Annotated in this window: 42 protein-coding genes and 3 tRNA genes; 33 read left to right on the top strand and 12 right to left on the bottom strand. The window is 60.6% G+C overall.

Annotated features, from left to right (window positions below; genetic code table 11):
- A tRNA-Met gene (locus AAEZ08_RS21405) sits at nt 1-77 on the bottom strand.
- A 393-nt stretch (nt 78-470) separates the two neighbouring features.
- Here AAEZ08_RS21405 and AAEZ08_RS21400 point away from each other — a divergent pair.
- The 3 genes from AAEZ08_RS21400 (at nt 471) to AAEZ08_RS21390 (ending at nt 2186) form a co-directional block, all read left to right on the top strand.
- Nucleotides 471-788: a hypothetical protein gene (locus AAEZ08_RS21400; RefSeq protein ID WP_500125101.1), complete on the top strand. Its 318-nt coding sequence runs from the start codon at nt 471-473 to the stop codon at nt 786-788.
- Nucleotides 789-818: 30 nt separating this feature from the next.
- Nucleotides 819-1121 (top strand): hypothetical protein, encoded by a 303-nt coding sequence (locus tag AAEZ08_RS21395; protein ID WP_058065899.1) that lies wholly within the window; start codon nt 819-821, stop codon nt 1119-1121.
- Nucleotides 1122-1211: 90 nt separating this feature from the next.
- A complete protein-coding gene (locus AAEZ08_RS21390; protein ID WP_500125100.1) occupies nt 1212-2186 on the top strand; it encodes a tRNA dihydrouridine synthase in 975 nt (324 codons plus the stop codon).
- A 5-nt stretch (nt 2187-2191) separates the two neighbouring features.
- Here AAEZ08_RS21390 and AAEZ08_RS21385 read toward each other — a convergent pair whose 3' ends face one another.
- Entirely contained in the window at nt 2192-2938 is a 747-nt protein-coding gene (locus tag AAEZ08_RS21385; RefSeq protein ID WP_500125099.1) for an SDR family oxidoreductase, read from the bottom strand.
- A gap of 130 nt (nt 2939-3068) precedes the next feature.
- Here AAEZ08_RS21385 and AAEZ08_RS21380 point away from each other — a divergent pair, with 130 nt between their 5' ends.
- Nucleotides 3069-3515 (top strand): Hsp20 family protein, encoded by a 447-nt coding sequence (locus AAEZ08_RS21380; RefSeq protein ID WP_013982514.1) that lies wholly within the window; start codon nt 3069-3071, stop codon nt 3513-3515.
- 57 nt (nt 3516-3572) lie between these two features.
- Here AAEZ08_RS21380 and AAEZ08_RS21375 read toward each other — a convergent pair whose 3' ends face one another.
- Entirely contained in the window at nt 3573-4448 is an 876-nt protein-coding gene (locus AAEZ08_RS21375) for a LysR family transcriptional regulator (protein WP_058065901.1), read from the bottom strand.
- A gap of 153 nt (nt 4449-4601) precedes the next feature.
- Between AAEZ08_RS21375 and leuC the strand changes: the two genes are divergently transcribed.
- The 14 genes from leuC (at nt 4602) to AAEZ08_RS21305 (ending at nt 21131) form a co-directional block, all read left to right on the top strand.
- Complete coding sequence (gene leuC / locus AAEZ08_RS21370; protein ID WP_058065902.1) at nt 4602-6029, top strand: 3-isopropylmalate dehydratase large subunit; 1428 nt, start codon at nt 4602-4604, stop codon at nt 6027-6029.
- Nucleotides 6030-6040: 11 nt separating this feature from the next.
- The gene (gene leuD / locus AAEZ08_RS21365) at nt 6041-6688 is read left to right on the top strand and encodes a 3-isopropylmalate dehydratase small subunit (protein ID WP_003301356.1); all 648 of its coding nucleotides are present in this window, start codon (nt 6041-6043) and stop codon (nt 6686-6688) included.
- Between the two features lie 96 nt (nt 6689-6784).
- Complete coding sequence (leuB, locus tag AAEZ08_RS21360; RefSeq protein WP_003285302.1) at nt 6785-7867, top strand: 3-isopropylmalate dehydrogenase; 1083 nt, start codon at nt 6785-6787, stop codon at nt 7865-7867.
- Between the two features lie 54 nt (nt 7868-7921).
- Nucleotides 7922-9034, top strand: coding sequence for an aspartate-semialdehyde dehydrogenase (asd, locus tag AAEZ08_RS21355; protein ID WP_394391021.1), 1113 nt, complete (start codon nt 7922-7924; stop codon nt 9032-9034).
- A 135-nt stretch (nt 9035-9169) separates the two neighbouring features.
- Nucleotides 9170-10180: an aspartate-semialdehyde dehydrogenase gene (locus AAEZ08_RS21350; protein WP_003285305.1), complete on the top strand. Its 1011-nt coding sequence runs from the start codon at nt 9170-9172 to the stop codon at nt 10178-10180.
- A 145-nt stretch (nt 10181-10325) separates the two neighbouring features.
- Nucleotides 10326-13058, top strand: coding sequence for a motility hub landmark protein FimV (locus tag AAEZ08_RS21345; RefSeq protein ID WP_102819810.1), 2733 nt, complete (start codon nt 10326-10328; stop codon nt 13056-13058).
- Nucleotides 13059-13060: 2 nt separating this feature from the next.
- Nucleotides 13061-13921 (top strand): tRNA pseudouridine(38-40) synthase TruA, encoded by an 861-nt coding sequence (gene truA / locus AAEZ08_RS21340; protein WP_036992143.1) that lies wholly within the window; start codon nt 13061-13063, stop codon nt 13919-13921.
- Nucleotides 13922-14012: 91 nt separating this feature from the next.
- Nucleotides 14013-14636 (top strand): phosphoribosylanthranilate isomerase, encoded by a 624-nt coding sequence (locus tag AAEZ08_RS21335; RefSeq protein ID WP_483032050.1) that lies wholly within the window; start codon nt 14013-14015, stop codon nt 14634-14636.
- A 214-nt stretch (nt 14637-14850) separates the two neighbouring features.
- A complete protein-coding gene (gene accD / locus AAEZ08_RS21330; protein ID WP_003285310.1) occupies nt 14851-15744 on the top strand; it encodes an acetyl-CoA carboxylase, carboxyltransferase subunit beta in 894 nt (297 codons plus the stop codon).
- Complete coding sequence (folC, locus tag AAEZ08_RS21325; protein WP_102819809.1) at nt 15741-17045, top strand: bifunctional tetrahydrofolate synthase/dihydrofolate synthase; 1305 nt, start codon at nt 15741-15743, stop codon at nt 17043-17045. The genes accD and folC overlap by 4 nt, the downstream gene beginning before the upstream one ends.
- Nucleotides 17029-17655 carry an SPOR domain-containing protein gene (locus AAEZ08_RS21320; protein ID WP_500125098.1) on the top strand — a complete coding sequence of 209 codons (627 nt, stop codon included), beginning with the start codon at nt 17029-17031 and terminating at the stop codon, nt 17653-17655. Before folC ends, AAEZ08_RS21320 begins: the two co-directional genes overlap by 17 nt.
- Nucleotides 17656-17784: 129 nt before the next feature.
- Nucleotides 17785-18297: a CvpA family protein gene (locus AAEZ08_RS21315; RefSeq protein ID WP_500125097.1), complete on the top strand. Its 513-nt coding sequence runs from the start codon at nt 17785-17787 to the stop codon at nt 18295-18297.
- Nucleotides 18298-18366: 69 nt separating this feature from the next.
- Nucleotides 18367-19872: an amidophosphoribosyltransferase gene (gene purF, locus AAEZ08_RS21310; protein WP_003285315.1), complete on the top strand. Its 1506-nt coding sequence runs from the start codon at nt 18367-18369 to the stop codon at nt 19870-19872.
- Between the two features lie 47 nt (nt 19873-19919).
- Nucleotides 19920-21131, top strand: coding sequence for an O-succinylhomoserine sulfhydrylase (locus tag AAEZ08_RS21305; protein WP_003285317.1), 1212 nt, complete (start codon nt 19920-19922; stop codon nt 21129-21131).
- A gap of 66 nt (nt 21132-21197) precedes the next feature.
- Here AAEZ08_RS21305 and gspD read toward each other — a convergent pair whose 3' ends face one another.
- Together gspD and AAEZ08_RS21295 are read right to left on the bottom strand one after the other, a co-directional pair.
- On the bottom strand, nt 21198-23132 hold the full coding sequence (gene gspD / locus AAEZ08_RS21300; protein ID WP_181067277.1) for a type II secretion system secretin GspD: 1935 nt from the start codon (nt 23130-23132) through the stop codon (nt 21198-21200).
- 3 nt (nt 23133-23135) lie between these two features.
- Complete coding sequence (locus AAEZ08_RS21295; protein ID WP_058065909.1) at nt 23136-23780, bottom strand: type II secretion system protein N; 645 nt, start codon at nt 23778-23780, stop codon at nt 23136-23138.
- A gap of 256 nt (nt 23781-24036) precedes the next feature.
- On the opposite strand from AAEZ08_RS21295, the gene AAEZ08_RS21290 reads away from it, so the two are divergent.
- Both AAEZ08_RS21290 and AAEZ08_RS21285 read left to right on the top strand, forming a co-directional pair.
- Nucleotides 24037-24112 (top strand) — tRNA-Val (locus AAEZ08_RS21290).
- Nucleotides 24113-24149: 37 nt separating this feature from the next.
- Nucleotides 24150-24226 (top strand) — tRNA-Asp (locus AAEZ08_RS21285).
- Nucleotides 24227-24479: 253 nt separating this feature from the next.
- Here AAEZ08_RS21285 and AAEZ08_RS21280 read toward each other — a convergent pair.
- Nucleotides 24480-25316, bottom strand: a complete 837-nt coding sequence (locus tag AAEZ08_RS21280) for an isocitrate lyase/PEP mutase family protein (RefSeq protein ID WP_102819804.1) — start codon at nt 25314-25316, stop codon at nt 24480-24482.
- Between the two features lie 374 nt (nt 25317-25690).
- Here AAEZ08_RS21280 and AAEZ08_RS21275 point away from each other — a divergent pair, with 374 nt between their 5' ends.
- Nucleotides 25691-26737, top strand: a complete 1047-nt coding sequence (locus tag AAEZ08_RS21275) for a threonine aldolase family protein (RefSeq protein ID WP_102819803.1) — start codon at nt 25691-25693, stop codon at nt 26735-26737.
- Nucleotides 26738-26838: 101 nt separating this feature from the next.
- Here the strand turns inward: AAEZ08_RS21275 and AAEZ08_RS21270 are convergent, their stop codons facing one another.
- A complete protein-coding gene (locus tag AAEZ08_RS21270) occupies nt 26839-27747 on the bottom strand; it encodes a LysR family transcriptional regulator (RefSeq protein ID WP_500125096.1) in 909 nt (302 codons plus the stop codon).
- 101 nt (nt 27748-27848) lie between these two features.
- On the opposite strand from AAEZ08_RS21270, the gene wrbA reads away from it, so the two are divergent.
- The 3 genes from wrbA to AAEZ08_RS21255 all read left to right on the top strand — a co-directional run bounded on the left by wrbA (nt 27849) and on the right by AAEZ08_RS21255 (nt 32121).
- Nucleotides 27849-28475, top strand: coding sequence for an NAD(P)H:quinone oxidoreductase (wrbA, locus tag AAEZ08_RS21265; RefSeq protein ID WP_482693294.1), 627 nt, complete (start codon nt 27849-27851; stop codon nt 28473-28475).
- Nucleotides 28472-29698, top strand: a complete 1227-nt coding sequence (locus AAEZ08_RS21260; protein ID WP_482693292.1) for an MFS transporter — start codon at nt 28472-28474, stop codon at nt 29696-29698. The genes wrbA and AAEZ08_RS21260 overlap by 4 nt, the downstream gene beginning before the upstream one ends.
- A gap of 287 nt (nt 29699-29985) precedes the next feature.
- A complete protein-coding gene (locus tag AAEZ08_RS21255; protein WP_003285325.1) occupies nt 29986-32121 on the top strand; it encodes a putative bifunctional diguanylate cyclase/phosphodiesterase in 2136 nt (711 codons plus the stop codon).
- Nucleotides 32122-32132: 11 nt separating this feature from the next.
- Here AAEZ08_RS21255 and AAEZ08_RS21250 read toward each other — a convergent pair whose 3' ends face one another.
- Nucleotides 32133-32462: a protealysin inhibitor emfourin gene (locus tag AAEZ08_RS21250; protein ID WP_058065916.1), complete on the bottom strand. Its 330-nt coding sequence runs from the start codon at nt 32460-32462 to the stop codon at nt 32133-32135.
- 9 nt (nt 32463-32471) lie between these two features.
- Nucleotides 32472-33515: a M4 family metallopeptidase gene (locus AAEZ08_RS21245; protein ID WP_102819800.1), complete on the bottom strand. Its 1044-nt coding sequence runs from the start codon at nt 33513-33515 to the stop codon at nt 32472-32474.
- Nucleotides 33516-33716: 201 nt separating this feature from the next.
- Between AAEZ08_RS21245 and AAEZ08_RS21240 the strand changes: the two genes are divergently transcribed.
- From AAEZ08_RS21240 to AAEZ08_RS21230, 3 genes are read left to right on the top strand one after another with little or no spacing between them, the layout of a single operon-like run.
- Nucleotides 33717-35156, top strand: coding sequence for a cytochrome ubiquinol oxidase subunit I (locus AAEZ08_RS21240; protein WP_003285329.1), 1440 nt, complete (start codon nt 33717-33719; stop codon nt 35154-35156).
- A 3-nt stretch (nt 35157-35159) separates the two neighbouring features.
- Nucleotides 35160-36167, top strand: coding sequence for a cytochrome d ubiquinol oxidase subunit II (cydB, locus tag AAEZ08_RS21235; RefSeq protein ID WP_003285330.1), 1008 nt, complete (start codon nt 35160-35162; stop codon nt 36165-36167).
- Nucleotides 36167-36334, top strand: a complete 168-nt coding sequence (locus AAEZ08_RS21230; protein ID WP_003285331.1) for a DUF2474 domain-containing protein — start codon at nt 36167-36169, stop codon at nt 36332-36334. The genes cydB and AAEZ08_RS21230 overlap by 1 nt, the downstream gene beginning before the upstream one ends.
- 298 nt (nt 36335-36632) lie before the next feature.
- On the opposite strand, the gene AAEZ08_RS21225 is transcribed toward AAEZ08_RS21230, so the two are convergent.
- Nucleotides 36633-37670 (bottom strand): AraC family transcriptional regulator, encoded by a 1038-nt coding sequence (locus AAEZ08_RS21225; RefSeq protein WP_102819799.1) that lies wholly within the window; start codon nt 37668-37670, stop codon nt 36633-36635.
- Nucleotides 37667-38680 carry a carbon-nitrogen hydrolase family protein gene (locus AAEZ08_RS21220; protein WP_500125095.1) on the bottom strand — a complete coding sequence of 338 codons (1014 nt, stop codon included), beginning with the start codon at nt 38678-38680 and terminating at the stop codon, nt 37667-37669. The genes AAEZ08_RS21225 and AAEZ08_RS21220 overlap by 4 nt, the downstream gene beginning before the upstream one ends.
- A 186-nt stretch (nt 38681-38866) precedes the next feature.
- Between AAEZ08_RS21220 and AAEZ08_RS21215 the strand changes: the two genes are divergently transcribed.
- The 5 genes from AAEZ08_RS21215 to AAEZ08_RS21195 all read left to right on the top strand — a co-directional run bounded on the left by AAEZ08_RS21215 (nt 38867) and on the right by AAEZ08_RS21195 (nt 44999).
- Nucleotides 38867-40897 (top strand): NADPH-dependent 2,4-dienoyl-CoA reductase, encoded by a 2031-nt coding sequence (locus AAEZ08_RS21215; protein WP_058065920.1) that lies wholly within the window; start codon nt 38867-38869, stop codon nt 40895-40897.
- A 42-nt stretch (nt 40898-40939) separates the two neighbouring features.
- Nucleotides 40940-41362 (top strand): nuclear transport factor 2 family protein, encoded by a 423-nt coding sequence (locus AAEZ08_RS21210; protein ID WP_102819797.1) that lies wholly within the window; start codon nt 40940-40942, stop codon nt 41360-41362.
- 199 nt (nt 41363-41561) lie between these two features.
- Nucleotides 41562-42920: a chromosome partitioning protein ParA gene (locus AAEZ08_RS21205; RefSeq protein WP_427701792.1), complete on the top strand. Its 1359-nt coding sequence runs from the start codon at nt 41562-41564 to the stop codon at nt 42918-42920.
- A 5-nt stretch (nt 42921-42925) separates the two neighbouring features.
- Nucleotides 42926-43876, top strand: a complete 951-nt coding sequence (locus tag AAEZ08_RS21200; RefSeq protein WP_500125094.1) for a 1-aminocyclopropane-1-carboxylate deaminase/D-cysteine desulfhydrase — start codon at nt 42926-42928, stop codon at nt 43874-43876.
- A 19-nt stretch (nt 43877-43895) separates the two neighbouring features.
- Nucleotides 43896-44999 carry a cyclic nucleotide-binding domain-containing protein gene (locus tag AAEZ08_RS21195; protein ID WP_003285338.1) on the top strand — a complete coding sequence of 368 codons (1104 nt, stop codon included), beginning with the start codon at nt 43896-43898 and terminating at the stop codon, nt 44997-44999.
- 28 nt (nt 45000-45027) lie between these two features.
- Here the strand turns inward: AAEZ08_RS21195 and AAEZ08_RS21190 are convergent, their stop codons facing one another.
- A complete protein-coding gene (locus tag AAEZ08_RS21190; protein ID WP_500125093.1) occupies nt 45028-46422 on the bottom strand; it encodes an MATE family efflux transporter in 1395 nt (464 codons plus the stop codon).
- A gap of 121 nt (nt 46423-46543) precedes the next feature.
- Between AAEZ08_RS21190 and pdxB the strand changes: the two genes are divergently transcribed.
- A complete protein-coding gene (gene pdxB, locus AAEZ08_RS21185) occupies nt 46544-47689 on the top strand; it encodes a 4-phosphoerythronate dehydrogenase PdxB (protein ID WP_500125092.1) in 1146 nt (381 codons plus the stop codon).
- Nucleotides 47690-47825 lie beyond the last annotated feature (136 nt).

Genomic DNA, 47825 nt, shown 5'->3' with positions numbered 1-47825 from the left:
TGGTTGCGGGAGCCGGATTTGAACCGACGACCTTCGGGTTATGAGCCCGACGAGCTACCAGACTGCTCCATCCCGCGATGCGCATTCTACAGCTTTAAATGCTGCTGTCACGGGTTTATTTAAAAAAACCGCGAGTGCCGGTCAGGCGTGCCAGGAGGGCAGGGCGGGAGCGTCGGTAGGGCCGTGGGATGGGCGTGGTGGGGGAGTGCTGCGTGTACGCGGCTGATGTCGCCGCGCGATCCGCATCATGCCCCAGAGCATGGCGAACGCAACCGTGAGCCAGCCCATCAACATCATTACCAGTATCAGCGCAGGTTCCATCCGGTGGCTCCCTCTGTAAATCCATATTCATCCTTGTTGATGGGACCCCTATGGTGGCAGGCGGTTCCGGTGCCATCGGTCGCCGCGCATTGCACTCCTATTGGCCAGTGCTGCCCAAACCAATAGATGGATCACGGGAGATGCCGATCATGCGTATTTACCTAACTGCTTTACTGTTGGTACTCGTTTCCACGGCGGGTGCACAGGGTGCGATGGCCCCGTCTGCTGAAATGCCGTTAGCGCAGAACACGGGTGCAGCGGACCGCGGGGCAGCCGGAAACGGCTCAATGGGCGTCGGGGATGGTATCGACTACATCGGCGATGATCGAAAAGCGCCTGCGCAACGAAATAGAACCCAACCATCATCTTCAGAGCAGCTCGACGAGTCCGCCGAGCCGGGGCACGGCGGTAACGAAACCGATATGGAACATCGCCGCCGGCCAAAGCTGGAAAAGCGCAGCGATTGACGTTGCTCTTCATTACCCGAGGATGTAGCCATGAATCGAATACTCACATCAGTTGCAGCATTGCTTTTGACCAGTTCTGCCGGCGTTTTTGCAGGCTCGGCGGATAAAACCCACGACAATACCCATCCTCATGGCGCCGCGGATCAGACGTCAGTGGAGTCGAAATCGAATTCCTCGCCGCGTAATGACAAGTCCTCCATTCATGATGATCGCTCCCGCGAGGGCGAGCAGGATGATGATCTGGGCACCATGGGAACAGGCAATACCGGAACAACGGGCGGCATGGGCGCTACCACCGGCACCGATACCATCGGAGGAACGATCGAGGAGTAGCTCGGTTGCCAGAGCTGATAACTCATGCGTGATTCATAAAGAAGGCGGGCATACGTACAATGCCTGCCTTTCATCATGTATTGGCCTGGTATGCAGATCGCTTTGGCTCCCATGGAGGGGCTGGTCGACGGGATTCTACGAGACGTACTAACGCGTATGGGTGGTGTCGACTGGTGCGTCACCGAGTTCATCCGAGTCTCTGATCGTCTGCTGCCGCAAAGCAGCTTTCGCAAACTTGCACCCGAATTGCAGGCTGGCGCCGTTACTCGCGCCGGAACCCCTGTGCGCGTTCAATTATTGGGCTCCGATCCTGCCTGTCTGGCTGATAACGCTGCCTATGCCTGCTCACTGGGTGCGCCTGCTATCGATCTGAATTTCGGCTGCCCGGCCAAGACGGTAAACAAATCGCGCGGTGGGGCCATCCTGCTCAGGGAGCCTGATTTGCTGCACGCCATCCTCTGTGAGGTACGGCGAACTGTGCCGGCGCACATCCCGGTCACCGCCAAGATGCGCCTGGGTTTCGACAGCCCGGACGGTGCACTCGATTGCGCTCGGGCGCTGGTGGACGGCGGGGCGGGTCAGTTGGTGGTGCATGCGCGAACGAAGGTCGAAGGCTACAAGCCGCCGGCGCATTGGGAATGGGTGGCTCGCGTGCAGGAAGTGGTCGCGGTGCCGGTGTACGCCAATGGCGATATCTGGTCGCTGGAAGACTGGCGTCGCTGTCGAGAAGTCAGCGGTGCGGAGAATATTATGCTGGGCCGCGGCCTGGTTTCGCGGCCAGACCTGGCACGGCAGATCGCCGCCGCTGAACAGGGGCAAGGCATCGCCGAGATGAGCTGGGCAGAGTTTCAACCCACGCTGGTGGACTTCTGGCAGCAGGCGCGGGGCAAGATCGCACCACGCTATGCGCCCGGCAGACTGAAGCAGTGGCTGGCCTTGCTTACGCGCAACTACCCCGAGGCGGTGGCGCTGTTCGCCGCACTGCGCCGGGAGAATGATTGCGCGCGGATCGACGCGATGCTCGGCGTCGATACCGTCGGAATTCCGGTGGCGGCGCTGGGTTAGGCCGATCAGCGTCCGCCGCTGACGTCTAGCAACGCGCCGGTGGTATAGCTGGCGTGCTCACTGGCGAGCCAGAGTATGGCTTCGGCAACTTCCTCGGCTTTCCCGCCGCGCCCCATGGGCACGCTTGCCTTGACCCGCTCGATGCGATCCGGCTCGCCACCGCTGGCGTGAATCTCGGTATCGATCACGCCGGGTCGTACCGCATTGACCCGAATGCCTTCGCCGGCGACTTCCTTGGCCAGCCCGACAGTCATGCTGTCAATGGCGCCCTTGGCCGCGGCATAGTCGATGTATTCCCCCGGCGCGCCTAGCCGCGCGGCGATCGAGGACAGGTTGATGATCGAACCACCCTGGCCGCCATGCTGATTGGACATGCGCTTGATCGCCTCGCGGGCGCATAGAAAGCTGCCGATGACGTTGGTGCCGAGCACGCGCATCCAGCGAGCGGCATCCATCTGCTCCAGACGCATCTGTTGTTCGAGCATGCCGGCGTTGTTGACCAGCACGTCCAGCGGGCCGAACTCGCGATCAATCATCTCGAACATCTGCAGCACCTGACCCTCGTCGGCGACATCAGCCTTGACCGTAATTGCCGATACGCCCGCAGTGCGGACCTGTTCGAGCACCTGTTTCACCGCGTCTTCGCGTTGGTGATAGTTGAGGCACAGTGCGTAGCCCTGGTGGGCGGCCAGCCGCGCAGTGGCAGCGCCGATACCGCGACTGGCACCTGTGATCAGCATGACTCTGGACATGGTGTTACCTCTTGTCGGCAGGCTTGTTTCATACGCCTTGAAATCTGCAGAACGGTTCCTATCTAAGGCTCAGCGGGATGCCGAAGGCGGGTCCCGCCTGTTTCAACTCGCTGATTTCAGGAGGTTTATCATGAGTTCGTTCCCCATGGCCCCTCTGTTCCGGCAATCCGTGGGCTTTGATCGTTTCAATGACCTGTTCGAGTCCGCCCTGCGTAACGACACCGGCAGCTCGTATCCACCCTATAACATCGAGAAACACGGTGACGACCAGTATCGAATCGTGGTCGCAGCCGCCGGCTTCGAGGAGTCCGACCTCGATCTGCAGGTCGAGCGCAGCGTGCTGACCATCAGTGGCGGGCGGCGCGAAAGCGAGGCCGAGAATGTCACCTATCTGCATCAGGGCATCGCTCAGCGGGCGTTCAAGTTGTCGTTCCGGCTAGCCGACCACATCGAGGTGAAAGGCGCTGCGCTGAACAGTGGCCTGCTCAACATCGACCTGGTGCGCGTGGTGCCGGAAGAGGCCAAGCCCAAACGCATCCCGATCAATGCCGATCAGCGGCCCGCGCTGGAGGGTTGATCTGCAAAGAAGAGAAGGGCGCCATAGGGCGCCCTTTCTCGTAGTTGTCTCGTCTGGTCAGTCACCGCGTTCAGCATCCAGCAGTGTCATGAACGCCCTGGCCGCATTGGACAGGGTGCGCTCCCGGTGCAGGATGTAGCCGAGTTGCCGGTTCAGCTGAATGCCTGGCAGAGGCAGGCTGACTACCTGTTCGTCGAGCATGCTGCGCGGTAACACGCTCCAGGCAATCCCGATGGAGACCATCATCTTGATGGTCTCCATATAGTTGGTGCTCATGGTGATATTCGGCGTCAGGCCCTCACGCTCGAACAGCCGCTGGGCGATGTGGTGAGTGAAGGTGTTGCCGCCGGGAAAGACGGCAGGATGGCCGGCAACGTCGGCCAGACGAATATCCGCCTTGCCCGCCAGCGGGTGCTCGGGCGCGACAACGAAATCCAGCGGGTCGTCCCATACCTTCATTGCTCGGACCGGCTCGGCAGTCTGCGGCGCCAGGGTGATGACCGCCAGTTCGGCGCGGCCATGCAGCACTTCGTCGTAGGCGACTTCAGAATCGAGAAAACGGATATCCAGGCTGACCTGAGGATAAGCGCGGGTGAACGCGCGTAGCAAGGGCGGCAGGCGGTGCAGGCCGATGTGATGGCTGGTCGCCAGGCTCAGCCGGCCGCCAATGTCGCCGTTGAGGTTGGTCAAGGCGCGGCGGGTGTCGTCCAGTACATTCAAAATCTGATAGGCCCGCGGCAGCAGGGCTCTTCCTGCCTCGGTGAGGCCAATCTCGCGGCCAAGCCGGTCGAACAGGCGCACGTCCAGCTGTGATTCCAACGCGGCAATGCGTTTGCTGACTGCAGGCTGGGTCAGATGCAGGCGCTCGCCAGCCAAGGAAAAGCTGCCCGTTTCCGCGATGGCGATAAAGGCATTGAGGTTGGCCAGGTCCATGAACGATCTCTATCCGGTGATGATTCGGATTCCTGCAGGGAATGCTTGGGATGAAAAATATGAATTTGAGTAATTGAATGCAAGCCCCTAGCATCGTCCCCATAAGCGCAAGGGCTATTCGCCCCGCATAGAAAGCAGATGAGGAAAAGTCCGATGGCCGGCAAGACGCTCTACGACAAGCTCTGGGAAATGCACGAGGTGAAACGTCGCGACGATGGTTCGTCGCTGATCTACATCGACCGCCACATCCTGCATGAAGTGACTTCTCCACAAGCGTTCGAAGGTCTGCGTCTGGCCAACCGCAAGCCATGGCGCATCGACGCCAATATCGCCACGCCGGACCACAACGTGCCGACCACCAAGGGCGAGCGTCAGGGCGGCCTGGAAGCCATCGCTGACGAGGTCTCGCGCATCCAGGTGCAGACGCTGGACGAGAACTGCGACGATTTCGGCATCCTCGAATTCAAGATGAACGACGTGCGTCAGGGCATCGTCCACGTCATCGGCCCGGAGCAGGGCGCGACACTGCCCGGCATGACCGTGGTTTGCGGTGACTCGCATACCTCCACCCACGGCGCCTTCGGCGCGCTGGCCCACGGCATCGGCACCTCCGAGGTTGAGCATGTGCTCGCCACCCAGTGCCTGGTCGCCAAGAAGATGAAGAACATGCAGGTGCGCGTCGAAGGCAAGCTGCCTTTCGGCGTCACCGCGAAGGACATCGTGCTGGCGGTGATCGGCAAGATCGGCACCGCTGGCGGTAACGGCCATGCCCTGGAGTTCGCCGGCAGCGCGATTCGCGATCTGTCCATGGAAGGGCGCATGACCATCTGCAACATGTCCATCGAAGCCGGTGCCCGCGTAGGCATGGTGGCGGTCGATGAAAAGACCATCGCTTACGTCGAAGGTCGTCCGTTCGCGCCGAAGGGCGACGACTGGGACAAGGCGGTCGAGCTGTGGAAAGGTCTGGTCTCTGATGACGACGCGGTGTTCGACACCGTCGTCGAACTCAAGGCCGAGGACATCAAGCCGCAGGTCAGCTGGGGCACTTCGCCGGAAATGGTGCTGGCTGTCGATCAGAGCGTGCCGGACCCCGCCGCCGAAGCCGACCCGGTCAAGCGCGATTCCATCGTTCGTGCGCTGAAGTACATGGGCCTGGCGGCCAACCAGCCGATCACCGATATCAAGCTGGACCGCGTGTTCATTGGTTCCTGCACCAACTCGCGGATCGAGGATCTGCGTGCCGCAGCTGAGGTCGCCAAGGGCCGCAAGGTGGCCGCGAACGTCAAGCAGGCGATGGTTGTGCCGGGCTCCGGCCTGGTGAAGCAGCAGGCCGAGGCTGAAGGGTTGGACAAGATCTTCGTCGAGGCTGGCTTCGAGTGGCGCGAGCCGGGTTGCTCCATGTGCCTGGCGATGAACCCCGACAAGCTGGGCAGCGGCGAGCATTGCGCCTCGACTTCCAACCGCAACTTCGAGGGGCGTCAGGGCGCCGGTGGACGCACCCATCTGGTCAGCCCGGCCATGGCGGCCGCTGCGGCGGTAACCGGCCATTTCATTGATGTACGCGAACTGGTCCAGGCCTGAGGAGATAACGGATGAAAGCCTTTACCCAACACACCGGCCTGGTCTGTCCGCTGGATCGTGCCAACGTCGATACCGATCAGATCATCCCGAAGCAGTTTCTCAAGTCCATCAAGCGCACCGGCTTTGGCCCTAATCTGTTCGATGAGTGGCGCTACCTGGACGTCGGCCAGCCGAATCAGGATTGCTCGCAGCGTCCGGTGAACAAGGACTTCGTGCTGAACTTCCCGCGCTACCAGGGCGCCAGCGTGCTGCTGGCGCGTGAGAACTTCGGCTGCGGCTCCTCCCGCGAGCACGCGCCGTGGGCCCTGGAGGAGTACGGTTTCCGTACGATCATCGCGCCGAGCTTTGCCGACATTTTCTACAACAACAGCTTCAAGAACGGCCTGCTGCCGATCGTGCTGAAGGAAGAGGAAGTCGATGAGCTGTTCGCACAGGCCGAAGCCAACGAAGGCTACCAGCTGACCGTGGACCTCGCTGCGCAGGTCGTGACACGCCCGGACGGCAAGCAGTACGACTTTGAAGTCGATGCCTTCCGCAAGCACTGCCTGCTCAACGGCCTCGACGATATCGGCCTGACGCTGCAAGACGCGGACGCGATCAAGGCGTTCGAGACCCGTCACCAGCAGAGCCAGCCATGGCTGTTCGGCGCCATCAAGTGAGATAAGGGCAGGGTGGATGATGCGTCATCCATCCACTTGCAGGGTTTCGGTGGATGAACACAACGGCGTCCACCCAAGTGAAAATCGAGGAATGTGATGAGTAAACAGATTCTGGTTCTGCCCGGTGATGGTATCGGCCCGGAGATCATGGCCGAGGCGGTCAAGGTTCTGCAGCTGGCCAATGACAAGTTCCAGCTGGACTTCGAGCTGAGCTATGACGAGTTGGGTGGCGCAGCGGTCGACAAATATGGCGTGCCGCTGGCCGACGAAACCCTTGCGCGTGCACGTGCTGCCGATGCCATTCTGCTTGGCGCGGTGGGAGGCCCGAAGTGGGACAAAATCGATCCGGCCATTCGTCCCGAGCGCGGTCTGCTGAAGATTCGCTCCGAGCTAGGGCTGTTCGGTAACCTGCGTCCGGCACTGCTCTACCCGCAACTGGCCGATGCGTCGTCGCTGAAGCCTGAGATCGTGGCCGGTCTGGATATCCTCATCGTTCGCGAGTTGACCGGCGGCATCTATTTCGGCAAGCCGCGCGAAAGCAAGGTGCTGGAGAACGGTGAGCGCATGGCCTACGACACGCTGCCGTACAGTGAAAGCGAGATCCGCCGCATCGCCAAGGTCGGTTTCGACATGGCGATGGTGCGCAACAAGAAGCTCTGCTCGGTGGACAAGGCCAATGTGCTGGCGTCCAGCCAGCTGTGGCGCACCGTGGTTGAGGAAGTGGCCAAGGACTATCCCGAGGTCGAGCTGAGCCACATGTACGTCGACAATGCGGCGATGCAGCTGGTGCGTGCACCGAAGCAGTTCGACGTGATCGTCACCGACAATATGTTCGGCGACATCCTCTCCGACGAGGCATCGATGTTGACCGGTTCCATTGGCATGCTGCCGTCCGCCTCGCTCGATGCGGGCAACAAGGGCATGTACGAGCCGTGCCATGGTTCAGCGCCGGATATCGCTGGCCAGGGCATCGCCAATCCGTTGGCGACCATCCTGTCCGTTTCGATGATGCTGCGTTACAGCTTCAATCAGGTAGCGGCAGCCGATGCCATCGAGCAGGCGGTGAGTGATGTGCTCGATCAGGGCCTGCGTACCGGTGATATCTGGTCGGAAGGCTGTACCAAGGTCGGTACTCAGGCGATGGGCGATGCAGTAGTCGCGGCCCTCGCGAAGTTGTAATCTTCTGGCCCGCCTTAATCTGCGCGGGCCACTTTTTCTATAGGTGTAGTTGCGATGAAACGTGTAGGTCTGATCGGTTGGCGCGGTATGGTCGGTTCCGTGCTCATGCAGCGGATGCTGGAAGAGCGGGATTTCGACCTGATCGAGCCCGTGTTCTTCACCACTTCCAATGTCGGCGGCCAGGGCCCCGACATTGGCAAGGAAACCGCTGCGCTGAAGGACGCCTACAGCATCGACGAGCTGAAAGGCCTCGATGTGATCCTGACCTGTCAGGGCGGCGACTACACCAATGAAGTCTTCCCCAAGCTGCGTGAAGCGGGCTGGCAGGGCTACTGGATCGACGCGGCGTCCTCGCTGCGTATGCAGGATGATGCGGTGATCGTGCTCGATCCGGTGAACCGTCGCGTGATCGACCAGCAGCTGGACGCCGGCACCAAGAACTATATCGGTGGCAACTGCACCGTCAGCCTGGCGCTGATGGGTCTTGGCGGTCTGTTCGAAGCCGGACTGGTGGAGTGGATGAGCGCGATGACCTATCAGGCCGCTTCCGGTGCCGGCGCGCAGAATATGCGCGAGTTGATCAAGCAGATGGGCGCTATCAATGCTGCTGTCTCCGACGACCTGGCCAATCCCGCCAGCGCCATCCTCGATATCGATCGCAAGGTTGCTGAGACCCAGCGTAGCGAGGCTTTTCCGGTCGACAATTTCGGTGTGCCGCTGGCCGGCAGCCTGATCCCCTACATCGACAAGGAACTGCCGAACGGGCAGAGCCGCGAAGAGTGGAAGGCGCAGGCTGAGACCAACAAGATCCTTGGTCGCTTCAAGAATCCGATTCCGGTTGATGGTATCTGCGTGCGCGTCGGTGCCATGCGCTGCCACAGCCAGGCGTTGACCATCAAGCTGAACAAGGATGTGCCGATCTCCGATATCGAAGGGCTGATCAGCCAGCACAATCCCTGGGTCAAGCTGGTGCCGAACCACCGCGATGCCAGCATGCAGGAGCTGAGCCCGGCCGCTGTCACTGGAACGCTGAGCGTGCCGGTCGGCCGTCTGCGCAAGCTCAACATGGGCTCGCACTACTTGGGCGCGTTCACCGTAGGTGATCAGCTGCTGTGGGGGGCCGCGGAGCCGCTGCGTCGTATGCTGCGTATTCTGTTGGAGCGTTGATACGCTCTCGATGAAGTACCGAGCGCCGCGACTTGTTCGCGGCGTTTTCATTTATTCGATACACCGCTCGGCGGCGCTGGTTGCAGTGATCTGCTATTTCGCTACAGTGCCGGTCCTTAATGCATGGAGGTGGCGATGCCTACAGGTGTCGGTGTTGCGGTTGTAGGTGCAGTCAGCCTAGTAGGCGAGGCGCTGGTTGAGGTGCTCGAAGAGCGTGGGTTTCCGCTTACCGAGCTGCACTTACTTGACCATGAGGAAGGCGTTGGGCAATCCGTTCCGTTCAAGGGGCGTAACCTGCGGGTTAGCGATGCGCAGCGCTTTGATTTCAGTCGCACCCAGTTAGTCTTCCTCGTGGGCGATGCGACGTTGGCTGCTGAATGCCACGTCAAGGCCATGGCTGCAGGTTGCAGGGTCGTTGATCTGTCCGGTTCTATTCCTGTGACTCAACAACCATGCCTAGTGCCAGAGGTGAACGCGGCCCTGTTAGATGGCTCGGCTGGTGTGCGCTCCGTTGCCAGCCCGTTGCCGGAGTCGGTCGCATTGGCAATCGCTCTAGCCCCAATTCGGCAACAGCTTGGCTTGCGGCGCGTTACCGTGACGGCCTGTTTGCCGGTATCTAGCCGCGGCAAGGCAGGCGTTAAAGAACTTGCCCGGCAAACAGCCGAGTTGTTGAACGCCAGACCGCTGGAGCCCCGCGTATTTGGTCGGCAAATAGCATTCAACATGCTCGCGCAAACCGACAACGTCGATGCGCAAGGGCATGGCGAACAGGAAAGAAGGCTGGTTGAGGAGCTTCGTCAGCTCTTGGACCTTCCTGAACTCACGATCAGCGCGACCTTTATTCAGGCGCCGACTTTCTTTGGCGAAAGTCTCGTCGTTTCATTGGAGGGTAGCTGCGAGGCGGACGCCCAAGCTCTGTCATCGGCTCTGGACGCAGCTCCGGGAGTCGAAGTTGTGGAGTCTGACGACTATCCGACGGCCGTCGGTGACGCGGCTGGGCAGGATGTCATCTACGTTGGGAGAGTCCGCTGCGGTATCTGCGATCCACGCGAAGTCAATTTGTGGATTGTGTCTGATAACGTGCGAAAAGGCGCGGCACTAAACGCTGTGCGGTCCGGTGAGTTGTTGATAAAAGAGTATCTGTAAAAGATACTTACTGGTAATTCAAAGAATATTTCTAGCCGATGCGCTGAACGGCTTATCGCTGATGGGGAGCCACCGCTAGGTGGCGCGGGCAGTGACATAAGAGCCTCTCGTAGTTCGAGAAAAAAGATAAACAAGGGATTAAATAATGGTTCGGGTTCGCAATCTGGTGCTGGCAATCGCGGCTGCTACCGCGCTGACTACAGAAATGGCCCATGCGCTTGGGTTGGGTGAGGTCACGCTTCAGTCGTCATTGAATCAACCGCTGATCGCGGAAATCGAGCTGCTCGATGCAAATAGTCTTGCGCCGGGTGAGGTCATTCCAGTGCTCGCCTCGCTCGAGGAGTTCAATCGGGCAGGTATTGACCGCCAATACTTTCTGACTGATCTGAAGTTCACGCCCGTATTGCGGCCGAACGGGAAAAGCGTCATCCAGGTTTCTTCCAACAAGCCGGTGCGCGAGCCCTATCTCAACTTCCTCGTAGAGGTGCTCTGGCCCAATGGGCGCTTGCTGCGCGAGTACACCCTGTTGTTGGATCCGCCGCTTTATTCGCCGGAAACTGCAGCGGCCGCCGCACCTCAATTGCCGATTTCTGCTCCGGCTCGCGCCGCTCAGCCTGCGCGTTCCGCCCCGACTCGTCCGGCTACCGCTCCTGCAACGACAGTTCAGTCCGCAACCGCTCCGCAGAGTGGTAGCAGCGAGTACAAGACTTCCGCGCGTGACACCCTTTGGGAAATTGCCGAACGCAATCGTCGTAGTGGAACGGTTCATCAGACGATGCTGGCAATCCAGGATCTCAATCCGGACGCGTTCATCGGCGGTAACATCAACCGCATGAAAAGTGGACAGGTGCTTCGCCTGCCAGATGCCGAACAGATATCTGCCCGTTCTCAAGCCCAAGCGATCACTCAGGTCGCAGAGCAGAATGCGGCCTGGCGTCAGGGCGGCGCGGCAGCCGCAGGTGCTCGTCAGCTCGATGCGACTCGCCGCAGTGAAGCAGGCGCCGCTCCCACACGTAGTGAATCTGGTGACAATCTACGCCTGGTTGCAGGCGATGCCGGCAAATCGACTGAAGGCTCGGATACCGGCTCTGCAGGAGACGGAAAAGCCCTGCGCGACAAGCTTGCTGTAACTCAGGAAAGCCTGGATTCCAGTCGTCGTGAAAATGACGAACTTAAAGATCGTTTGAATGACCTGCAGGGGCAGCTGGAGAAGCTGCAGCGGCTGATGCAGCTGAAGGATGATCAGCTGGCCAAGCTTCAGGCCCAGGTCGGTGCCGAGGGACAAGCGCCAACAGCTAATGATATCGCCAGCCAGCCGGATGCGGCAGTGGAGCCTCAAGCTTCTGGCGGCATGACGGACGAGACCGGCGTTGATCCTGATGCTGCGGTCGAGCCCCAAACTGATGTGACCGCAAGCGACCAGCCGGAATCCGCGGCAGTTGTTGCTCCGGTACCTGCCGCCAAGCCGGCTGCGCAGCCTGCCGCACCTGCCAAGCCAGCAGCTCCTGTCGTCGAGCCCGAGCCCAAAGGCCTGATTGATGATCTGCTGTCCAATACACTGTTGCTGGGTGTGGTCGGCGGCAGCGCTCTGCTGCTGCTGTTGGTGGGCCTGATGGCGCTATCACGGCGTAACGCAATGAAAGAGGCCGAACTGGAAGAGAGTTTGCTGGCAGGCAACAGCGTTGACGATCTGCAAGTTGGATCGCCCGCTTTCGTCGATATCGGACAGGAGCAGCCTCAGCAAACCCAGTTCTCCAGTGCTGCTGCGCAAGCATCAAGTTCCGATGAGCTGACTGCTTCTACGGGAGATGCGTTGGCCGAAGCGGACATCTATATTGCATATGGTCGCTTCAATCAGGCTGCCGAGCTGCTACAAAACGCGCTCAATGATGAGCCGCAGCGCAGTGATTTGCGGTTGAAGCTGATGGAAGTGTACGCAGAGCTCGGCAATCGTGATGGTTTCGCACGTGAAGAAGCCGAGTTGCGCGAAATTGGTGGTGCTACCCATGAAGTCGAGAAGCTGAAGTACAAGTATCCAGCAATGGCGGCCGTCGGTGGGGTGGCAGCAGCTGCGGCAGCTACGCAAATGGACGTGGATACCTTCAATCTCGACGATCTCGAGCTGGACGCGCCGGGTTCACCAGCGGCAGGTCAAGGTATTGATGATTCGTTCGATCTGAGCCTGGATGATCTGGATATTGGTTTGAATGATGAGCGTCCGGCGACTGCACCAGTGGATGATTCGCTGAATTTCGACGACCTGAGCTTAGATGAAGTCGAGGGGATTACGCCTGAGGCGCAGCCAGCATCGACCGATTTCTCTTTCGATCTCGAAGAGGAAAAGAGCCCGCAGGAAGTCCAGCAGGATCTCTCGGACTTTTCCTTCGATCTGGAGTCCGCTACTGACAGCAATACGGGTGATGACGAGTTCTCGCTGAACCTCGATGAGCAGCCGGTGGACGCTCCTGCCGCGTTTGAAAGCGACGAGCTCGATTTCGAACTCGCTGAGCCTTCTTCCAGTCCTGCGGACCTGCCTGACGACTTCGACATTTCCTTTGACGAGCCTAAAGCCCAGCCGGAAAGCTTCGCCGAAAAACTGAACGAAGTTGAAGCTGAACTCGAAGACTTGTCCCGTGACCTGGACGAACCTGCACCTGCTGTCGCCACCAACTTGGCTGCCACGGATGCCGGTGGTATGGATGAGGACTTCGACTTCTTCTCCGATACCGACGAAACCACTACCAAGCTTGATCTCGCCAGAGCCTATATTGATATGGGTGATGCTGAAGGAGCGCGTGACATTCTCGACGAGGTGATCTCGGAGGGTAGCGATGTCCAACAGCAAGAGGCGCGCGAGATGCTCGCCAAACTAGCCTGATCATGACCCAAGCAGTACCCGAAACGGCAGCCGAAATGGCTGCCGTCGGCGTTTCCAGAATTGCCCTCGGCGTTGAGTACAAGGGGTCCCGTTATCGTGGGTTCCAGCGTCAGCGAGCTGGCGTGCCGTCCATCCAGGAGTCGCTCGAAACTGCCCTGACAAAGGTTGCGGGAGGTCATTCCGTGACGCTCAGTTGCGCCGGGCGGACCGATGCGCTGGTTCATGCCAGCGCTCAAGTGGTTCATTTCGATACGCTTGTCTCGCGCAGCATGCATGCGTGGGTAATGGGCGCGAACATGAATCTGCCCTCGGATATCAGCGTTACCTGGGCGAAAGAAATGCCACGCCATTTCGATGCTCGTTTCAGTGCAATGGCCCGTCGATACCGCTATGTGATCTACAACGATCAGATCCGCCCGGCGCACATGGCCGAAGAGGTGACCTGGAACCACCGTCCGCTGGATATTGACCGCATGCGTGCCGCGGCTACGGCGTTTGTTGGGACGCATGACTTCAGTGCGTTTCGAGCAAGACAATGTCAGGCCAAATCACCGATCAAAACCATCCATCATCTTGAGCTGCTCGAGCACGGCCGACTGATCATCATAGACGTGCGAGCCAACGCCTTTCTGCATCACATGGTGCGCAACTTCGCAGGCGTTCTGATGACGATAGGCGCTGGTGAGCGCCCGGTCGAGTGGGCGGCTGAAGTACTCGAATCGCGGGTGCGTCGAACTGGAGGCGTTACGGCGCATCCGTATGGACTCTATCTGATCGAGGTTGACTATCCCGAGGAGTTCGAGCTGCCGAAACGGTTTCTTGGTCCACATTTCCTGTCGGGTCTGCCAGACGTGCGTCGCTGATGCGTGGAACTGGTGACTGTTGCGGCTATTAGCTTGCAGGCGACAGCTCTTTTGTTACCATCCGGACTCTCTTTCTTCAGGTAAGCATCCGTTGCCAGTCGTTCGCAGCAAGATTTGCGGGATCACTCGAGTCGAGGACGCATTGACGGTCGCCGAAGCGGGTGCCGATGCCATCGGCTTGGTGTTTTACTCCAAGAGCCCTCGCGCCGTCAGCGTGCAGCAGGCCCGCGAAATCGTCGCGGCCCTGCCGCCGTTCGTTACGTCGGTAGGCTTGTTTGTTAACGCCAGTCGTTGTGAGATCAACGAAATTCTCGACGCTGTTGCGCTGGATATGCTGCAGTTTCACGGTGATGAGACACCGGCCGACTGCGAAGGCTTCCACCGGCCCTGGTTTAAGGCGCTGCGAGTTGGCGGCGGTGAGGATATAGCTGCTCAAATTTCCCGTTATCGGAACGCCAGTGGCATTCTTCTGGATACATTCGTTGCGGGCGTGCCGGGAGGGACGGGCGAGCGCTTCGATTGGTCGTTGATTCCGGCTGCGTTGACCAAGCCCTTGATTCTCGCGGGAGGGCTAACCGTAGAGAACGTCCAGCAAGCCATCGCCGAGGTTCGGCCCTATGCGGTGGATGTCAGTGGTGGCGTGGAATCGAGTAAGGGCATCAAGGATGCTTCCAAGGTAATGGCTTTTGTCGAACGCGTGCGTTCGGCCATGTGACGCCTGGGCAGCCGTCGCCGTCCAGTAACGAGTCGCTGGTGATACCAGCACCGTGTTTGGTGATTTCCTCCGCTAGGTGGAAATCGGAGTTTCGCGGCTGCGCCTGTAGGCGCATCGCTCACGCGACCAAGAGTGCCGGCATACCTCCGGTCGCAACGATGAATGTGCCTGCAGCGCGAGCGCGCTCGGGAATGAAGCTTTGGAGAACAAGAGCATGAGCAACTGGCTGGTAGACAAACTGATCCCTTCGATCATGCGCTCAGAGACGCAGAAGAGTTCGGTCCCCGAAGGCCTCTGGCACAAGTGTCCGTCCTGCGAAGCGGTTCTGTACCGTCCTGAACTGGAAAAGACGCTCGACGTCTGCCCTAAGTGCCAGCATCACATGCGTATCGACGCCCGTACTCGCCTCGATATCTTCCTTGACGCCGACGGTCGTGAGGAGATTGCGGCGGAGTTGGAGCCGGTTGACCGCCTCAAATTCCGCGATAGCAAGAAGTATAAGGATCGCCTGACGGCGGCGCAGAAGCAGACTGGTGAGAAAGATGCGCTGGTTGCCATGAGTGGCAAGTTGGTCAATATTCCCGTGGTCGCCTGCGCCTTCGAGTTTTCCTTCATGGGAGGCTCCATGGGAGCGATTGTCGGTGAGCGTTTCGTTCGCGCCGCCAACGTTGCTCTGGAAAAGCGATGCCCGCTGGTGTGTTTCTCGGCATCGGGCGGTGCTCGGATGCAGGAAGCGCTGATTTCCTTGATGCAAATGGCGAAGACCTCCGCTGTACTGGCGCGTATGCGCGAAGAGGGCCTTCCGTTCATCTCCGTGCTGACCGATCCGGTATACGGTGGGGTCTCCGCGAGCTTGGCAATGCTAGGCGACGTGATCGTCGCGGAGCCGAAGGCCTTGATTGGTTTCGCCGGCCCTCGAGTAATCGAGCAAACCGTGCGGGAGAAGCTGCCGGAGGGCTTCCAGCGTAGTGAGTTCCTGCTGGATCACGGCGCTATCGATCTGATCATTCCGCGCTCGGAATTGCGCTCGCGCCTGTCTCGTTTGCTCGCCCAGATGCAGAAATTGCCAAGCCCGGTGGAACCTGCTCAGGTAACGGCTACTGCATGACCGGTCGTAGTCTTGCTGACTGGCTTGCCTACCTGGAGCAACTGCATCCCACTGCCATCGATATGGGCCTGGAAAGGGTTCAAGCGGTGGCAGCGCGGCTTGGTCTGACGCGTCCGGCTCCGCTGGTGGTTACTGTCACCGGCACCAACGGGAAGGGTTCGACTTGTGCCTTCATTGCAGCGTTGTTGAGCGACCAAGGTTTTAAGGTCGGCAGCTATAGTTCACCCCACCTGCAGCGCTATAACGAGCGTGTTCAGCTGGATGGTCTGCAGGCGAGCGATGCTCAGCTTTGCGCAGCGTTCGCTGCGGTAGAGGCTGCTCGCGGGGAAGTTTCTCTTACTTACTTCGAGATGGGCACGCTCGCGGCCTTTTGGTTGTTCGAGCGCAGCGGGCTTGATGCCGTGGTGCTAGAGGTTGGACTCGGTGGCCGCCTGGACGCTGTCAACATCGTTGATGCGGATCTGGCGGTTATCACCAATATCGGCCTCGATCACGCCGATTGGCTGGGCGACACGCGCGAGAGCGTCGCGTATGAAAAAGCCGGCATTCTGCGACGGAGCAAGCCAGCTCTTTGCGGGGATCTGAATGTACCAGCGCCGTTGCTGGAGCGGGCCGAAACGCTGAAAGCGCCGCTGTATATGCGTGGACGAGATTTCGATCTGGCGATGGGTCCCAATAGCTGGCATTGGCGAGGTGTCGGGCGTGCTGGAGAGGTATTGGAGCTGCATGGCTTGCCGCTGCTGTCGTTGCCCATGGAGAACGCGGCACTCGCACTGCAGGCATATGCATTGCTGGGGCTGCCTTGGGATGCCGTTCGTTTGGCTGCGGCGCTGCGGCAGACTCACGTGATCGGGCGGCTCGACAGCCGAAAGATCCTCTGGCGAGGACGCGAGATATCTCTGCTACTGGACGTTGGTCACAACCCGCACGCCGCCGGCTACCTCGCCCAGTGGCTTGAGCAGCGGCCGATAGCAGGTCGCAGGCTGGCGGTATTCGGCCTTCTTGGCGACAAGGACTTGAGTGGAGTGCTCGATGAGTTGCGCTCAAGTGTCGCCGACTGGGCCGTTGCTCCTTTACCTACCCCACGGACACAATCGGCGGCACAGTTGGCTTCGGCTCTGCTTGAGCGCGGCGCCTCAGTCAGCCAGTATGCGAGCATCGAACAGGCGCTTGACGCCCAGTGCGCCAAGGCCGAATCCACCGACGAAGTACTGGTCTTCGGATCGTTCTATTGCGTGGCGGCGGCGCTTGAGTGGCTTGAACAACAGGCTGAGGAGAATGGGGATGGCTTTGCTGGATAAGGGACTGCTGCAACGCATGGTAGGCGCACTGGTACTGATTGCGCTGGCGGTCATATTCGTACCAATGCTGTTCAATCGACAGGACGATTTGGGGCATGTCACGGTCGACGCACCCACCATTCCCGCGGCACCCGTAGTCGCTGAGATCGAGATGCAGCCGGTCGAAGTGCCGGAGCCCGAGTCTGTCCCCGAGGGCTTCGAGATCATCGGAGAAGATGCTGAGTCAGATGCAGCTCCAGCCGCTGCAGAGCAGCCGCCGGCGCCGGCACCCATCGAGCCAGTGGCTCCCGTGTCGCCTGTCCCGGCTGTGCAAGCGCCTGCAGCGCAATCGCAGCCCCCGGTTGCTGAGCCGCGGCTGGATAACAACAATTTGCCGGTCAGTTGGTCGATTCAGCTCGCCAGCCTGTCCAACCGAGCCAGTGCTGAGAGCCTGCAAAAGACCCTGCGTTCGCAAGGCTATAACGCCTACATCCGCACCGCAGAAGGCATGAATCGAGTATTCGTCGGGCCCTTGGTGGAGCGTAGCGAGGCGAATCGCCTCCGCGACGTGCTGCAGCGCCAGCAGAAGCTCGATGGCTTTGTCGTTCGCTTCAAGCCTGAAGGGAGCTGAGTTGTTGAAGCGCTGGCCGAGTTCCTTTGCGTAGGATCGACCAGCACTTCGTCGGTGGGTAGCAGGCGCGTATTCCTGGCGCTCGCGCTCTGCTAAAATCCGCCGCCTTTCTCCATTGCAGAAGTCATCGTGGTATTCACCTGGGTCGATTGGACCATTATTGCCGTCATAATTGTCTCCAGCCTGATCAGCTTGAAGCGTGGCTTCGTGAAAGAAGCGCTTTCGCTGGTTACCTGGATCATTGCCGGTGTGGTTGCATGGATGTTCGGTGGTGCGTTGTCCCACCATCTAGCGGAATACATCAGCACGCCCTCAGCGCAGGTCATTGCTGCTTGCGCTTTGCTTTTCGTGGCCACTTTGCTGGTAGGCGCGCTGGTGAATTTTCTGATCGGTGAGCTGATCAGGGTGACCGGCCTGTCCGGAACGGATCGATTCCTCGGCATGGTGTTCGGCGCCGCTCGGGGTGGTCTGTTGATCGTAGTGCTTGCCGGGCTATTGAGTCTTGCTCCGGTCGAGCAGGACCTCTGGTGGCGTGAATCGGCATTGCTGCCGCACTTTCTACTGATTGCCGATTGGTCGAAGAACCTCATTCTCGGGTTTAGCGGCCATTGGTTCGCCGGTTCGCTAAACCCGCCCGGTTAAGTTTTTATCTACGGATGCTCGGCCTGCCGTCGTATCCGGTCTGCCTGTAATAACTGAGAGGTTCCTTGCATGTGTGGCATTGTCGGCATCGTCGGTAAGTCGAACGTCAATCAGGCGCTGTATGACGCGCTTACCGTACTGCAGCACCGCGGCCAGGATGCAGCCGGTATCGTGACCAGCCACGACGGTCGTCTGTTCTTGCGCAAGGACAATGGACTGGTTCGCGACGTCTTCCAGCAGCGCCACATGCAGCGGCTGGTCGGCAATATGGGCATCGGCCATATCCGTTACCCCACCGCGGGTAGCTCGAGTTCCGCTGAGGCTCAGCCGTTTTACGTCAACTCGCCATACGGCATTACCCTCGCGCATAACGGCAATCTGACCAACGTCGATCAGCTGACCAAGGAGATCTACGAGTCGGATCTGCGTCATGTGAACACTAATTCCGATTCTGAAGTGCTGCTCAACGTGTTCGCTCATGAGCTAGCAGTGCGTGGCAAGCTGCAGCCAACTGAGGAAGACGTTTTTGCCGCGGTGAGCAAAGTCCATGATCGGTGCCGCGGTGGTTATGCGGTGGTCGCGATGGTGACCGGCTATGGCATTGTCGGCTTCCGCGACCCCAATGCGATACGTCCGATCGTCTTCGGTCAGCGTCACACCGACGAGGGCGTCGAGTACATGATCGCCTCGGAAAGTGTGTCGCTCGATGTGCTCGGCTTTACCCTGATTCGCGATCTGGCACCAGGCGAGGCGGTGTATATCACCGCCGACGGTAAGCTGTTCACGCGCCAGTGTGCGGAAGCACCGAAGCTTGCCCCTTGCATCTTCGAATACGTCTATCTGGCGCGCTCGGATTCACTCATGGACGGCGTTTCGGTGTACAAGGCGCGCCTGCGTATGGGCGAGAAGCTGGCCGACAAGATTCTGCGCGAACGTGCCGAGCACGACATCGACGTGGTGATCCCGATTCCCGACACCAGTCGTACAGCTGCGCTGGAGCTGGCTAATCGCCTGGGCGTCAAGTTCCGCGAGGGCTTCGTCAAGAATCGCTATATCGGTCGCACCTTCATCATGCCCGGCCAGGCCGCGCGCAAAAAATCGGTGCGCCAGAAGCTCAATGCCATCGAACTGGAATTCCGCGGCAAGAATGTAATGCTGGTGGACGACTCCATCGTACGCGGTACCACCTGCAAGCAGATCATTCAGATGGCGCGCGAGGCTGGGGCGAAGAATGTCTACTTCTGCTCCGCCGCACCGGCGGTCCGCTATCCGAACGTGTATGGCATCGACATGCCCAGCGCCCACGAGCTGATCGCTCACAACCGCACCACTGAAGAGGTTGCCGAACTGATCGGTGCCGATTGGCTGATCTACCAGGATCTCGAAGATCTCATCGAGGCGGTGGGTGGGGGCAAGGTCAAGATCGACAACTTCGATTGTGCGGTTTTCGATGGCAATTACATCACTGGCGACATCGACGAAGCCTATTTGCACAAGATCGAGCAGGCGCGTAATGACTTGAGCAAGGTCAAGACCAACGCGGTCAGCGCAATCATCGACCTCTACAACAACTGATTCATGCCGGTGTGGCAGTCACGGCTGCCCTGGCCGAGGTAAGAGCTATGACGACTGAATGGGAAGCCGGGCGGCTGGACAGCGATCTGCAGGGTGTCGGCTTCGACACGCTTGCGGTACGCGCCGGCCAGCGTCGTACACCGGAGGGCGAGCATGGCGAGCCGCTGTTCTTCACGTCCAGCTACGTGTTCCGCAGCGCTGCCGATGCGGCTGCTCGCTTTGCTGGCGACGTGCCGGGTAATGTTTATTCGCGCTACACCAACCCCACCGTACGCGCATTCGAAGAGCGCATTGCGGCAATGGAAGGGGCCGAGCAGGCGGTTGCGACGGCGTCCGGAATGGCCGCGATTCTCGCTACGGTGATGAGTCTGTGTTCGGCAGGCGATCATGTGCTGGTGTCGCGGAGTGTTTTCGGCGCGACTGTTTCCTTGTTCGAGAAGTACTTCAAGCGTTTCGGCGTCCAGGTCGACTACGTGCCGCTCACCGACTTCGCGGCATGGGAATCTGCCTTCAAGGAAAATACCAAGCTGGTGTTCGTCGAGTCGCCCTCCAATCCGCTGGCTGAGTTGGTGGATATAGCGGCGCTGGCGCAGCTGTGCCACGCCAAGGGTGCAATGCTGGCCGTGGATAACTGCTTCTGTACGCCAGTGCTGCAACAGCCGTTGGCGCTGGGTGCCGACATCGTCATCCATTCCGCGACCAAGTACATTGATGGCCAGGGCCGCTGTCTGGGCGGTGTGGTTGCGGGCCGTAGCGAGCAGATGAAAGAGGTAGTCGGCTTTCTTCGTACGGCCGGTCCGACGCTCAGCCCGTTCAATGCATGGGTGTTCCTCAAAGGTCTGGAAACGCTGCGACTGCGTATGCAGGCGCATTGCGCCAGCGCACAGGAGCTCGCGGAGTGGCTTGAGCAGCAGCCGGGTGTCGAGCGTGTCTACTACGCTGGTCTATCGAGCCATCCACAGCATGCGTTGGCCAAGCGTCAGCAGAAAGGCTTTGGCGCAGTGGTGAGTTTCGAGGTTTCTGGCGGCAAGGAGGCCGCGTGGCGCTTTATTGATGCCACTCGGTTGATCTCGATCACGGCCAACCTGGGTGATAGCAAAACCACCATCACTCATCCTGGCTCTACCACGCATGGTCGGCTGTCCGCTGAGGATCGCGCCACTGCAGGAATTTCTGACAGCCTGATTCGCGTAGCAGTTGGGCTGGAAGATGTTGCCGATCTCAAGGCCGATCTCGCCCGAGGGCTTGCCGCGCTCTAAGCCTGGCTACCGCGTGCTCCGGCTTGCGCAAGCAGCCGCCGGAGCACGAAGCCGGTTCACTCGTTTTTACTGACGCAGATCGATGGCCGGAGCGGGTTCGCCCCGTCCGTCGAACAGTTGCTCAGGATTCGCCGGCAGGATGCTTGGGCTGGCCGAATCGGTCTCGATCACCCGAATGTCGCTGTATTTCTTGCCGGAAAGGGCGGCTAGCCCTGCACGGTCGCGGATCACCGTGGGACGCAGGAACACCATCAGGTTACGTTTGACGTGAGTTTCCTGGGTCGAGCGGAACAGGGCGCCTAGCAGTGGAATATCTCCTAGTAGCGGTACCTTGGCGTTGGTGCGCGTCACGTCGTCCTGGATCAGGCCGCCGAGCACAATCACCTGGCCATCTTCAGCCAGAATGGTGCTCTTGATTGCGCGTTTGTTTGTCACCAGGTCCACTGCCTGCGCTGTCAAGCTAGCGCTCGGTGCAATCGAGGAGATTTCCTGTTCGATCTGCAGGCGCAGCGTGGCGCCCTCGTTGATGTGCGGCGTTACCTTCAGCGTGACACCGATATCCTGGCGCTCGATGGTGGTGAAAGGATTGTTCGCCCCGGCTGCATCGGTGGTGTAGGAGCCGGTCTGGAAGGGCACGTTCTGACCGACAAGAATTTCTGCTTCTTGATTGTCCAGCGTCAGCAAGCTCGGCGTCGACAGCAGATTGCTCTTACTGTTAGCGGAAAGTGCGGTGACCAGTGCGCCGAAACTACGTGTGCCAATTCCGATGATCGCGCCATCGGGCAGGTTGTCGGGAATTTCGTTCTCATTGATTGCATTGAGCACGCTGCCGACAGAAATACCGGTGTTGCCAAAGCTGACACCGCCGGCGCCGCCGGTGCCACCGCGTGCGTCTACCGCCCACTGCACGCCCAATGCATCAGTAATGTCACCGGAAACCTCGACAATGGCGGCTTCGACCATGACCTGAGCGCGAGGAATATCCAGCTGCCGGACGATGCTTTCCAGGGTACCGATCAGTTCTGGATCAGCGAGCAGTACCAGCGCGTTGAGGCTTTCGTCGGCGCGAATAAGGATGTTCTGCGGTCTGCGTGAGGCGGTCTCACCGTCATCGGGACCCTTCAGTCCCTCGGAAATATCACCCAGGGTCTCGGCTAGCGACTTGGCGTCGTTATGGCGCAGCCGAATCACTCGCGTGTTGGCCGAGCGGGTAGTCGGCGTGTCGAGTGACTGCGCCAACGATGCGAGCTTTCCACGAGCTTCGTTTGGACCAATGAATATCAGCCTATTGGTACGTGAGTCGGCAATGATCTGCACGCCGGAAGTGGTTTTCGCATCGCCACGCAGCAGTGAATTACGCAGCACTTCGGCGATGTCCACGGCCCAGCCGTGCTGCAGATTTAGCACGCCATAGTCGTTGCTTTCGGCTCGGTCGAGTTGGCGTACCAGGTCCTGGATGCGGGCGATGTTGGCGCTACGGTCACTGATGATCAGAGCGTTCGCAGACGAGACCGCGGCAAGATGACCGAACTGCGGGACGAGCGGACGAATCAACGGGATCAGTTCTGCGGCGGATGTGTGCTGCACCTGAATCACGCGGGTCTCGAGCTGGTCACCGCCCGAAGGCCCGCCGCCTGCTTCTGCCTTTGCTTCGGCATTGGGAACCACGCGAGCGACATCGCCTTGGGTTAGCACGCTGAACCCGTGCGTGGCCATCACCGAAAGAAATAGCTGATACACCTCGCTAAGTGAAAGTGTTGCATTGGAAACGACGCTGACCTGCCCTTTAACCCGAGGATCGACGATGAACGTCTGTCCGCTGAGCTGGCTTATCTGATCGATGAAGGCACGGATATCCGCATCCTTGAGGTTGATGGTCCAACCGTCCTGTTGGGTGTTACTCGGTTCGATTCCGCGTTCGGCGGCAAGCAAGGGTAGGGGGACGGCCAGCAGGCTGGTGGCGAGCAGGGCAAGCAACGGGCGCGAAAAAGGCTTCGGCATCGGTCAATCGTCTTCCATGGGCTGGTCATTGGCGGGCGAGGCGTCGGGCTGATTGACGGCTTCTTCTAGTTGTTGGCGCAAGGCATCCATCTGTTGCTGCATCAGCTGCGTCTCCTCATCCGGTGGCTCTGCATAAGGTGATTCGTCCTGGTAAGACGCGTCGGTTAGCTCATCGGGAATGTAGCTTGGCGAGCGAACCTGGGGAAATTGCAGGATTTCAACGGTGCCGTTGCGCGACAGTTCCACGCGATCAGGGTAGACCCGATGTAGGCTGACACCACTCGCTAGCTCTTCTCCCTGCCAGTAAAGCCGTGGCGGCTGTCCATCGACTTGAACGATTGCGCTCGAACGCTGCGGCTCGCGATGCACGAAACTGCCACGCAGAGTGAAGCCGCTAGCCGCGGCAGTGGACGCATAGGAATCGGAGGAGGCGGCTGAGCCGAAAAGGATTTCCAACCGCTGCATGTCTGGCCCGCCTAGGTTTCCCGAACCTTGCTCATAGATATCGGTGGGCGCAGGGGCGCGGGATAGGCTCATCCATTGCTCGATCTGCATCGCGAGGTAAACCCCGAACAGGCAGAGAAACACGGTGCTGATGATCAGTGGAGCGTAGCGGCGGTAATTGCGCAGTTTTCCCGGCAGTGGCAAGCGAAATACTCCGTGGCGCTTTTGTTGTTCGGTTCCCTGTACGCAGGCTGCTTCTGTCAGGCGATACAGCACTTGTAGAACACTTTCGACGATACCGCAGCAAATTTGCAGGCACCGTTGGCGGAACGATGGTGCATGCGCAAAGTTACAAAGTGACGTGGCAGCTTCTGTTGACCACAGTTCCGTTAAAAAAATTCAATGCTGTTGTTGACTTAGCGTAGGGGGGTGAGTAAATTGCGCGCCTCGCAAGGCGATCGGCTGATTAGCTCAGCTGGGAGAGCACCTGCATCACACGCAGGGGGTCGGCGGTTCGATCCCGTCATCAGCCACCAACCTTTGTGAGATTTCGGACGAAAGTCCGGCCGACGCGCAGCGGTAGTTCAGTCGGTTAGAATACCGGCCTGTCACGCCGGGGGTCGCGGGTTCGAGTCCCGTCCGCTGCGCCATACAACTCCGCTCACTTCCTTTGGAAGTGATGAGACAAAAGAAGCTGCCCAAGGGCAGCTTTTTTTGTGCCTGTCGAATAGTGGCAGCTGGTCAGCCTTGCACTATTCAGCACCTGCGGTGCCCCGTTTGGTGGCGAGTCGACTAAGTTGCTCAAGGCACCAGCGGCCATGCGGCCGGTTATATCCGTACCTTCGGTCATGGTGGTGGGGACCCCAGCAGCACAATCCTGACCTCATGGGAATCAGCGAAATGCTATGGGCTCTCGCATTTGCCAAATAGTGCGTCGAGCTCCGCTCCAGAGGCCGCGTTGGCAAAACCATCGAATCGTCCATGCTCGGCGATGGACCGTGCCGCCTGCAGAAAACCGGCCCATGCCGCTCGGGCCAAGGCGCCGCCGACGCTGATGCGCCTGACGCCGAGGTCGGCGAGGTCCTGAACGGTCAGGTCGCTGTTCCAGCCAATCAATACATTGACCGGCTTTGGCGAGACTGCCTCGATGACGGCCCTGATCTGCTCGCGGGTTCTCAGGCCTGGTGCATACAGGCAGTCGGCGCCTGCATCGGCATAGGCTTTCAGGCGTGCAAGTGTGTCGTCGAGATCAGGCCGATCCACGAAGAAGTTCTCGGCGCGCCCGATCAGCAATGTTTCGCCTCCGGTAGCGTCGATCGCCTCACGCGCCGCGCACATCCGTTCGGTGGCTTCGGCAAGCTCGCGCAACGGCTCGCGCGGGTCACCTGTGGAGTCCTCGATGGAAATACCCGCGACGCCGGTTCCGACCGCCAAGTCCACGCTTTTGGCCACGCCTTCGGGTGTATCGGCGTAGCCACTCTCGAAGTCGGCGTTCACCGGCAAATGGGTGGCTTGGGCCATATAGCGCATATGGGCCAGGACTTCGTCGCGCGACATCTTTCCGTCGGCGCGGGCACACGACCAGGCGTAGCCGGAGCTGGTCGTCGCCAGCGCCTTGAAACCGAGGCCTGCGAGGACGCTCGCGCTGCCGGCGTCCCAGGGGTTGGGCAGAACGAAGCAGCCTGATTGGTGCAGCGCACGAAAGGCGGCACGTTTTTGCGACACACTGGGATGGACCATGAACCCTCCTGGTTGACGAGATGGGTGGGGTACGACACTTTTCGATTCGCCGCAGCGCGTCGTCAAAGACTAGATCGGATAGGGCGTGCCGTGGTTTTTCAGAACATGCGCTGCAGGGTGCCACAGCGCTACTGAATTTCCCTGCGGGCGACCGTGACTAATGCGCCGCCGTGATATCCGCGCTGGGCACCTCGCTGCGCTACGACGTTGCGCTACGACGTTGCGTGAAGACTGAAGAGGGCGGTTGTGATGACTGGCGGGGAGGGCATCGCCCGCACCTACCCGTCTGACGTACCGTTTGCGCTCGCGTGTCCTGGCTTCTACAACGTAACGTGCAGCCACCAACCGCCCGGCAATGCCATAACGAGGATTTGATGACGACCGACAAGCAGCAATTTGCCAGCGACAACTATTCCGGCATCTGCCCTGAAGCCTGGGAAGCCATGGCGAGGGCGAACCTGGGCCACGACAGGGCATACGGCGACGACCAATGGACTGCCCGCGCGGCCGATCACTTCCGCGCGTTGTTCGAGACCGACTGCGAGGTGTTCTTCGCCTTCAACGGTACGGCGGCCAATTCCCTGGCGTTGTCGTCCCTCTGCCAGAGCTACCACAGCGTGATCTGCGCCGACATCGCCCACGTCGAGACGGACGAATGCGGCGCGCCGGAGTTCTTCTCCAACGGCTCCAAGCTGCTGCTCGGCAGGACCGAGCAGGGCAAGCTGACGCCTGCTGCCATTCGCGAGATCGCGCTGAAGCGCAAGGACATCCATTACCCCAAGCCACGCGTGGTCAGCCTGACCCAGGCCACGGAAGTCGGTACTGTCTACCAGCCCGCCGAGCTGCGTGCCATCAGCGACACCTGCAAGGACCTGGGGCTGCACCTGCACATGGACGGCGCGCGCTTCGCCAATGCCTGCGCTCACCTGGGCATGTCGCCCGCCGAACTGAGCTGGAAAGCCGGCGTCGATGTGCTCTGTTTCGGTGGCACCAAGAACGGCATGGCGGTCGGCGAGGCCATCCTGTTCTTCAATCGCGAACTGGCCACCGATTTCGAGTACCGCTGCAAGCAGGCTGGCCAGCTTGCCTCCAAGATGCGATTTCTGTCGGCACCGTGGGTCGGGCTTCTGGAAAACGGCGCCTGGCTGAGATACGCCGAACACGCCAACCGTTGTGCCCAGCTGCTGGCCGAGTTGATTCAACCGTTGCCTGGCGTCGAGTTGATGTTTCCGGTGCAGGCCAATGGCGTCTTCGTCAGCCTGCCGCCACCGGCACTGGAGGCGCTCAGGAACCGTGGCTGGATGTTCTACACCTTCATCGGCGTCGGCGGTGCGCGCTTCATGTGCTCGTGGGATACCAGCGAAGCGCGGGTACGCCAGCTGGCCGATGACATACGTGCGGCGGTAACCGACGCCCTGTAGCTGGCGAAAATCTGCCCGCTCGCGTAGTGGCCTCGGCAATACGCGGGCAGCGGCTACTGAGCGCTGCTCATCTGGATAAGATTGCCAGCGCTATCGTTAGGCTAGACGCTGGCTTGCTCGCGCAAGGCGCGGCGGAACGCCTGTGCCACAGGCCCGAGTGGCTCATCCAGCCGGTGCGCCAGGTAGGCTTCGGACTGCACCTCGCTGTTCCTGCCAAGGTCGGGAATGGCGACGCGCGCCAGCCGCCCTGAAGCCAGATCCTCCTCAACCAGCCATGCCGGGAGCCGTCCCCAGCCGAGTCCGGCGCGAATCAGTGCGACCTTCGCTTCCTGGGTATTCACCCGACAGGTGAAGGGCGACAGAACGCCGAATGAGCGGCCCTCGGAGAGTGGCGTGGGATCGGCAAGCACGATCTGCAGATGGCCGGCGAGATCCGGCACGCCGAGTGGCGCACGGCTGCCGAGGTCGGCCAGCGGATGACCGCTGCGTACGACGGCAATCTGCGCAATCGAGCCAATCGCCTCCAGCGCCAGCCGGGGATTGCGAAAATCCTCGCCGACGATGATCGCGAGCGTGCAGCGCCTCTCATCCAGCGCTGCGATGGGGCCACCCAGGGCCTGTGACTCCAGGCGAAAGCCGGTGGAAGGAAAGTCGACGCTGGCCTGGGTAATGGCGAGCGCCACCGATTCGACCGGAAACAGCGTATCCACCACCAGGGTCAGTTCCAGTTCGACACCCGCACCCAGCGCCCGCGCCCGAGCACGCATGGCATCGGCGCGCAGCAGGATGTCGCGGGCGTGGGCCAGCAGTGCCTGACCTTCCTGAGTGAGGACCGGGCGGTAGCCGCTGCGATCGAACAGCTGCAGGCCCAGTTCCGTCTCCAGATTCGCGATGGCATGGCTGATGGCCGATTGCACGCGCAGCAGCCGTGCCGCGCCGGATCGAAAGCTGCCGCTGTCGGCCACAGTTACGAACGTACGAATCTGATCCAGTGTCATGCCATCGAGCATGATCTGCTCCATAGATCGAGTTGATCGAAATTTAATCACTCTGCGAGAGCGTTTTTAGTCATTAGCCTGGCTCCAGTCAATGCCATCGGAGGACTGCAGCAATGACGAACGTACTGGTGCTCTATTACTCATCCTATGGGCATGTCGAAGCACTTGCCGATGCCGTCGCCGAGGGCGCACGCGAAGCGGGCGCGTTGGCAGACGTCAAACGGGTGCCCGAACTCGTTCCGCAAGAGGTCGCGCGGAACGCGGGGTACAAGATGGTCCAGCCCGCGGATACGGCGACCGTGGCGGAACTGCCGAACTACGACGCCATCGTGATCGGCACGCCGACGCGTTTCGGCAACATGGCCGCGCAGATGAAGAACTTCCTCGATCGATGTGGCGGGCTATGGGCCGAGGACCGGCTGGTCGGCAAGGTGGGCAGCGTTTTCACTTCGACCGGCAGCCAGCATGGGGGCCAGGAGAGCACGATTCTGGCGACGCACACCGTACTGCTTCATCTGGGGATGGTGGTGGTCGGGCTGCCGTACAGCTTCAAGGGGCAGCTGCGGATGGATGCCATAACCGGTGGCACGCCCTATGGCGCCTCGACGCTGGCCGATGACGGCAGCGGCGGTGACCGCCAGCCGAGCGAAAATGAACTGCAGGGCGCTCGTTACCAGGGCTGGCACGTCGCTCGCGTGGCCGCCGCACTCGCCGCCAATCCGGTCGGGGTGCCTGAATGAATGCCGTCCGGCAGCCCCGCGCGAGGCTGGTCGTCTGGGTCGTGCTCGGCTGCGGAGTCGTGGCGGCTCTGCACTTGGGTAAGGCTGCCATTGCCACACCGTTGCTACAGGCGGACCTTGGGGTCGATCTCGCCGGGGCCGGCTGGCTGACCGGCATATTCGCGGTGCTCGGCTTGCTCGGGGGAGCGGCGGTCGGTGCGGTGGTGGCAGCAGTCGGAGATCGGCGGGCCCTGCTGCTGGGGCTCGTGGTAATCGCGGTTGCCGGCGTCGCGGGCGCCGCCGCACCGTCATTCGCACTGCTGCTGATTTCCCGGCTGCTGGAAGGGCTCGGATTCCTGCTCATCATTGTCGCCGGGCCGGCGATTCTGGAACGATTGACGACCGGCGCTGCGCGCGACAGCGCCTTCTCGCTGTGGAGTTGCTTCATGCCGAGCGGGATGGCACTGGCCATGATCGGCGGGCCGCTGTTCCAGACATGGCAGGGGTTGTGGTGGTCGGGTTCGGCGTTGGCGGTAATCGCCGCGGTGGCGGTGGGCTGCTGCATACCCGTTGGCGTTTCGTCCGGCATGCCCGGACGGCTACTGGGACATATTCGGCGCGTGCTGTTCTCCCGAGCCAGCGTTTTGCTGGCGTTTGGTTTCGCGCTGTACAGCCTGATGTTTTTTGCCCTGTTCAGCTTTCTGCCGGTTCTGCTGATGGAGCGCATGGATATCTCATATCGGAGTGCGGGGCTGTTGAGCGCGCTGGCCAGTGTGGTCAATGTCAGCGGCAACCTTGCTGCTGGCTATCTGCTCACACGCGGGGCCGGTCGTGGTTCGCTGATCCTGTTTGCCAGCGGCGTCATGGGTGCGGCCGGACTAGGCATATTCCTGGGCTGGTTCGAACCGCAGGCGACCTTCCTGCTGTGCCTGCTGTTTTCAGCCGTGGGTGGGTTGATCCCGGCCACGCTGCTGGCATCCGCACCGTTGGCAGCGCGGAAGACCTTCCTCGTTCCAATTGCGGTTGGCCTGATGATGCAGGGCAGCAATCTTGGGCAACTGCTGGGCCCGGTGCTGGTCGGCGGCTTGACCGCGGCTTTCGGTTGGAACGCCGCCGGCCCGGTTGTACTGCTTGCGGCGTTGGCCGCCGGGGTGACTGCGCTCCTTTTGCCTGCAGCACTGCAGCGCGAACCGGGGAAGGACGGCAGCCCTGGGCGTGCCAGAAACGGCGACGTGCAGTACTGATCCGATATGCGTGGCGAGCCGTCCTTGGATAGCTGGCACCATGGCAGAACGGGATGAAGCGATCTGGCGCCCTGAAATGGGGCTCGGTTGTGACCGGTGCGTCACATTATGGTGCGCCGTTCCGGGCTGGAGGCAGGGCGAGGGCTCGATCAGTGGCCATGTGCTATCCATGGAGCGTTTCTTGCTGAGCATTGGTTTTTACTGCCTTTCTGCTCACTCCGGGCGACAGCCTCAACATTTTCGCGGCTCTGGGGTGATTGCAGGATCATCACGCCAAGTCCAAACCAATGACTCACGAAACCCCTGCCAGAAACAATCGCCGGAGCAGCCTGCTTACCTGTGAAGTGCTGGACCGCTCGCGCGTGCTCGACACGTTGGTGAACAACCTCGAAGGAATGGCCTACCGCTGCCGCAACGACGCACCCTGGACGATGATATTCGTCAGCCAGGGCTCGCAGGGCTTGTGCGGCTACAGTGCTGCGGATCTGGTCGACGACAACGGCATTTCATGGGACTGGATCACCCACCCGGATGACCGGCTTCGCGTCCGTCGCTGCATCGATACTGCTGTCGCCGGAATGGGCCGATTCACCGTGCATTACCGGATCCGCACGGCTGCGGGTAACCTCAAATGGGTGATCGAGCGGGGCGTCGCGGTGCCGGACGAGCAGGGCGAGATCGTGGTGGAGGGCTTCATCGAGGACATCACCGCCCAGAAGGCTGTGCTAGAAGCGCTGGAACAGGCTGAACTGCGCTACCGCAGCATCTTCGAGAACGCTTCAGAAGGTATTTTCCAATCGACTCGCGATGGCCATTATCTGGCCGCCAACCCTGCGCTCGCACGAATCTACGGTTATGACAGTGCGTCCGAGCTAGTGGCTGACTTGGCCGACATAGAGCGCCGGTTGTATGTCCAGGGCGGTCGTCGCGAGGCGTTTTGCCAGTTGATGGAGCTGCAGGGCGAGGTGCTCAACTTTGAGTCCGAGGTCTATCGACGCGACGGCACACGCATCTGGATTTCCGAGAACGCGCATGTGGTGCGCGGTTCCAGCGGCGAGTTCATCTGCTACGAAGGAACAGTGCAGGACATCTCCGAGCGCAAACACTACCAACAGCAGCTCGAGCGGCAGGCCAATCACGACCTGCTGACTGGCCTGCCCAATCGCATTCTGCTCAATGACCGTATCGAACAAGGCCTGGCGCGCGCGGCGCGTCTTGGCTATTACCTGACCTTGGTGTTCATTGATCTGGACAACTTCAAGTTCATCAATGATGGGCTTGGCCATGTTGTCGGCGACGAGTTGCTAAAGAACATTGCCGCGCGCCTTGCCGGGAGTCTGCGAAGCTCCGACACCGTCGCTCGGGTGGGTGGTGATGAGTTCGTACTGGTGCTTAGCGATCACTACCGCGTCAGCACGGTGATTTCGTTATTGGAGCGGGTGTTGAACGAGATTAGCCGTCCCGTAACGCTTGCCGGACGTGAGTTTCAGGTTGGTGCGAGCCTTGGCGTGGCAATGTTTCCTGCCGACGGTGAGGATGCTCAGACTCTGCTAAAGCATGCCGATATCGCGATGTACGCAGCCAAGAGGCGGGGGCGTAACAACTTTCAGTTTTTTACCCAAGACCTCAATCGGGTTGCCGACGAACGTCTGAACCTTGAAGCGGCGATGCGTATCGCATTGGAACGTGACGAGTTTGCGGTGCATTACCAGCCAAAGGTAGATGCATCGCGCCGCATCGTCGGGTTCGAAGCGCTGGCGCGTTGGACGCACGCCGAGCTTGGCGTGATCGGGCCGGATCGCTTCATTCCGGTGGCCGAGGAAAGCGGGCTGATCATGCCGCTGACGCTGGCTATCCTGCGCCGAGCTGTCAGTGATGCGCGACAGTGGAACGAGGGGCGCGCCACGCCACTGCTGGTAGCTGTGAACCTGTCGCCCTTGCTGTTTCTTGGCGGTGACATCGTCGAGCGAATTGCGGCGGTAATGGATGAGGTAGGTATGCCACCGACACAGGTCGAACTGGAAATCACCGAAACGGTGTTTCTCGGCGATGACACTCGGGCGGTCTCGATTCTCGCCGAGTTCAAATCGCGCGGCTTCCGACTGGCGATGGATGACTTCGGTACCGGCTACTCGGCGCTCAGCTATCTGCGACGATTTCCGCTGGACATCATCAAGATCGATCGTTCGTTGGTCACCGGGCTCGAGCAAGAGGAGGAGGTGGCGATGATCGCCCGTGCTGCCATATCGCTAGGCAAGAGCCTGCACAAGACAGTGGTGGCGGAGGGCGTGGAAAACCTCGCTCAATTCGAATTTCTTCGCCGTAATGGCTGCGACGAATTTCAAGGGTACCTGTTGTCGCGGCCAATGCCCGCTGTGCAGGTCGCCGCATTGCTGGCCGCGGGAGGGGTCGTCCGCTTGTAGCTGTTCTATCGTCAGCGCTCGGTAGGGATGGCACCATCCTGCCAGAGTTGCACCAGCTCTCGCGGAGCGCGTTCTTCGGCTATTTGCAGGATCATTTCGGCATCGGCGTCCTCGCGGCGATAGTGCAACTCAACCCTGAAGAAGCGCTGGTCGCCGCCACCGACATTCTTGCTGGCAATTGGCAGGCAGCGTTCGACTACCGAGCAAAGCTCGCGCCGCTGCGCGTCGTCGCAGTCGACGAACTCGATCTGCCTGGCGCGCGCTAGACCTGGGGCTGCGGCAAATCCCCCTTGGCGCGAGACGCGGAGTGATGTTTCCGGCCCCAGTGCTGGCATTTTCATCGTGCCTCCTCAGCGTAGTGCGACGCCCACCGACGTCCATGCTTCATATAGCGCCTGAACCTGCGGCGACTGGCGACCAGACAGCTGCGTCGCGTGGGCCAGCGTCGCTTCGGCGAACGTAGTGAAATCCGCGTCGTTCGGTAGCTGTGGGTCACAAATGGTGTTGTACCAGATGCGTCCTGCTTGGTCCCAGGCGTAACCACCGAGGGCCGTAGCAGTGAGGTAGAACGCCCGGTTAGGAATACCCGAGTTTAGGTGCACGCCGCCATTGTCCTCACGGGTTTCGATGAAGTCGCGCATGTGCGCCGGTTGCGGGTCGCGGCCGAGCAACGGGTCGTCATAGGCACTACCTGGATTGGCCATGGAGCGCAGCGCCACACCCTGCACCTTGTCAGTGAGCAACTCGGCACCGATCAACCAGTCCGCCTCTGCGGCGCTCTGGCGCAGGGCGTACTGCTTGGTCAGTACGCCAAAAACGTCTGATACGGACTCGTTCAACGCTCCCGACTGGTTGAAGTAGACCAAACCTGCTTCGCTCTCGATCAGCCCGTGTGCGAGCTCGTGTGCGACCACATCGAGCGATCGCGTGAAGCGCTGGAACAGCTCGCCATCGCCATCACCAAAAACCATCTGCTCGCCATTCCAGAATGCGTTTTCATAGCCTTGGCCGTAGTGCACAGTGCCGATCAGCGGCATGCCCAGATCGTCAATCGAGTCGCGTTGGAACACCTGCCAAAAGAACTCATAGGTTGCGCCGAGTCCATCGTAGGCCTCGTCCACCGCCGGATCGCCCGTGGGAGGTTGCCCCTCACGACGGCGCGGGGTGCCGGGTAACTGCATGCGTTGCTCAGCATCGTGGATGAGTCGCTGCGGATGACCGGGCGTACGTTGTTCGCCAAATGCGGCGATCACCGTGGGGTGTGGAGGGCCGGGATTGGGCAGCAGGCTGTGCAGATGATCCAGCGTGCCCAAGGCGCGTTCACGCTGGTAGGGCGAGCCGTGGTCGATGATGCGGTCGAGTATGTACGGCGGGATGAAGGCGTGGATGGGCACCGACGGTACTCCTGATTTGGCGGGGCACTGATCAGCATAGACCTGAGTCGAGTTGCCAGGTCGACCGCCCATCAAAGGACTGCGCGACGATCTGGCGCGGCGATTACGGCGCACCCTTGGCGCGATCTGCTGTCACTTGTGCTGCACCTCGCATCTGCTGTCATGGCGCTGAGCGGGGGTTATCTCACGAGGAGTTCACCAATGTTCGGATTGGAAGCACTTGAACTTGCGCGAATCCAGTTCGCTTTCACCATCACGTTTCACATCATCTTTCCTGCGATCACCATCGGGCTTGCCAGCTTTCTCGCGGTGCTCGAAGGGCTATGGCTGAAGACCCGCGAGGAGGTCTATCGCGACCTCTATCATTTCTGGCTGAAGATCTTCGCGGTCAACTTCGGCATGGGGGTGGTCTCCGGTATCGTCATGGCCTATCAGTTCGGCACCAACTGGAGCGCATTCTCCGAGTTCGCCGGCAGCGTGACGGGGCCGCTGCTTGCGTACGAGGTGCTAACCGCCTTCTTCCTGGAAGCCGGCTTTCTAGGTGTGATGCTGTTTGGCTGGAACCGCGTTGGTGAGCGGCTGCACTTCTTTTCCACGCTCATGGTTGCGGTCGGCACGCTGATCTCGACGTTCTGGATCCTGGCGTCCAACAGCTGGATGCACACGCCGCAGGGCCACGAGATCATCGATGGCATCGTGGTGCCCGTGGACTGGTTCGCGATCATCTTCAACCCATCCTTTCCCTATCGCTTGGCGCATATGGCGGTGGCTGCTTTCCTTGCCACGGCCTTCTTCGTCGGCGCTTCGGCAGCCTGGCATCTGCTACGCGGTAAGGACACTCCGGCGATTCGCAAAATGCTATCGATGGCCATGTGGATGGCCCTGCTCGTGGCCCCAGTGCAGGCGGTTATCGGCGATTTTCATGGCTTGAATACACTGGAATACCAGCCTGCGAAGATCGCGGCGATGGAGGGGCACTGGGACAATTCCGAGGGTGGCCCTACACCACTGCTGTTGTTCGGCTGGCCTGACATGGAAGCGGAAGTGACCCGCTACAAGGTCGAGATTCCGTACCTTGGCAGCCTTATCCTCAAGCACAGCCTGACCGAGCCGATTCCGGCGCTGAAGGATTTCCCGCCAGAAGACCGGCCGAACTCGACCATTGTGTTCTGGACGTTCCGCATCATGGTCGCACTAGGCCTGCTGATGATCCTGACAGGCATCTGGAGTCTGATGCTGCGTCGAGGCGAACGGCTATACAGCTCGCGGCCCTTTCTGCGATTGGTCTTGTGGATGGGGCCTTCTGGCCTGATCGCGATTCTGGCTGGCTGGTATACCACCGAGATCGGTCGCCAGCCATGGGTGATCTACGGCCTGATGCGCACCGCCGACGCCGTATCCAATCACGGCGCCGGCCAGCTGGGGCTCACCCTGGCGATGTTTGTGGTCGTCTACTTCGCCGTGTTCGGCGTGGGCATGGTGTACGTCCTGCGCCTGGTGAAGAAGGGCCCTGTGATCAGTGAGGGGCGTGAGAAGGGCGCGGGTGGCCCGGGAGAGTCGCGGACGCCGATGCGGCCGATATCTGCGGCGGACGAGGCCCTTCCCGAAGGGCAAAGCGATCAACTGGGCGAGAGGAACTGAGCCATGGGTATCGATCTTTCACTGATCTGGGCGGTGATCATCATCTTCGGCATCATGATGTACGTAGTGATGGACGGCTTCGATCTCGGTGTCGGCATCCTCTTTCCGTTCGTTCAGGACAGTTCCGAGCGCGACGTCATGATGAACACCGTGGCGCCGGTCTGGGACGGTAACGAAACCTGGCTGGTGCTCGGCGGGGCTGGACTGTTCGCGGCCTTTCCGCTGGCCTACTCGGTGGTGTTGTCGGCGCTCTACCTGCCGATCATCTTCATGTTGATGGGGCTGATCTTCCGTGGCGTAGCATTCGAGTTCCGCTTCAAGGTCGTTCGTGAGCGGCAGCACGTCTGGGATAAGGCGTTCATCGGCGGATCGTTGGTGGCGACGTTTTTTCAGGGCGTGGTGCTCGGCGCGTTCATCAGCGGGTTGCCGGTAGAGGGCAGGGCCTACGCAGGCGGTGCGCTGGACTGGCTGACCCCCTTCTCGTTGTTCTGTGGCCTGGCGCTGATCGTCGCCTACGCGCTGCTTGGTTGCACCTGGCTGATGATGCGCACGGGTGGTGATCTGCAGCGGCGTATGCACGATATCGGCATCCCGTTGGTATGGGCTGTATTGGTGGTGACCGGGATCGTAAGTGTGTGGACCCCGTTGACTCATCCAGACATCGCCGAGCGCTGGTTCAGCATGCCTAACCTGCTGTACTTCATGCCGGTGCCGGTGCTGGTGTTGCTCTGCACCTTCGGGCTGCTGCGATCGATCCAACGCTATGCCAATTACACGCCCTTCCTGTTGACGCTGGCGCTGATCTTCCTCGGCTACAGCGGGCTGGGTATAAGTCTGTGGCCGAATATCATTCCTCCGTCGGTGACAATCTGGGACGCCGCTGCGCCACCGCAAAGCCAGGGCTTCACCCTGGTCGGTGCGCTGCTGATCCTGCCGCTGATCCTGATGTATACGGCGTGGAGCTATTACGTATTTCGCGGCAAGGTCAGCGCTGAGGATGGTTACCACTGATGGCCAGTCAAGGTGAAAAAAAGGTGCCTGAGCGGCGTGAGCAAAAGCCGCTGTGGCAACGCATGAGCTGGCTGGTGCTGATTTGGAGCGGCAGCGTCCTGGCTCTTGCAGTAATAGCCTGGCTATTGCGTCAGGCCATGAATGCGGCGGGTCTTTCTGCTCCTTGAGTAATGAGCGCTTGCTGGGCTCGCTATTCAGCGCTGCACCTTTTCAGGGCGTTCTTCCGCCCGGTTGGGCGCCCGATAGGCGTGATCTGCGTCACGATTCCTTCATTCGTAGGCTGTAGCATCTCTGGCACGAACCTTGATTGCTCTGAAAATGAAAAAGCCAATTGACGCTTGAGAAGGAACCCTCCTATGGACGATTACCAGGACGAACTACTGGAATGGCATGCCGCAGAGCAGGACTATCCGGATTGCGCCGAGGACGCCGTAGAGCTCTAGTTGAAGTCGCTTCTGCTGTGTGTCAACCGCCGCGGCGTTGGACGCGTCTGTAGTCACCGGGCGTTTGCCCGCTCCAGCGTTTGAAAGCACGTTGGAACGCTTCTGCCGAGGAGAAGCCGAGTAGCCAGGCGATCTCGCCGAAGGCCGATTCGGTGTCGCGTATATAGGCCATTGCCAAATCACGGCGGGTGTCATTCAGGATTGCGCGGTAGCTGCTGCCTTCGTCGGCGAGCTTGCGTCGCAGCGTCCATGCCGGCATTTGCAGGCGAGCTGCGATCTGCTGCAGGTCCGGCTCCTGGCCTTTGAGTAACGGCCCTAGTATCTGCGCGACTCGCTCGCGCAGGCTACGGGTGCGAGTGCGCTTTTCCAGTTCGGCCTCGCAAAGCTCTAGCAGGTGCCGCCAAGTACCGGGGCAGTGGTCGGGATTACGCAGCGCAAGAGTGGCTTGATCCAGCTGCAACTGATTCGCCTGTGCGGCGAAGCTCACAGGACGACCGAACAGTGCGTCGTAGCGCGGTGCGTAATCCGGCGCTTCGAACTCTATGTGTACCGCCATGGGTACCAACGGCTGGCCACTGAGCCGCGCCAACTGGGCTATCCAACTGGCGAGCACGGTATCGACGACAAATCGATTGTAGGCGTTGTACGGGCTGATGGAGTAGAAGCGCAGCCAGGCTCCTGATGCATCTTCGTGGAAGCTTGAGCTGCCCCGATAGTTGGATGCGTACAGCGCTTCGTAGCGAATCAACGCGCGTGCCGCATCGCGTACGGTCGGAGCCTGAGAAGCGGTCAGCCCGGCTAGACCCAGATGTCCGGGTTTGCGTAGGCGCCCCATCTCGAGTCCCAAAGCAGGGTCGCCTGCGAGCTGGATCGCGGCATGGCCCAAGCGCATATATCGCGGGATGGAAAGGCGGGCGTGCGGCTCGGCGAGTCGCTCGGTGTCCAGACCGTATGCCTGCAACAAGGGCTGGGGGTCCTGACCATATAGCTGCAGCGCTTCGCTTAGGCTGTGCAGAAAGCCGACTGAAAGGTCACCCAGCCGCACCCGTTGCGCACTCATCGGGACGCGTCGAGCCAGAGATTGCGTATCTGCACCGGGACACCATGGTCAGGCGGGGCAGGGCGACGTGGTGAGCCCAGCAGATTCCACGGCATGGCCAGGGTGCGTACGGCCATGTGCGGTCGTTCTGCGAGCGTATTGGTAAGCGTACTGCCGCAGTTCGATTGTGGATCCGCCAACGCACCGGGGATAGCCAGCAACTTTGCCTCTGGCGGTGGTCGCTGTAGATAGGCATCGCAACCAAGGAGCACTGCCAGTGAGCCCGCTGGCGTTTCGATAAGCCGTTGTGGCTCTGGGATCGGCGCAACGCTATAGCGCCGCTCGTAGCGGCTCAGCTTCTGTTTGTACTGCAAGGCGCCGAGTGCTCTGCCATGTGCGTCGAAGGTCAGGCTAACCTGTCTGAGTGGACCGTCACCAATCCTAAGGTGGGCATTCTCCAGATACGGTTCCGGTAATACGATCGAGCCCGCCACCAGCGTAACGCCAAATTCCTTGGCCAACCCGCCAAAGATCGTTTGGTATTCCTCGGCCATCTGCTGCGCTTTGAGGCGCAGCACGGCTCCCGTACGGCGGTCGTCGCCCTGGTTCCCGGTCAACGCGCGAAGGTAGCTGCCAGGGTTGCTCAGCGCCATCCATTGCATTGCATCACGTAGGGTTCGGGCCTGCTGTACTTCTGGCTTCTCACCCAGGGCAAACAGCCCTGTGCCGACATGTTCTGGCAGCACCACGATGGTTCGTTCACTGAGCATCCCGGCTTCTTCAGCCTGCCGGAGGTAAGTCTGGAACTTCAGACGTAGTCGCTCGCGACTCTGATAGTCAGCTGGCTGGAGTCGCGTTTCGATTCCCAGCAGGTTACCCGCAGTACCGGCTTGCCCTTGGCTTTCGATAGGCAGAGTGCGCAGATCAGACAGCAGCGGGCCGCTCCGGCGGTCGCCGGTCCAGTCGAGGTACACGGCGAAAGAAACCCCGGCGAGTACAAGCAGCAAGACGATATTTAGTGAGATGCGCATGAGGATAGGGCGGCTATAAAGAGCCTCAGCCTAGGTAAAGTGATTCGAGTTGCCAAGTTTTTTGCGCTGAAGGATCAAAAAGTTGTCACTTTCGATCATTGAGTGCGGGGGTTGCTCTGTTTATCGTCGCTGCATACCGACCGTGGCCCCAAGAGGCTCGGCATTCGAAATGATGAGGACGTTCCGATGACCGCTTTTCCGAAACTGCTCGCTCCGCTCGATCTGGGTTTCACCACTCTGCGCAACCGCACTTTGATGGGCTCCATGCACACGGGTTTGGAGGAGATGCCCAACGGTTTCGAGCGGATGGCGGCATTCTTCGCCGAGCGTGCTCGCGGTGGCGTAGGGCTGATTGTCACTGGCGGGGTAGGCCCCAACGAGGAAGGCTCGGTGCGTGCCGGGGCAGCCAAGCTCTCCACAGCTGAAGAAGCCGAGGAACATAAGGTCGTCACTCAGGCGGTGCATGAGGCCGGTGGCAAGATCTGCATGCAGATCCTGCATGCCGGCCGTTACGCCTACAGCCCGCAGCTGGTCGCACCGAGCGCGATCCAGGCGCCGATCAACCCGTTCACTCCGCGCGAGCTGGATGAGGAAGGTATCGAGAAACAGATCCGCGACTTCGTCAACTGCGCGAGTCTCGCCCAGCAGGCAGGTTATGACGGCGTCGAGATCATGGGCTCGGAAGGTTATTTCATCAATCAGTTCCTCGTGGCGCACACCAACCACCGCACCGATCGTTGGGGCGGCAGCTACGAGAATCGCATGCGTCTGCCGCTGGAGATCGTGCGTCGCGTGCGTGAAGCGGTGGGTAGCGATTTCATCATCATCTATCGCCTGTCGATGCTCGACCTCATCGAAGGCGGTAGTGTCTGGGAGGAGGTGGTTCAGCTGGCCAAGGCGATCGAACAGGCGGGCGCCACGCTGATCAATACCGGCATCGGTTGGCATGAGGCGCGGATTCCGACCATCGCGACCAAAGTGCCACGCGCTGCATTCACCAAGGTCACCGCCAAGCTGCGCGGCGAGGTCAGCATCCCGCTGATCACCACCAACCGGATTAATACCCCGGAGGTCGCCGAGCAGGTGCTGGCCGAGGGTGATGCGGACATGGTCTCCATGGCGCGGCCGTTCCTCGCCGATCCGGAATTCGTCAACAAGGCCGCCGCCGGTCACAGCGAGCGCATCAACACCTGCATCGGCTGCAACCAGGCCTGCCTGGACCACACCTTCAGCGGCAAGCTGACCACCTGCCTGGTCAATCCGCGCGCCTGCTACGAAACCGAGCTGAACTACATTCCTACCACCGCGGTGAAAAAGATCGCCGTCGTCGGTGCCGGGCCGGCGGGTCTGGCCGCTGCGACCATCGCGGCCGAGCGCGGTCATGAGGTGACGCTGTTCGATTCGTCCGCTGAAATCGGCGGGCAATTCAACGTTGCCAAGCGAGTGCCAGGCAAGGAGGAGTTCTACGAAACCCTGCGTTACTTCCAGAACCGCCTCAAAGAAACCGGTGTCGAGGTCTGCCTGAACACCCGCGCGACGGTGGAAACGCTGCTGGCCGGTGGCTTCGATGACATCATCCTGGCGACCGGGATCGCGCCGCGGGTACCGGCCATTCCTGGCATCGAGCACCCGAAGGTCATCGGCTATCTGGATGCGATCCTTGAGCGCAAGCCGGTCGGCCAGCGCGTCGCGGTGATCGGGGCGGGCGGCATCGGTTTCGACGTGTCTGAGTACATTACTCACGATGGCCTATCCACCAGTCTGGATCGTGAAGCCTTCTGGAAAGAATGGGGTATCGACCTGAATGTGTCGGTGCGCGGTGGCATCGCCGGCATTCAACCCGCACCGCATGCGCCCAAGCGCCAGGTCTATCTGCTGCAGCGCAAGAAGTCCAAGGTGGGTAACGGCTTGGGCAAGACCACTGGCTGGATCCACCGTACCGGACTGAAGAACAAGCACGTGCAGATGCTCAACTCCGTGGAGTACCTGCAAGTCGACGATGCGGGGCTGCACATCCGCGTTGGTGAAGGTGAGCCGCAGGTATTGCCGGTAGATACGGTAATTCTCTGTGCCGGTCAGGAGCCGTTGCGTGAGTTGCAGGAGGGCCTCGAAGCCGCCGGTGCACGGGTGCACCTGATCGGCGGCGCCGATGTGGCAGCCGAACTCGATGCCAAGCGTGCCATTAATCAGGGCTGCCGCTTGGCCGCGGCGCTATAGCAGTCCGGTTATGTGCCGCGCATCTCAACGGAGCCTTGGCGTATGAATGGTGAACTCGTGTTGAAGGCTGGCGCCGCTGCCAGCCTGCAGGCCTGGCATCGAATGATCGCTGAGCGAGACCTGAGCCGGCTGCCGGCACTGCTGCATCCGCAGGCGGTGTTTCGCTCACCGATGGCCCACAAGCCGTATGAAGGTGCGGCAGCGGTCAATTTGATCCTCAATACCGTGCTCAAGGTTTTCGAGGATTTCCGCTACCACCGTGAACTGGCGAGTGCCCAGGGCTCGGACGTGGTTCTGGAGTTCAGCGCACGCGTGGGAGAACGCGAGCTCAAGGGTATCGACATGATTCGTTTCGATGAGGCAGGCAAGATCGTGGAATTTGAGGTCATGATTCGACCAATGAGTGGTTTGCAGGCGCTAGGTGACGAGATGAAGCGCCGCCTGGCGGCATTCACTGCTGGGTGATTTAGCAAAGTCCATCGCAAAATCCGCAGGGCGCCGTATTGCGTGTCGCCTGATCTCGGGACTGGCTGCCAACCCAGTCACATTGCCTGCTTGAACATTTCCCCTAAACTTGCGGCACTATCGGGGCGGCGGCATTGGATGGCCGTATCGCTTCGGATAAATGCTGGCTCGCTGCCGCGGGCAATAAAGGAAGTCGAGCATGCAGAACAAACCGCAGATGGTTGAAGCCGTACTGTTCTTCAATGAAGGCGCCATCTGCAAGGAAATGCTGTTTCCGGAATTTGAAGCGGTGCTGGACGGCGTCGTCGCGCTGCCCGAATTCGCCGACCGCCAAATGCATGCTGTGTACGTGATGATCAATCCGCGGCTACAGGTGCGTGCCGCGGTATTTTTCTGTCTCGACTTCAATGACGACGGCTCCGCCGACTCCGGTTGGAACATACCATTGCGCCAATTGGCCGAGCGCACTGGCCGTGGGCCGGACATGGGCGCTGGGCCGATTCGCCTGGCCTGCCGCAGCCAGTGTCCGGTGTCCTGGCACCAGATGCACATGTGGGACCCCAAGGTCGGCCCAGAGCGCAATGATCTGGTCGTGCTGCGTGAGACCATAAAGCGCAACCAGCTCGGCTTGCTGGTAGAAGAGGACGCTCCGGTGGCCGTGCCTGCTGAGCGGCTGCAGATGGTTGCCGAAGACGCCTGGTATGCCGCTGATGCCAATAAGGATGCGGCGGTCAAACGGTCCGACGCCCATGAGCGGGAGCAACGGCAGAAGGCCGCGCTGCTGATCAAGCAACAGCGTCAGCGCATCGCCAACCTAGAGCGCCTGCGCGAAGAAGATGCGTTGAAACTGTCGGCTTCCGTGGAAAAGGAGCGCAAGGCACTGCAGGAGGAAATCCGCGCGCTTCAGCAACAGTTGCAGCAGCAGACAGAGATCAACGCGAATCTGCATGCGCAGATGACCTCCCAAGGCGAGAGCTTCCAGAAGGCCCGCGAAGAGATGAGTAAGCAGCTACGTACCTTGGAAGTGAGCGGACGGGTCGAGATAGGCGCGGCTCGTGAGCAATTCGAACACGAGGCTCAAGCCCGCATCGCCGCGGCAGTCGCAGAGTACAAGGAGCAAGTGGCGATCCGCGATGTGGAACTCGCTTATCGCAACGAGTTGGACGCTCAGCTGGAGGAGGAAATTCAGCGACTCAAGTCCGAGTGCGAAACGCTGCGCCACAGCGGCGATCGGGTGCTGGAGGAATTGTCTCGTCAGGGCGTTGTGTTCATGGCCTACCACCCTGGTGCCGGGCATCTAACCATCGCATTGCAGGACCTTGCCCGTTACCGCGCCAATCCTCTCGCTTATGCCGCTGCCAAATGCTTCGTCTCCGAGGAGCAATACCGACAGTGGCTGGAGCATTATCAGAAGCCAGCCTGCGTCGCATTGCTTTCCAGCGGTGAGCGTTGCGCGATGCCTCTGGACAAAGTCGATGCGCCGAGTCGCTTCGTGATAGGTGAATCCAACTGCTGCGCTAGGCACCGCAAGGAAGACCGGCAGCGCACCGGCAGCTAAGCGGTTTGGCCTCCATTCAACCTGACCTCGGCTTCGAAGCTCCGCTAATCCTGCAGCCTCTGTCGTTGGACTGGCTGCAGCAGAGCGGGGTCGAGGTCGCGGTGCTACGGCCCGATCTGCTGGACCGCGAGCTATCCGGCAACAAGTGGTTCAAGCTGGTGAAACACCTGGAAGCGGCACAGGACGCCGGCGCTCCGGGGCTGATCAGTCTAGGCGGCCCTCACTCCAATCACCTACACGCGTTAGCAGCTGCCGGCCACCGCTTCGGCTTCGCTACGGTTGGGTTACTGCGCGGTCACGAGCAGAGCACTCCGACGGTCACGGATCTACGCTGCTGGGGTATGCAGCTCCACTGGCTAGGCTATGGCGGTTATCGGGACCGAAACCTGCCGACTTTCTGGGAGCGATGGCGGGCCCAGTATCCGGGGTTCCACTGTATCCCGGAAGGTGGTGGCAGCTTGCCCGGCGCCTTGGGGTGCGCCGAGCTTGTTCCAAGAATGCGGCCTGCACTGGATTCAGTGGGCTGGAGGGACTATGACGCGCTTTGGCTGGCAGCCGGAACCGGGACGACTTTGGCTGGGTTGGTCATCGGCGAGGCCGGCCAGCACCCGGTGTTTGGTGCGTTGGCGGGACCATCCTCACATGCAGTGAACTCCGGTGTGGCCGGCTTGCTTGAACAAGCCGGCATGGTCAACAGCGGCTATGAACTGCTGGACGCCAGTCGCGGCGGATTTGGCCGCTTCGACAAGGAATTGGCTGAGTTCATACTGAATACCGAGCGCGAGTGTGGCGTACCGCTCGATCCGATATACACTGCAAAGACCATGATGGCATTGCGCCTTTATGTCGGCCGCGGTTATTTTGCCGCTGGCACGCGGCTGATATTCGTCCACACCGGTGGGTTGCAAGGGCGCCGCGCTGCTCAGGGCCAGCTGCAGAAGCTGATTGACGGATAGACGTTTTGGATTTTCTCGGATGAACAAACCGCTGCACCCCGATCAGCTGCGCAATCTGGTGCCGCTCAATGCACTGTCGCCCCGTCAGTTGTGGGAGCTCCGCGTGCGAATAGTGCCCGTAGCGCTAGTAGCAGGCCAGCTGCTCGAATCGGCAGGCGAGCAAAGTTCAAGACGCCACTACCTGATATCCGGCAGCCTGCTGTTGACCTATGGCGACGGACAGCAGGCGCAGCTCGTAGCCGGCACGCCGACGGCCCTGCACAGCCTTGCACCGAGTCTGCTACGAGAGGCGCGAGCCCTGGAGCATTGTCAGCTATTGACGGTTGACAGTGCTGAGCTGGAGCGGCTTCTGTCCTGGCGCCAGGCCCTGCAGGATGTACTGCTGCAGCTGTCGATGGATGGTGAGGACGGGGAGTGGCTTGAGCGGCTGCTGGAGAACCCACTGTTCGCCCAGGTTCCACCGGCGAACATTCGCAGCATGCTAAGCCGGCTCGTGGAGATCGAGGTGTCCGCTGGGCAAGTCCTGCTGCGCGAAGGGGAGGCCGGCGACTGTTGCTACTTCCTCAAGAGCGGCCGCGCGCAGGTGCTTAAGGCTGCCGGTAGTGGTCACCAGATGCTGGCGGAACTGGCGCCTAGCGCCTGTTTTGGTGAGGAGGCGCTGCTCGAGGAACGCCCGCGTAACGCCAGCGTCGCGATGATCGAAGATGGTCGCGTGCTGCGCCTCTCCCGAGCAGACTTTCTGGAATTGCTCAAGGCGCCGGTGGTGGGTGAGGTCGATCTGGACAACGTCGCTGATTTACTCGGTTGCGGCGCCCAGTGGCTGGACGTGCGTCTGCTCGATGATTACGAGCGGGGTCACGCAATGCAGGCGCTGCACATGCCTCTGCATTTACTGCGTTTGAAGACACGCCTGCTGGACCCTCAGCGCCCATACCTCTGCTATTGCGAAAGCGGTAAGCGCAGCGCAAACGCGGTATTTTTGCTGACTCAACTCGGCTTTACCGCCTTCGCACTGCAGGGCGGGCTCGATGCGCTTAGCGCAGAGGACCGGGCAGCGCTGCTTTGGGAGTGCGGCACAGGTTATCTGGCTCGGTCAGACGGCAGGATCGAGCGCAGTCTATGATCGGCGGCCAGTCAACCTCCGTATCCTGTTAGACGATCGCTCTGCGCAGCACCGTTTGTCGACGAATCTCGCGGCGGGCACTACGGGCCAGGCGTACGCTGAGCAGCAAGGCCGCGCAACTCAAGCCCGCAATCAGCCCTTGCCAGAGGCCGCTCGGGCCACTTGCTGCGCCGAGGTGGTCGGTCAGACCCAGCAGATACCCTACTGGCAGGCCGATGCCCCAATAGGCGAACAGGGTGTAGACCATCGTCATGCGAGTGTCCTGATAGCCGCGTAGCGCGCCGGCCGCGGTGACCTGCACCACGTCTGAGAATTGAAACAATGCTGCGTAGAAAAACAGTCCGGCAGCAACGGCGATCACCGCCGGGTCGGGCGTGTATATCCTTGCTATCTGTTCGCTGAACAGCAGCATGACGCTGGCGGAAAAGCAGGCATACACCAGCGCTGCGGCGATGCCCACCCCGGCCACGAAGCGGGCGTCTCGTGGGGCATCGCGTCCGAGTTCCTGTCCAATGCGCACGGTCACCGCCATGCCCAGCGATAGCGGAATCATGAAGATCAGCGAGGTGAAGTTCAGCGCAATCTGGTGACCGGCCACGATCGTTGCCCCAAGGCCGCCGATCAGCAGTGCGATCACGGAAAAGATGCTTGCCTCGGCGAACACTGCGACCCCGATTGGCACGCCGACCGAAAGCAGATGACGAAGCATCGGCCAGCGTGGCCACTCGAATTGGGAAAACAGCTGGCTAGCCTGATAGGCCGGCGCGCGCCTCACCCAGACGCTCATCGCCATCAGCATGAACAGCATCACCAGTGCCGTGGACACGCCGCAGCCTACGCCGCCCATTGGCGGCACACCGAGCTTGCCGTAGATGAACACATAGTTCAGTGGGATGTTCAGCAGCAATCCGAGGATGCCAATCACCATGCTCGGCCGTGGGTGGCCAAGGCCGTCGCTGAAGCAACGCAGCACCTGATATAACGCAACGGCCGGGAAGCCACATGCGACGGCGCGCAAATAAGCCATGGTCGGCTCGATCAGGGCCGGCTCCACACGCATCAAATGCAACACGGGCTCTGCATTCCACATCAGCAACGCGCTAGCCACGCCGATGCCCGCGCCCATCCACAACGCCTGACGAACCAATGGGTCGATTTCGCTGTGATTGCCAGCACCAAAGCGTTGTGCAACGTTTGGCGTGGTCGCCAGGGTGATGCCGCTGACGAGCAGGTAGACCGGCACCCAGATCGAGTTGCCAAGCGCGACCGCGGCCAGGTCATGTGGGCTGACGCGCCCGGCCATCACGGTATCGACGAAACCCATGGCTGTGCTGGCCAGTTGGGCGATCATCATGGGTAGGGCGAGGGCAAAGAGGGTGCGCAATTCAAGGCGGACCCGTCTGAGTCTGAGCTCAGTGGGCATTACGAGGCGTTCCGGTTGTATACAAGAAGCGCGCTAGTCTACGCCCCGCAGGAGCGCTCAGGAAGGCGGCAAAGCAGTGGCAAGCCGTCTAGAATGTGCTTCCCCTCACCGGAGCCGTGACATGCATATCCTCGCCGATGAAAACATTCCGCTGGTCGATGAGTTCTTTGCCGGGCTTGGCGAGATACGGCGCATGCCTGGCCGCAGCATCAATCGCGCGGCACTGGAGAATGTCGACCTGCTGTTGGTGCGGTCGGTGACGCGGGTGGATCGCGAGCTACTGGACGGCACCGCAGTTAAATTCGTCGGTACCTGCACAATCGGCACCGACCATCTGGATCTGGATTACCTCGAACAGGCAGGCATCGATTGGGCCAGTGCGCCAGGGTGCAATGCACGGGGGGTTGTCGACTATGTGCTGGGTAGCCTGCTCGCGCTGGCTGAACTACGGGGCGATACCTTGGCTCAGCGCAGTTATGGTGTTGTCGGCGCTGGCGAAGTGGGTGGGCGGCTGGTCGAGGTGATGCGCGGCCTTGGCTGGGATGTACGCGTCTGCGACCCCCCAAGGCAGGCCCGGGAGGCAGGCGGCTTCGTTTCTCTGGACGAAGTGCTCGCGGAGTGCGATGTGGTCAGTCTGCACACCCCGCTGAACATGGGCGGCGACTGGCCTACGTTTCACTTGTTCGATCAAGAGCGACTGTCCAATCTGCGGCCCGGTGCCTGGCTGATCAACGCCAGTCGAGGTGCCGTGGTGGATAACGTGGCGCTGCGCGATGTGCTGCTGCAGCGCCCGGATATCGACGCGGTACTGGATGTCTGGGAGGGCGAGCCACAAGTCGACGTCGAGCTTGCTGGTTTGTGCCGTATCGCTACGCCGCACATTGCCGGGTACAGCCTGGATGGCAAACTGCGTGGTACAGCGCAGATCTACGCCGCATTTTGCGCAGTGCGCGGCCTGGAGCCGGCGGTTGAGCTGGCGCAATTGATGCCAGGCGCAGCTTTGACCGAGCTGACTTTCGCGTCCTGCACAGAGCCGGCTGACATGCTGGCGACGTTGTGTCGCGCGGTTTACGACCCGCGCCGCGATGATGCGGACTTCCGTCGCAGTCTCGTTGGCGACGAGGCCCGGCGGCGGGCTGGGTTCGATTTGCTGCGCAAGCGGTATCCGGCCCGTCGCGAAATCGACGGCCTAGGAGTGAGACTTACCGGTACAAATGCTGCGCTGGATACGATAGTCGAAGCGCTCGGCGCCCGATTGCTAGGCTAGCCGGCAGTTCGAGCGCAGCTCGGATGCAATTTCCATCCTGCTCCGCTAGCATTACCCGTCCTGTGCGACACGTGTGTACGTGTCGTGCTTGGTTTGGTTTACTGCACCATGGCTCCAAACCCTTTGCTATCAGGGG

This window comes from Pseudomonas sp. E45-MNA-CIBAN-0222, assembly GCF_040310405.1.
Classification (GTDB): Bacteria; Pseudomonadota; Gammaproteobacteria; order Pseudomonadales; family Pseudomonadaceae; genus Stutzerimonas; species Stutzerimonas stutzeri_AC.
Note: the sequence above shows the minus strand (reverse complement) of the source record. Positions and strands in the feature narration are given on the sequence as shown.

What these genes read in the sequence shown, in the direction of transcription:
- AAEZ08_RS21225 (WP_102819799.1), bottom strand. Translation starts at nt 37,670, where the DNA reads ATGAGTGCGCAACGGGTGCGGCTGGGTGACCTTTCAGTCGGCTTTCTG.
- purF (WP_003285315.1), top strand. Translation starts at nt 18,367, where the DNA reads ATGTGTGGCATTGTCGGCATCGTCGGTAAGTCGAACGTCAATCAGGCG.
- folC (WP_102819809.1), top strand. Translation starts at nt 15,741, where the DNA reads ATGACCGGTCGTAGTCTTGCTGACTGGCTTGCCTACCTGGAGCAACTG.
- AAEZ08_RS21210 (WP_102819797.1), top strand. Translation starts at nt 40,940, where the DNA reads ATGAATGGTGAACTCGTGTTGAAGGCTGGCGCCGCTGCCAGCCTGCAG.
- AAEZ08_RS21280 (WP_102819804.1), bottom strand. Translation starts at nt 25,316, where the DNA reads ATGGTCCATCCCAGTGTGTCGCAAAAACGTGCCGCCTTTCGTGCGCTG.
- pdxB (WP_500125092.1), top strand. Translation starts at nt 46,544, where the DNA reads ATGCATATCCTCGCCGATGAAAACATTCCGCTGGTCGATGAGTTCTTT.
- wrbA (WP_482693294.1), top strand. Translation starts at nt 27,849, where the DNA reads ATGACGAACGTACTGGTGCTCTATTACTCATCCTATGGGCATGTCGAA.
- AAEZ08_RS21385 (WP_500125099.1), bottom strand. Translation starts at nt 2,938, where the DNA reads ATGTCCAGAGTCATGCTGATCACAGGTGCCAGTCGCGGTATCGGCGCT.
- AAEZ08_RS21345 (WP_102819810.1), top strand. Translation starts at nt 10,326, where the DNA reads ATGGTTCGGGTTCGCAATCTGGTGCTGGCAATCGCGGCTGCTACCGCG.
- AAEZ08_RS21260 (WP_482693292.1), top strand. Translation starts at nt 28,472, where the DNA reads ATGAATGCCGTCCGGCAGCCCCGCGCGAGGCTGGTCGTCTGGGTCGTG.
- AAEZ08_RS21395 (WP_058065899.1), top strand. Translation starts at nt 819, where the DNA reads ATGAATCGAATACTCACATCAGTTGCAGCATTGCTTTTGACCAGTTCT.
- AAEZ08_RS21275 (WP_102819803.1), top strand. Translation starts at nt 25,691, where the DNA reads ATGACGACCGACAAGCAGCAATTTGCCAGCGACAACTATTCCGGCATC.
- leuD (WP_003301356.1), top strand. Translation starts at nt 6,041, where the DNA reads ATGAAAGCCTTTACCCAACACACCGGCCTGGTCTGTCCGCTGGATCGT.
- gspD (WP_181067277.1), bottom strand. Translation starts at nt 23,132, where the DNA reads ATGCCGAAGCCTTTTTCGCGCCCGTTGCTTGCCCTGCTCGCCACCAGC.
- accD (WP_003285310.1), top strand. Translation starts at nt 14,851, where the DNA reads ATGAGCAACTGGCTGGTAGACAAACTGATCCCTTCGATCATGCGCTCA.
- AAEZ08_RS21230 (WP_003285331.1), top strand. Translation starts at nt 36,167, where the DNA reads ATGGCCAGTCAAGGTGAAAAAAAGGTGCCTGAGCGGCGTGAGCAAAAG.
- AAEZ08_RS21190 (WP_500125093.1), bottom strand. Translation starts at nt 46,422, where the DNA reads ATGCCCACTGAGCTCAGACTCAGACGGGTCCGCCTTGAATTGCGCACC.
- AAEZ08_RS21195 (WP_003285338.1), top strand. Translation starts at nt 43,896, where the DNA reads ATGAACAAACCGCTGCACCCCGATCAGCTGCGCAATCTGGTGCCGCTC.
- AAEZ08_RS21220 (WP_500125095.1), bottom strand. Translation starts at nt 38,680, where the DNA reads ATGCGCATCTCACTAAATATCGTCTTGCTGCTTGTACTCGCCGGGGTT.
- AAEZ08_RS21205 (WP_427701792.1), top strand. Translation starts at nt 41,562, where the DNA reads ATGCAGAACAAACCGCAGATGGTTGAAGCCGTACTGTTCTTCAATGAA.
- AAEZ08_RS21350 (WP_003285305.1), top strand. Translation starts at nt 9,170, where the DNA reads ATGCCTACAGGTGTCGGTGTTGCGGTTGTAGGTGCAGTCAGCCTAGTA.
- AAEZ08_RS21305 (WP_003285317.1), top strand. Translation starts at nt 19,920, where the DNA reads ATGACGACTGAATGGGAAGCCGGGCGGCTGGACAGCGATCTGCAGGGT.
- AAEZ08_RS21400 (WP_500125101.1), top strand. Translation starts at nt 471, where the DNA reads ATGCGTATTTACCTAACTGCTTTACTGTTGGTACTCGTTTCCACGGCG.
- AAEZ08_RS21380 (WP_013982514.1), top strand. Translation starts at nt 3,069, where the DNA reads ATGAGTTCGTTCCCCATGGCCCCTCTGTTCCGGCAATCCGTGGGCTTT.
- AAEZ08_RS21375 (WP_058065901.1), bottom strand. Translation starts at nt 4,448, where the DNA reads ATGGACCTGGCCAACCTCAATGCCTTTATCGCCATCGCGGAAACGGGC.
- leuB (WP_003285302.1), top strand. Translation starts at nt 6,785, where the DNA reads ATGAGTAAACAGATTCTGGTTCTGCCCGGTGATGGTATCGGCCCGGAG.
- asd (WP_394391021.1), top strand. Translation starts at nt 7,922, where the DNA reads ATGAAACGTGTAGGTCTGATCGGTTGGCGCGGTATGGTCGGTTCCGTG.
- leuC (WP_058065902.1), top strand. Translation starts at nt 4,602, where the DNA reads ATGGCCGGCAAGACGCTCTACGACAAGCTCTGGGAAATGCACGAGGTG.
- AAEZ08_RS21390 (WP_500125100.1), top strand. Translation starts at nt 1,212, where the DNA reads ATGCAGATCGCTTTGGCTCCCATGGAGGGGCTGGTCGACGGGATTCTA.
- AAEZ08_RS21215 (WP_058065920.1), top strand. Translation starts at nt 38,867, where the DNA reads ATGACCGCTTTTCCGAAACTGCTCGCTCCGCTCGATCTGGGTTTCACC.
- AAEZ08_RS21270 (WP_500125096.1), bottom strand. Translation starts at nt 27,747, where the DNA reads ATGCTCGATGGCATGACACTGGATCAGATTCGTACGTTCGTAACTGTG.
- truA (WP_036992143.1), top strand. Translation starts at nt 13,061, where the DNA reads ATGACCCAAGCAGTACCCGAAACGGCAGCCGAAATGGCTGCCGTCGGC.
- AAEZ08_RS21240 (WP_003285329.1), top strand. Translation starts at nt 33,717, where the DNA reads ATGTTCGGATTGGAAGCACTTGAACTTGCGCGAATCCAGTTCGCTTTC.
- cydB (WP_003285330.1), top strand. Translation starts at nt 35,160, where the DNA reads ATGGGTATCGATCTTTCACTGATCTGGGCGGTGATCATCATCTTCGGC.
- AAEZ08_RS21250 (WP_058065916.1), bottom strand. Translation starts at nt 32,462, where the DNA reads ATGAAAATGCCAGCACTGGGGCCGGAAACATCACTCCGCGTCTCGCGC.
- AAEZ08_RS21320 (WP_500125098.1), top strand. Translation starts at nt 17,029, where the DNA reads ATGGCTTTGCTGGATAAGGGACTGCTGCAACGCATGGTAGGCGCACTG.
- AAEZ08_RS21255 (WP_003285325.1), top strand. Translation starts at nt 29,986, where the DNA reads ATGACTCACGAAACCCCTGCCAGAAACAATCGCCGGAGCAGCCTGCTT.